A 57,671-nucleotide genomic window follows, 5' to 3' on the forward strand; every position below is an offset into this window, starting at 1 on the left:
GGACGGAAAAAGTTATCTAGAGATTCCCCATAAGAATTGAAGAATAACTCCTATCCGATTGGTTATGTCTAATCATCTTAAAGAAGCCTTTCATTTCACAAAAATGTGATATTTATTACAAAAAACCCATTGACGTGTTTTGTTATTCTGTTATAATCATTTATAGAATCTAATTGATAATGAATATCATTCTTAATTAGATAGATTAAAAGTTGATAACAATTCTAAATTACAGTGAAGGACATTTATATGAAAATTCGTTATTTAGTTATTGCGGTAATCGTATTGTCAATCTGCTCGGTATTCATTGGTGTATCCGATGTTGCTCCCTGGGATGTTTTTAGCTTATCAGAAGAACAGGCCGAGATATTAATGATCAGCCGTTTACCGAGATTAGTCAGTATTTTGATTGCTGGGATGAGTATGAGTATCTGTGGGTTGATCATGCAGCAGCTTAGTCGGAATAAATTTGTTTCACCGACAACTGCTGGAACGCTTGATTCAGCAAGACTTGGTATCTTAGTTGCTTTAATGGTGTTCACCACTGCCAGTCCACTGCAGAAAATGCTTGTATCATTTGCATTCGCCTTAATTGGTACATTTATCTTTATGAAAATACTGGAGAAAATTAAATTCAAGGATGCTGTTTTTATTCCACTAGTTGGTTTGATGTTTGGGAATATTATTAGCTCGTTGGCAACATTTTTTGCCTATAAGAATGATCTCATTCAAAATATGTCCTCATGGATGCAAGGTGATTTCTCGATGATCATGAGTGGCAATTATGAGTTAATGTATGTCAGCATTCCTATCTTAATTATTGCTTATCTATTTGCAAATAAATTTACCATAGCGGGAATGGGAGAGGATTTTTCCAAAAACTTGGGATTAAATTATCGACAGGTCGTTAACATTGGATTGATTATTGTCGCCCTAGTTACAGCATCTGTCGTCTTATCAGTTGGGGTTATTCCGTTTCTAGGATTGATTATCCCAAACATTGTTACGATTTATCAGGGTGACCATCTAAAAAAAAGCCTATTACATACAGCATTGCTAGGAGCTATTTTCGTATTATTTTGCGATTGCATTGGTCGCGTAATTATTTATCCGTATGAAATTCCGATTAGCTTAACGGTTGGAGTTATCGGAAGTGGCATATTCATTTATTTACTGTTAAGGAGAAAGAAATATGGGTTATAAGAAAAAGACAATTATCCTAGCAGTAATCGCAGCAGTTCTGGCAGTTCTATATATTATGCATGACTTAAGCGGCAATATTGGCTATATATTACCGCGACGAATTATCAAAGTAGTGGCCATTATATTAACTGGATCAGCCATCGCTTTCTCAACAACCGTGTTTATGACTATTACGAATAACAGGATTTTAACGCCGAGTATACTAGGGCTTGATTCACTCTATTTGTTAATTCAAACGTTTATTATTTTTATGTTTGGTTCGCAATCACTCGTGATGATGAGCAGCAATATCAATTATTTTATTTCGATTGGGATAATGGTACTGTTTTCACTAGTTCTCTACCGCTTCTTGTTTAGAGGAGAGAAGAACAATATTTACTTCCTGTTGTTAGTCGGGATGATTTTAGGTACATTTTTTGGAAGTTTTACTGACTTTATGCAAGTGTTAATCGATCCAAACGAATTTATGGTTGCTAGGGACCGAATGTTTGCCAGCGTTAACAACGTGAATGAAAATCTCGTTTACTTATCATTGGCACTAATTGTACTTGTAACCATCTACTTCATGCGATTTTATAAATATTTAGATGTGCTGGCGTTAGGGAAAGATGAGGCAATTAATTTAGGTGTTCCATATGATTATGTTGTAAAACGTTTACTCATCATTGTGGCTGTATTAATTTCCATTGCAACAGCTTTAATTGGACCAATTACCTTTTTGGGCTTACTAGTCGTCAACGTGTCATATGAGTTTTTAAAAACGTTTCGACATTTTTACCTAATTATTGGGTCAATCCTAATTAGTATAATTGCATTATTAGGTGGTCAATTCATTGTCGAAGAAGTATTTACGTTTCAAACGACAACAAGTGTCATTATCAACTTCATTGGTGGTATTTACTTCATATATCTTTTGTTAAAGGAGAATAAATCATGGTAAATATTAAAGGTGTTTTAAAAAAATATAACCATAAAAAAGTAATTGATGATGTTTCTGTGAATATTGAAAAAGGAACGATCACTTCATTTATTGGGCCAAATGGTGCTGGAAAGAGTACATTGATCTCGATGATAAGCCGGTTAATTACAAAGGATGACGGCGAAATTACGATTGATGGGGAAGATATTACGAAGGCAAAAAACAATGAATTAGCTAAGAAAATCTCAATTCTAAAACAATCCAATGCGATCAATCTTCGCTTAACAATAAGGGAACTCGTTTCATTCGGACGATTCCCATACTCACAAGGAAGGCTTAAGCAAGAAGATTGGGAGAAGGTGGATGAAGCAATTGACTATATGGAGTTACGAGAAATACAGGATAAGTACTTAGATGAGCTTAGTGGAGGACAACGACAACGCGCACATATCGCGATGGTTATCGCCCAAGATACGGAATATATTTTACTTGATGAGCCATTAAACAACTTAGATATGCGGCATTCGGTTCAGATTATGAAAACATTAAGGCGACTTGTAAATGAACTTGGGAAAACGATTTTAATAGTTATTCATGATATCAACTTTGCTTCGTGCTACTCTGATCAAATTGTTGCACTTAAAGATGGGAAAATCGTGAAACAAGGCCGAACCTGTGATGTGATCGATGAATGTGTTCTAAAAGATATTTATGATATGGATATTAATATTAAAAATATCGATGACAATAGGATTTGTGTGTATTTTGCATGACGTAATATTTCATTAAAGTTTTTCTGCTATTAACAAAAAATAAAAAATGAGAGGGTTTAGTTATATGAAGAAATTTATTATTTTTATTATTGTTAGTGCTCTAGCAGTTTTTGCTACAGCATGTGGAACATCAGAATCAGATGAAAGCAGCAATGGTGACGGTAACACTGAAAAACAGGAGACAATCAATGTAACACATGAACTAGGAGAAACAGAAGTGGCAAAAAACCCTAAGAAGGTAGTCGTTTTTGATTATGGAACTTTAGATACACTAGATAAATTAGGTGTTGAGGTAACAGGTGTACCGCAGGGGAATATTCCGACATACCTTGAAAAGTTCGAAAGTGATGATTACGAAAATGTTGGTAGTCTGAAGGAGCCGGATTTTGAAAAGCTTGCGCAAATAAATCCGGACTTGATCATTATTTCTGGTAGACAATCATCTTTATATGATCAACTACAAGAAATAGCACCAACCATTTATCTTGGTGTAGACACAACGAAATACATGGAATCATTTAAAAGTAATCTAGCAACGATCGGTAACATTTTTGATAAGGAAGATGAAGTTAATAAAGCGTTAGATGAACTTGAGCAATCGATAGCTGATGTAAAAGAAAAAGCTGAATCAAGCGATAAAAATGGATTAATCATTCTGGCAAACGATGATAAAATTAGTGCATACGGTCCGAATTCAAGATTTGGGATAATTCATGATGTGTTCGGTGTTCCAGCAGTTGATGAAGGGATCGAAGTGTCTACACATGGAATGAATGTCTCGTTTGAATATGTTGTTGAGCAAAATCCGGATATTCTTTATGTGATCGACCGTGGAGCAGTTGTTGGTGGTGATTCTTCTGCTAAGCAAGTTGTTGAAAATAAACTAGTTAAAAAAACAAATGCATATAAAAATGATAATATCGTATACTTAGATCCGAATTACTGGTACCTTTCTGGCGGGGGACTTGTCTCGGTTCAGGAAATGGTTAATGAGATAGCGGATAGTTTGGAATAACATTTGCAAAAGAGGCGACCACATAAGGTTGCCTCTTTTTTTCGTTAAAATACGGAATAATCATGGAAAGTGTGTCATGGAATTGTTAAGTTTAGTGTCTAAACGTTGCTATAGCAGTAATCCATTAATATGGCCCGCTTAATATGATTTGCTATTTGTACAAGGGTTGTGTTTGAATGAAGGGACAAATGAAGGAAATGAGGGAAAACATATATGAAGAAGTTTATTATGCTTGCGTTAGCATTATGTATAGCAACAGTATTAGCTGCCTGTGGTGATGATTCCGATTCAGCAAAGAAAAATGATGATGAAACAAACACGGAGGAACAAGCTAATCAGAAGGTTAAGATAACAGATGAAGAAAAGGTGAATAATGATGATGTAGTCGCTCAAATAAATGGTACGGATGTAAAAGGTGATCAATACAATGACATTTACGCACAGACAAAAACATTAATGAATCAATTTGGAGAAGATGTTAGTGATCAAGATAAATTAAAAGAGCAGGCAATGAATGTTCTTGTTCAGCAGGAGCTACTGAAACAAGATGCAAAAAAGCAGGGCATTACCGTTTCAGACAAAGAAATTGAGTCCGAATTAGATAAAATGAAATCAGCAGGTAAAGATAAATTTTCTCAAGTATTGGAACAATATAACCTTACCGAGGAGTCCTATAAAGAACAATTGGCATTCGAACTCACGTTGAGGGAGTATATTGATCAGGAAATTACAGGCACTGAAGTAACCGAAGAAGAAATAAAGTCCTATTACGATAAGTTAAAGGAGCAAAGTGAAGACGTTCCAAAACTTAAAAAGGTAAAAGATCAAATCAAAAGCCAATTAACTACCCAAAAGGAAAATGAAAAAGTACAAGCAAAAGTTAACGAATTAAAAGAAGATGCGGAAATCAAGAATATGATTTAATAAAGTCCCCTTCCATTAACATTAACAGTGGAAGGGGGTTCGTGTTTTGAGTTTTGGTTGCAAAACATGAGGAAGTAACTGATCAACCATAACTAGATTTTGACGCTTCTTTGACTAACTTCAGCAATAATTAGTTTCAACTTCTCAAAGAAGCTATTCATCTGCTCATCCGTACCGATCGTAATGCGTAAATAGTTATCTATTGGCTGTTTGTCAAAGTGCCGAACAAGCACATTATTTTCTTTCAGCTTTTCATATAGCGGTTTAGCCTCACATTTATAGTGGCTGGCAAAAATGAAATTAGCTGCCGACGGGAGAACGGTAAAACCATTTTGCTTCAATTTTTCAGTAACCCATTCACGTGTTTGAATGATTTTTTCCGTTGTTTGCAAAAAATATCGGTTATCGGAAATTGCCGCTTCTGCACCAGCAATTGCTAATCGATCCAACGTATATGAATTAAAAGAATCTTTAATACGGGTTAATGCCTCAATTAAATTGGCGTTTCCCAGCGCGAATCCTATCCGTAATCCTGCAAGTGATCGCGATTTAGACATTGTCTGGACAACGAGCAAATTATCGTACGTATGAACAAGCGTGGCTGCGGAACCGGCGGAAAAGTCGATATAAGCTTCATCAACAATGACAACTTGATGTGGATTGTTTTCCACTATATCAACAACATGTTCTAATCCCAGATAGATTCCAGTCGGTGCATTTGGATTAGGAAAAATCACACCACCATCTGATTGATAAAATGCATCAGTCGGAATGGAAAAGTCCCTTGCTAGCGGAATTTCTTCATAGGGAATACCAAACAGTTTTGCGTATACCGGGTAAAAGCTGTAAGTAACGTTCGGGAAACGGATTGTTTTACCTGGTTCAAAAAAAGCCATAAACGTTAGTGCTAATACTTCATCAGACCCATTACCAACAAATACATTTTCTTTCTTTAGTTGATAGTAATCTGCAACTTTTTCTCGTAATGGATCCGCTGTTGGCGAAGGGTATAGCTGTAAATTATTTTCCATCTCCCATTTAATTGCTTCGATTACTTTTGGTGATGGTGGGTAAGGATTCTCATTCGTATTCAGTTTTATAATGTCCTTGTTATCAATCTGCTCTCCAGGTACATATGGTTCTGTTCGTTTTGTCAGCGTACTCCAAAATTTACTCATCTCGGTTTCCTGCCTTTTGAAGATGCCGTTTGAAAAGTTCTCTCCTAATATCCTCAATGGTTACATCACGAATTTCCATTAAAACGAGCGTGTGATAGACAAGATCAGCAATTTCCCATATAAGTTCATCGGTACCAGAATTCTTAGCACCTATAATGACCTCGCTCGCTTCTTCTCCAACTTTTTTTAAGACCTTATCGATTCCTTCCTGAAATAAGTACGTTGTATAGGAACCATCGACTGGGTTTTGTTGTCGATTCTTTATTGTATCGGCAAGCTGGTGTATTAGATTAAATTGTTGTGCACTATCCTCATAAAGCTGTTGATAAAAGCAGGTTTCGTTTCCCGTATGACAAGCTGGACCTTGTGGCTCAACTTGTACCAAAAGTGCATCTCCATCACAATCATACGTTATCCGTTTAACAAGTTGTTTGTTGCCAGAGGTTTCTCCTTTATTCCATAACTGCTGTCTTTTTCGGCTGAAAAGCCATGTTTCCTTTGTTTCGATCGTTTTCAGTAGTGCGGTTTCATTCATGTATGCAAGGGTTAATACTGCACCGGTTTTACTATCCTGGATAATCGCAGGAATCAGTCCTATCTTATCAAACGTAATCTGTTTCATATCTACTTCCATGATGATTCCCTCCTCATTGTAATACCGTTCTTAGCTAAATAATTCTTTAGATCAGGTATCGTAATTTCATTGTAATGAAATACGGAGGCTGCCAGAGCTGCATCTGCTATCCCTTCCTGTAAAACAATACCAAAGTGTGCGTTCTCGCCTGCACCACCACTTGCTATAATAGGAATATTCACTACCCTTGCAACGGCCTTTATTAACTCAAGATTGTAGCCGTTTTTGATGCCATCAACATCCATAGCGTTGATCACGACTTCTCCTGCTCCAAGTTCTTCTCCACGTTTGGCCCATTCAACCGCATCTTTTCCGGTATCTATTCGTCCACCATTTAGGAACACAGACCAACTGGATGATACCTTCTTCGCGTCGATTGATAGTACAATACATTGACTGCCGAATTTTGCCGCTGCCTCTTTTATGAGGGTAGGGTTTTTTATTGCTGCACTGTTAACGGACACTTTATCGGCACCTGCTCGAAGGACACGGTGAATATCATCAACCGTCCGCAATCCGCCTCCAACAGTGAAAGGTATATTAATTTTTGTTGCAACTTTTTCGATAATGTCCACAAATATATCTCGGCCTTCATTGGATGCTGTAATATCATAAAACACAAGTTCATCTGCACCGTTATCATTGTATCGTTCGGCTAATTCAACAGGATCTGCTACGTCACGAATTTCCTGAAATCTTTTTCCTTTGACTACTCTGCCTTGATCAACATCAAGACAGGGGATAATCCTTTTCGCAAGCATTATTACTGTCCCTCCATTAGCGATTGAAACGACAATGAACCATCATACAATGCCTTTCCGATAATAGCACCATATAAGTCCATTGATCCTAATCGCTCAATATCGTCTTTACTTGACACGCCACCAGAAGCGATTATGTTAATCGAGGTCGCTTCGTTAATTGCTTGTAGTTCAGAAAAATTCGGCCCAGTTACCATCCCATCTTTTAGAATATCTGTATAAATAACTGTATCAATCCCGAATTGTTCTAGTTCCTTTACAAGATCAATCGCTTTTACGTTACTCGTTTTCACCCAGCCATTTGTAGCAACATACCCATTTCGAGCATCAATGGAGACAGCAATTTTATCCTTGTATCTTTTAACTGCTTTTTGCAAAAATACCTTATCGTTTATTGCTGCTGTTCCGATAATGACTCGACTGACACCTAGGGATACATACGTTTCGATAATATCCATGGACCGGATGCCGCCCCCGATCTGAATCGGGATAGCTGTGTTGCTAGCTATCGATTTGATTGTGGCACGGTTAATTGGGTCACCAGTTTTTGCGCCATCAAGGTCAACAATATGAAGATATTCTGCTTGTTGTTTCTCCCATTGAAGGGCCATATTTGTTGGAGAATCACTATAGACTTGCTCTTTTGAGTAGTCGCCTTGAATCAAACGTACACATTTTCCATTGCGAATATCAATTGCTGGAAAAAGGATCATCAAATCATCTCCCCGAAATTTTTCAATAGCATTAGTCCGTTCTTCCCGCTCTTTTCAGGATGAAATTGCATCCCAAATATGTTGTCTTTTTGTACAATGGCGGGAATTTCTACACTGTAGTGGCAACTGCTTACAAGCTGATCAGCCGGCATTTTGTCAACATAGTAGGAATGAACAAAATAGACAAATGCCTGGTCATCGATATTGGTTAATAGGGAGCACTGCTTTTGTTTAGCGAGTGTGTTCCAACCCATATGTGGCACCTTGACCGAGTCATCGATCCGTTTTACGATGCCCTCAAGAATGTTCAAACCATTCCATTCGCCGTCCTCCAAGCTTTTTTCAAAAAGTAATTGCATGCCAAGACAGATACCAAGAATAGGTTTTCCTGTTTTGGCTTCCTGTTGCAGAATTTCTACCAACCCAAATTGATTCAGTGCATCTATTGCATCTTTAAAAGCTCCGACTCCCGGTAGAATAATAGCTTTACTGTTTGTGATGGTTTGTTTATCGTTGGTTAAGCAGGACTCCAGCTTTAGTTTTGTTAACGCGGATTGTAGACTTTTAATATTGCCCGCACCGTAATCTATAATTGCAATCATTTGCTATGTCTCCTTCTTGTCATAAGGATCCCTTTGTTGACGGAATACCTTTGATACGTGGGTTCTCCATGGTAGCTTCATTAAGTACACGTCCAAAGCCCTTGAAAATAGATTCAACGATATGGTGGCTGTTCTTTCCATATACTAGATTGACATGCAGGGTTACCTTTGCATGATTAACGAATGCTTGGAAAAACTCTTCAACCAGCTCGGTATCAAACACACCAATTTTATCTTTTAGCCCTTCAACCCGGTAAACAAGATGTGGACGACCACTTATATCTAATGATAGAGTTGATAATGCTTCATCCATTGGGGTTGTTATCGTTGCATACCGATTGATTCCTTCTTTTTTCCCTAAAGCTTCATGAAAGGCTTGCCCAAGCACTATGCCGATATCTTCAATGGAATGGTGTTGATCAACATCCAGATCACCGTTGCATGTGACGGCCAAATCGAATAATCCATGCTTCGTCATCAGTGTCAGCATGTGATTGAAAAAACCAATCCCTGTATCCATACGGGCTTCACCAATACCATCAATATTTAAAGTTAATTCAATCGCAGTTTCAGCAGTATGTCGTTGAATAGAGCTATTACGCATTGTCAGCATCCTTTCTCAATTGAATCGCATTTGCGTGTGCGGTTAATCCCTCTACTTCTGCTAAGGTTATGACCGCCTCAGAAGCTTGCAGAAGGGAGGACTTCGTATATTGGATAATGCTTGATTTTTTGACAAAATCATATACACCTAATGGGGAAGCAAAAGCCGCTGTTCCATTCGTTGGCAGTGTGTGATTTGGTCCGGCAAAGTAGTCTCCTAATGGTTCAGGGGAGTATGGGCCTAAAAAAATAGCTCCTGCGTGTTTAATGAAATGGACATGTTCGGATGGTTGTTCCGTCATCAGCTGTAAATGTTCTGGTGCCAGTTCATTAACCAATTCAAAGGCACTGTTTAGATCGTTAACTAGAATAATTTTTCCATTTTGGTTTAACGACTTTTGGATAATAGCTTGACGGGATAGTTGAGCCATTTGTTTTTCTACTTCGCTCTGTATCGCCTGCGCCTGCTTTTTGCTTGTTGTGATACAGGTGGCCGTTGCCTGTTCATCGTGCTCTGCCTGGGAAAGTAAATCTGCTGCAACAAAAGCCGGGTTCGCGGTTTCATCTGCAACAACACAAATTTCACTAGGTCCGGCAATCATGTCAATTGCTACATCCCCAAACACCCATTTCTTCGCCCGGGCGACATAGGCATTACCTGGACCAACTACTTTGTCGACCCTTTCAATCGTTGAAGTCCCATATGCGAGTGCAGCTATTGCCTGCGCACCTCCAACTTTAAAAATCTGATCGGCACCTGCTTCAGATGCAGCTACCAATACATAAGGATTTATCTTCCCATCCGGCTGTGGTGGCGTAACTAGGCTTATTGAATTTACCCCTGCCAGTTTTGCTGGGATAACATTCATCAAGACGGTCGATGGATAGGCCGCTTTGCCACCGGGAACATAGACACCGACTTTATCGAGAGCGGTGATTTTCTGCCCAACTACATTTCCGTTCTCATCGCTCATGTACCAAGATTGTTCCTTTTGGGCTTCATGAAACCGTAAAATATTTTCCTTTGCTTGTCGCAGTGCGCTTATATAACTCTGCTTCACTTGGTTTCTAGCTTCTTTAATTTCAGCATTGGAGACAGTAATTGTGTCAAGCTTCACTTGGTCAAATTTTTCCGTGTAATGGAGCAGTGCCGCATCTCCGTTTTTCCTTACCTGGTGAATGATTTCTAAAACAATTCGATCACGTGTTTCGTCTGGAAAAGTGTCTGTTTTATTTAAGTTTGGTGCTATATACTCATCATGCGTTATTATTTTCATCGGGTATCACTCCAAAGCCTTATTAAGTTGATTCATAAACTGGTGAACAATGGTTGATTTTGTGGCAAAACTAGCTTTGTTCACAATTAATCTCGTGCTAATAGCATCGATGGTATCAATAACTTTTAATCCATTTTCCTTTAACGTTGTCCCTGTTTCCACAATATCGACAATAACATCAGCTAGACCAATTAATGGTGCTAATTCAACGGATCCATTTAGTTTGATCGTTTCAATTGGAATCCCCCGTGCTTGAAAATATTTTTTTGTAACGGTTGGGTATTTAGAAGCTACGGTTAGCTTTTGTATGTTTTCCTCCGTTTTATCTGAAACTCCAGCCAGAACAAATTGACAGTTTCCAAAATCCAGATCCATCATGTCATAAACGTCGGCTTGTGCCTCAGCGATGTTATCCTTGCCAACAATCCCGATATCTGCGGCACCTTTCTCAACGTAAGTAGGTACATCAATTGCTTTTACATATATTAGTTTGATCTGTCTATTGTCATCATAAAAAATTAACTTTCGTGATTTTTCGTGGAACGCTGGAAAATGAATCCCAGCCTTGTTTAATAGGGTAATAGTTTGTTCAGCGGTTCGACCTTTTGCCATTGCCAATGTTAGGTAATCCAATCAAAGACCTCCCCCGAGTAACTCTAGTAATTTCTTTGTCGTTGAAAATGAATGCTTGAAATGTTGATTGCTAACCAGATTTTGATTTTCTTCATAATAGATAACGCTGGTCGATGAAGGAAAATCTCTTATGCTATCAATAGAACTAATTAACACACGAAACCCTTGATTACGTAGCGTAGATGCAGTTGATAAGGCTTCTTTTTGTTTACTAGTTGTGTAATAAATTAGAATGTCTATGTGTGATTTGTCATCTAAAATCAGGGATCGCTGTTCTAAAACTGTAAAAATAGAGTCAATGTCACAGGCGAATCCAATTGCTGGCATTGCCCTGTTAAATTGTTCGGCCAGCTGATCGTATCTCCCGCCCATCAAGACTGGTTTACCGAAATTTTCAACAAACCCTTGAAAAATAATATCGGAATAATAATTCATATGATTAATTAAGCCTAAATCAAGGGAGATAAATTTTTCTGCACCATATAATTTTAGAACTTCGATAATCTTGGTAAGATCCTGTAGTTTCTTATCCATCTGGCTATTAAGGGATGCTGTCTTGGCTCGGTCGATTACATCCTCAGGGATCCCATATAATAGCGGGATTTGCTCCAAAGCGTATTTGCCTTTCGTATCGATTGGCAATTTTTTCAGGAAATCTTTTATTCCGGAAAAGTCTTTAGCTTGAATGATCGTTTTTAGTTGATCTGTCTCCTGTTTAGAGATGTGTATGTCGCTTAATAATTCTTTGAAAAAACCAGCATGCCCGATTTCTAATTTGAAGTCGGTAAATCCAATATCTTGTAATGTGTGAATGGCTAATGCAATGACTTCAGCATCCAATGCGGCAGTTTTCGGTTCAAAATTTTCAATCCCAGCTTGTGTATGTTCTCGTTTATTCGGTTGCATTGCTAAATTCCGAAAGACTGTTGAAATGTAAAACAGTCGTTCTTCATCTGGATTCAATTGATTACCAGCTGCAACCATTCGGGTAATGGGGATGGTGACGTCTGGACGAAGCACCAAAACTTTACCATTTGGATCAATCACTTTTATCATTTCATCGGTGTCGATTGTCCCAGTGGTTGCCTGGTATAGATCGTATTGTTCAAATGCAGGTGTTTGCATATGGCGATATCCGTACGTGGAGAAACGTGCTTTCATTTTTGCTAATAGCTGTTCCTTTTTTTCGAATTCATTGAGATGGAGCGTATTCATTTTATTAAGAACGTCAATAACCATATAAAATCTCCCATTCTCTAACAGTTACTTTATTACTTTATTACTTTATTTAATTAAAGTTATATAGTATTCTAATAATTAATTCGATAAAAGTCAAGAACAAAAGCGTAAGCACCCGTTTAGCGACGTATGAACTGGACTGAACCGCAGGAGATAAAGGAAACACGGTGAGCGTGAGTGAACCGATGTTGACTTATCGTACGGAGGTGAAGGAAGTTCACTAGTCGCTGGGTGCTGGAGCTGGACGTGGCTCGCCTTGTTGTAAACAAATTAGAGCCCGAATTTTAAGCTTTCTTTACTTTCAATGGAAGAGGGGGAATTTTTAAAAATGTTTGATTACCATGTTCACAGCAAATTCTCAGCAGACTGCGAGACTCCAATGGAGAGAAGTATTGAAAAGGCAATTGAGATTGGATTGAAAGAAATTTGTTTTACGGATCATATTGATTATGATTATCCAGATACGTCCATTACGTTTGATTTCGATTTAACTCAATACGATCGGGAGATTAAACAATTACAGAAGGATTATGCAGGCCGATTACAGATTAAAAAAGGAGTAGAAATTGGTATTCAACCCAATCTTTTGGAAAGATATGCGAAATTAATAGATAAGGAAATGTTTGATTTTGTGATTTGCTCCATGCACACGACAGATAAAATGGATTTGCATTCGGGGAATTTTTTTAAAAACAAAACAATTGATGAAGCATATGCTGATTACTATGACGAGTTGCTTTTTTGTATAAAGCATTATAAGCAGTATCATATTTTGGGTCATATTGATTTAGTAAAAAGATATACAAGGAGTGAAGAGGGAAAGCGCAATTTTTATGATGTTTTGACGGAAATATTTAGGATCATTATTCCTGAGGGCAAAGGAATTGAATTAAACACATCTGGATTTCGTTATGGACTAAAAGGCGGTATGCCAAGTGAGGATATTTTAAGATTATATAAGGAGACGGGTGGTGAAATCATTACGCTAGGATCCGACTCACACATAGAGGAGACAATTGCATTTCAATTTAAAGAATCAATTGATTTACTTCAACGAATCGGATTTCGTTATCTAACAACATTTGAACAAGGGGAACCAATACTACACCCAATTGATACGGTAATATCTAAAATGGAATTGTCACAAAAATTTCTATAACCGATAAGGAAAATAACTGTAGTAGATGATATAATCAAACATAGATAAAATCTGTATGGCTGGTGTGAATAAATATTGAAGCAACTAAAGAAGGCACTCCTAATCATTTGCGGAACTATTGCCTTAGGTCTTGGGCTTTTAGGGATCGTTTTGCCATTATTGCCAACAACACCATTTCTTTTGTTGGCAGCGGCATGTTATGTTCGCAGTTCGAAAAAATTATATCATTGGTTGATTACGAACAAGTATGTTGGCTCATATATTGAAAATTACCGTGCTGGAAAAGGAATACCATTGAAAGCGAAGGTTATCGGTGTTTCCGTGTTATGGATTTCAATGGGTTATACTGTTTTCTTCGTTGTACCATTAGTTCTAGTTAAAATACTGCTGTTAGCAACGGCAGCATTTTTCACGTGGTTTATTTTAAAACAAAAAACATTGTTGTCAGGAGAGTAAAATTGTTGAAAAAGAAACATATACTGCAAATAGCATCAATAGTCATGATCATTGTTCTTGTTTTGGTAATTACGTATTTACCGAAACAGGCTAATTCACAACAAAATTCCTCTTCTGTAACCGTTTTTGTTCATGGATATAAAGGAACAGTGAATTCATTTGGTGGCATGTTAGGGCGATTTGAGCGAAATGACTGGGGTAATAAAGCATTGATTTATCGTGTCTCAAATACAGGAGACGTTAACGTATACAATCTTAATAAGGGAAAACTTGAGCCTGTCTTCATTCAGGTTATTTTTGAAAATAATCGTGCAAGTTTTGAAGATACTGCAACATGGCTATCGCTGGTTATGCATCACCTCAAGGAAACGTATCAGATTGATTCCGTTAATCTCGTTGGACATTCGATGGGTGGCTTGGTTTCATTAAAATATGTGAAAGAGTATCAGGAGAAAAACTTATATCCTGTAATCAATAAGCTGATTACGATTGGCAGCCCGTTTGATGGAATCTATAGTCAGCATTATTTTCAACTTAATCACGATGCAGCAGCAAATGACCTGAAACCAAATTCACCAGCTTTACAACTCATACAATCAAATAGCCAGGCGACTCCGAAAGATCTGACGGTATTAAGTATTGGCAGTACGGGAGACCTAGTAGCAGTGCCGGAAAGTGTTCAAAAGCTGCAAATGATGATACCAGGGGATCAACTAACAGAGGTCATGATTGAAAATGACCATTTAGGCCATAGTGAGCTGCATGAAAACGAACAAGTAGATGAATTGATTCATTCATTTCTGTGGCAAGAACAAGCACAATAACTTACAATAATAATGATGATAAAATAAAAATGTGTACAGTTAGATTACTTTAAAAGGAATGATTTAAGTGGTGAATGATCATCATACGTACGAAAAATTAATAGCAATTACATCAGCGAAAAATGTGATGGTTGATGAACACTTAAAAGATCATACGTATACCCGCTTAGGTGGGAAAGCTGATTTTTATGTAACACCAGAAACATATAAACAGGTACAGGAAATCGTTAAACTGGCCAATGAGGATAATCTTCCTTTTACAATGTTGGGAAATGGTTCTAATTTAATTGTGAAAGACGGTGGAATTCGAGGGATTGTCTTGAATTTACAGCAGTTAGCCGCTATTACTTCTGACGGAACGACAATCGTTGCCCAAAGTGGTGCACGAATTATTGATGTTTCTCGTGACGCGCTAGCAAAAAAACTGACAGGACTGGAATTTGCGTGTGGGATTCCTGGTTCTGTTGGTGGTGCATTGTTTATGAATGCCGGCGCATATGGGGGAGAAATAAAGGACGTATTGGAAAGTACAATTGTGGTTGATAGGGAGGGGAACCTTCTTACCCTTTCAGCAAATGATTTAGACTTGGAATATCGCTCAAGCAATATTCCTGAAAATGGTTATATTGTACTTGAGGCAACTTTTTCATTAAAAGATGGAGATTACGATGATATAAAAGCTGTTATGGATGATTTAACATTTAAAAGGGAGTCCAAACAGCCCTTGGAGTATCCATCATGTGGCAGTGTATTTAAGCGACCACCCGGATATTTTGCCGGTAAACTTATTCAAGACAGCGACCTTCAGGGAAAACAGATTGGCGGGGCGCAAGTATCTTTGAAACATGCTGGATTTATCATTAATAAGGATCATGCATCTGCAGAGCAATATATTGATCTGATCCATTTTGTACAGAAAACGGTCAAAGAAAAATTCGGTGTTAGATTGGAACGAGAAGTTAAAATCATTGGGGAAGATATGGGAGAATAATAGGGGAACTGTGAGCAGCCAAATGGCTTTTATTCACAGTTCTTTTGTTCTTATATTTAAGGGAAAGTATTAAACTTTTAAGGATTAAGGATAAGAGAATTGTAGAAACGTTCAACATTCGCCTTGTCTTAATAGGAAATATGATTCTATGTTGTAATTGTAGTTGTAGTGGTGGGATCATAATTTATAATTTCTAGTACAATTGGAGCTCTTGCCGGTATTGTCTTACCGCCTGTGAGCACAGCAATGGCTAATGATCCCGTTCCAGTTGTCCCTGGTGTGTACGTTGAAATACCTCGCATTTGCAGAACACCATTCACGTAAACATTGAAGTAACTATTATTGGCTGCAAGTGCTGGAAGCTCTGTTACTGCTGTTCCGTCATCCGCAAAGAAATCAGCTGCATCAATTGTTAGGGTAGAACCAGCGGGTGTCGCGTTGGAAGTCACATAAAAAAAACGTGTGTCGATCGGGACAATATCTACTGTAGTCTCTGCACTAACTGTCAATTTCATTAATTGGAGTGCCATAATTCCCCCCCTTCCTGTAATTATTATATGAAATTCAAGCAGGCTTGCTTAGACAAAAGTCAATAAGCGCAGGTACAAATTTTGATGGCGACCTAAAGCAATGAAAGAGTGCTCTTTATGTTTCCATAACAACAAATAGGAGAATGATTGTGGTGCCTTGTAATGGTAAATCGCTGGATAATAATTCAAGTGAACCTTCATGAACACGATAAAGGACTTCTGGTTGAAGAACTCCGTTAATAAATAAATTCATGTAGGAGATATTATCTGGATTAGGAATGTTACTGCTTCCATACTGCTTTAATGCATCCTGATCAGTATAAATTCGCTTGTTTTCATCTGCTAGGGTCAAGTATTGAAATGTCTTTAACCCAATAGTTGTTGGATCAGGTGTTTTAGAGATGTTAATTGTAATAGACGGACTAAATATTGGATTAAATGTATTTGTTTGAGGTTTACTAACTTGGTTTTTGCTTGTCGTACTGTAGTCTTTATCATCATGACGGCAGCAATTTGGACAATGGCGATGATGGAATAAACGCTTATTGCAACCCTTGTAATACCGATATTGTTTTTCGTTCATTGGTACCCCCCTTTTTAAGGACGTGAAGGAAAAAATAAAAATTTAATGCTGTGGATAACTAAATAAGTCTAATTGGTCCGTCCAAATACGGTGTACAGGACGTTGCATGGTGCTTAGATTTTGTTTGAATGGTTATTACAATTATTCTATGAATAGACTGATAATTTGCCTGTGCGAGTGAGGGGGCTACGGAGTTCATTTCATAAGGATATTAAAGTAGAAGCAATACTCCATGCCAAAAACAGCCTATACAAAAGGAAATTAAAAACATCCCCAGCTCGACTTGTTGAAGGGGATGTTTTATGACTAAAAAATTTTTTCATTTCGCTTTATGCATCCCGCTGAATTAATGTCTAAATCGATGCAAAAAGCTTTGCAGACGTTCGTTTGTTGAATTTTCAAGAACATCTATTGGTGGACCTTGTTCCGCAATTACACCGTCATCTAAAAATATGATACGATCAGCGATATCGCGAGCAAATTCCATTTCGTGGGTCACAAGCACCATTGCCATTTCGCCTTCTTTCGCAATATCACGGATTACCTCAAGAACCTCACCAACAAGCTCTGGATCGAGTGCGGAAGTTACCTCATCGAACAGCATGATTTTTGGACGCATTACTAAGGCGCGAGCCATTGCGACACGCTGTTTTTGTCCACCAGAGAGCTGACTTGGATAACTATCAAGCTTATCACCTAATCCGACTTTCTCTAACATTTCAATAGAACGTTTTTTAGCAGTGTCCTTCGCCTCTTTTTGTACATGAACTGGTGCCGTCATACAGTTTTCTAAAATTGTCATATGTGGAAAAAGATTAAAATGCTGAAATACCATGCCAATATCGCCGCGTACTTCCCGTAAATGTTTTTCATTTGCTGGAACGAGCTTTCCCGCTTTCTCCATATGCCATAGGTTTTTACCATCAACAATAATACTTCCTGATGTTGGTTGTTCAAGTGTCATTAACATACGAATAATTGTTGTCTTACCAGATCCACTTGGTCCAATTAAGGCAACTTTCTCTGCTGGTTTAATATCTAAATCGATTCCTTTTAATACTTTTACATCACCAAATGATTTATGAACATCGTTATACATTACTATCGGTTCTGTCATTTATTATACAGCTCCTTCGTTTTCCTGAATTGGCTTACTTCCAGTAGTTGCTTTCTTATCAAAACGCCGGTTCATCTTTCTCTCCAGTTTGTTAATAAGAATAGCTGATGGATAGCTTAATAGTAAGAAAAGAATAGCTACAATTGTCAACGGCTCAAGGTATTTCCAGTTTTGAGCCCCGAACTCGTTTGCCATGAATAGAATACCAGATACGCCAACGGTTGAAGCCAAGGGAACCTCTTTGAACATAATAATTAAATAGTTTCCTAACATCGGAATTGTCGGCGGTATGGCTTGTGGCAGGATAATTTTTGTCCACTTTTGACGGGTCGAAAAGTTTAATGCTCTAGATGCTTCCCACTGCCCATTATCAACACTGTCAATTCCTGAACGGTATACTTCACCAACATAGGTACTATAGTGAATACCTAGTCCAAGGATTGCACTTGTGAATGGACTTAATGTCATACCAATACCAGGTACCATTGGCCATGCATAATAGATGAAGAATAACTGAACAAGTGGTGGTGTCGAACGAATAAACTCCATGATCCACAATAATACCCATTTTACGGGTTTCACTGGGATCCGTCTAATAAATGTCCAAATAAAGCCAAATATTAAGGCAAATAAGTAACATGCAATTGTTAATCCGATTGTGATACCAAGCCCTTCTAATACAGTAGGGAGGGCATCAAAGAATATATCCCAACTCCAATTATTCACTAACTAGCCACTCCTTTCTTAGATGCACTTTCCATTTTTCTCGTTAACCAGATTAATGGAAGTGCAAGAATGAAGTAGAATACAAGTACTAATAAATATACAGTTGGTGCCTGTGACAGGTTGGAACTACGCAAAATATCTCCATAATATAAAATATCCATCATTCCTATTAATGAGACGAGTGATGTAGATTTTAACATTAAGATCAGGTAGTTACCAAACTCTGGAAGCATCATCCGAACTGCCTGAGGCAAAATTACAAGTCTCATTCGCTGAAAACGTGACATATTTAAGGCTGTCGCCGCCTCCGTCTGTCCTTTTGCAACAGATTGGATCGATCCACGAACTATTTCAGACATATACGCACCATAGTTTAACGAAATAGCCAATACACCGGCCCAGAAATCACTACCAATTTCAATACCGAATAAAATTGGCAATGCATAATAAAGCCAAAATAATTGTACGATCAGTGATGTACCGCGGAAAACCTCCACATAAAAACCAGTAAACTTTCGAAGAATGAAGTTATTAGAAAGGCGGCAAAATCCCGCAATGAATGCCATTAAATATCCCAATACGATGGAGGCTAGAAGAACGGTAACGGTTATTTTGACACCCTGCATCAGGATGGGGAAAATATCTGCTATCGCATTAATAGTAATCACTCCTTTTAATTACATTGATATTTTGAACAAAAAGTATAGGGTCGGACCCCCTAGGTGAGGGAGCCAGACCCTATGGAGTCGTTGCAATTATTTAAAAAATAAACTTAATATTGTTCACCACTACAAACACCTTCAGTAGTAATATCAGACGGAACTGAGTTACCTTCAGCACTGAATCCATTAGCTTCCAGAAGTTCTTTTATCGTACCGTCCTCTTTCAGTTTAGCCAATTGTTCATTGTATGCTTCTCTTAATGCGTCATTATCTTTATGAAATGCAGCAGCACCATAACTTGGAATGCCTTCAATATCTGGTTGTTCAAAGTCACTTACGAATTCAAGCTTATCATTACCAGAGGATTCCAATGCCCTTTTTACTGTCATTTCGGTACCGGTTGTTGCATCTGCACGACCGGATTCTACTGCTGAGAATGTAGCTGGAATGTCTGGAGCACTTTCGACTTGATCATCACTTACACCCTCATGTTTTACATATTCATGTTCTGTTGCCCCCGCCATAATCGATACGGTTGCATCCGTATTAGCAATATCTTCATAACTGTGTAGGTCTAGTGGGTTACCCTTTTGAACAATAAGTCCTTCCCCATACATCATTTCTGGTTCACCGAAATCCGCATTCGCGCAACGATCTGGGTTAATCGCCATACCAGCTGTAATAACATCAAACTTACCAGCGTTTAAACCGGGAATTAATTGACCGAAATCAGCAAGCTGTCCCTCCATATTATCAACACCAAGTTCTTTAAAAACAGCTTTTGCGATGTCCACTGCAGCACCTTTTAGTTCTCCATCATCTGTCTGATAGGCGTAAGGTTTTTCATTAGCAAAACCAACTGTTACAGTGCCTTTCTCTTTCAATTCATCTAATACATTGCCATTACCATCGCCACCGTCACCGTCACCACCATCGCCACTTGCATCTTCTGATCCGCATGCAGCTAGTAGCAAGAGTGTGAAACAGAATACTGACATAAGTAATAATTTCTTCATTTTCTAAATGACCTCCCCTTTTATATTGAAAAAGAATTTATGTAAAATCCTTTTTGTCTACTAGTTAAGTATATGTGGACGAATATGCCAACTCCCCTTATTTCACTTAACTTCAGAGTCAAGTTTTTAACAAGCCTACACTTCCTACTTTCGTTTTAGGAAAAAGATACTGGTTTTTTATTGCACTTAAGTTAAGTAAGAAATTAGGTATAAGTAAACTCAACATTCGATATATGAGGCGAATGCTGAATTCTTCTAAGAGAAAATAATGAAGTTATTGCTTATATGCGGACACACTTTAATAGTAAAGTTATTTAAAATGATTCACAAACGTAGTATTTTTAGATAATTCGGATTTAAATCGCATATTAATTGGTGAAATGTATTAAGCTGATTTATACCAAAATATGCTTGTATATATTGCTTCATGCTTGTATATACTAAAAAATTGCCAAAATTAGTGTAAATTTGAATTCAATTGCGGCACTATATATGGACAAATTATAGGAAAACACGGTACGATTACATATATAATTCAATGGAGGGATTTGGATGGATGTTGTTGTGGTTGGTGCAGGTGCATTAGGCTCTTATTTCGGGGCTCGTTTTCTGGAAGGTGGGGCTAATGTTACTTTTTTAGTTCGGGAAAGACGTGCTAGGCAGATACAGGAGAATAAGATTTATGTAACGAGTACATTAGGAGATTATCGTATTGACGACCCTAAAATAGTAACAGATGTTGCAGAAATCGATAAGGTAGATCTTGTATTAGTAGCAGTAAAAGGCTATCATTTGTCTGGAGTCTTAGAAAATCTTAAAGCAATAACAGATAAGGGTGCTTACGTGTTACCTATTCTAAATGGAATGGAGCATATCAGTTACCTCCAGGATCAATTAGGGAAAGATGCAGTACTTGGTGGGCTGTCCTTTATTATTGCAACATTAAATGAAAAAGGTCATGTTATCCACTCGAGTGATTTCCATGATCTGATTTTTGGCCCACTTGAGCCTACACAAACAGCAATTTGTGAGGAACTTGAAGAACTTTGCGATCAGGCAAATGTAAATGGAGTAAATAGTGATACCATTTCATATGAGTTATGGAAGAAATATGCCTTCATCAACGCGTTTTCTGGTATTACAACTGCCGCCAACTTATCAATAGGTGAAATTCGCAAGCATGACAGTACATTTCGGATTGCGGAAATGATTCTTCAGGAAATGCGTGTTCTTGCAAAGGCCCATCATGTTGAGCTACAGGATGATGAGGTGGAGGCAGCGAAGAGTAAATTAATGAACTTACCAGATGAAACAACCTCATCCATGCACCAAGATCGGCGAAAGGGACTAACACTTGAGGTAGAACACCTTCAAGGAGGGGCCATTCGTTTGGCAAAGGCAGTTGGTGTAGACCTTCCTTATCTTGAAGCTGTTTATGGATTGATTAAACCTTTTGAGAATGCGTAAGGAGAAAACACCATGTATAAATTAAGAGAAGCAAGAATGGAAGACTTTCCAATGATATCTCAGCTAAATGACAACAAAGAGAATATTCACTTAGCTGCTGAAGAGGGTGAAATGGAGAAGGAGCTTTTTGAAACTATTTTAACGCAGGATGATACAAGGATCTATGTTGTAGAGAAATCTGGAATTATCGCTGCCTTTATGGTATTTCGCATGGATCTAACAGCGAATGAATTTCATATACAAAAACTTTCAATCGCTTCCAGCTATGAGAATAAGGGTCTTGATGAGCATTTATATCACAAAATGGAGAGATTAGCTAACCGAAAAGATGTGGAACGATTAATCACCACAATTACAACAGAAAATCCGAACGTACACCAATTTTTTTCACGAAACGGCTGGGTAAAGCAAAATGATGTGTACGTGTTTAACCTAAATGAATAATATACCACATAAGGAGACAGATGTATGCTGCCTACCATAATAATAGGAATTGTAATTATGTTAATTGTTCTCGTAATGACCTTGTTCTCTATATCAAAAGGGTATGCTTATAAACATACTGTTGACCCTCTTCCTGAAGAGGATAAGGGAAATAAATACGAAAAGACCGCAAATTGAAGCGGTCTTTTGACATTATGAGGGATTAAAGTTAGGCTTTGATATCTATAATTAAGGAGTCATTTTTTCGGTCGTAAGCCTTTTTGTAACTGGTTAATGGTTAAGCCAAAATCCATTTGTAAATGGGGATAGTCCTTAAAATGCTTCCAATCACCACCCCAAGTAAATCCCAGTCCTTTTGCTACTTCCGCTACTTCAAACCAGTCCGATTGACCATTGTTGTTGCCATCATACTGAATATCCCAAATAACGTTTCCCTCATGGTCCCTTAAGGCATAATCGAATGCTAGTCCGTAATTGTGGTAAGACTCGCCGCCTTTTGAATAAGTGACAATGTTTCCTTTCTTTGATCGACCTTGTGCATATAATTCATTCTGGCGTTTAATGGAACGCACTTCTTCCGTGATAACGACTCGAATACCAATACCCTTTGCTTTCTTTACTAGTGTGTCTTTCTTTTTCTCCACTGTCGGATGGAGTTCGGTGGGTTCCGGTGCTTCTTCTTCTTCTTGTTCAATGTAGGGATCATCAATTTTATTATAAAGCACGATGATTGCCGTGAAAAAAAGAATGATAATAATCCAAGCCAGGAAGTCTTTGTTGTACTTTTTCTTTTTCAAGGTAAATGTTCTCCTTTTGAAGGTATATCAGTGAAAACGTGGTTCATAGTGGTGGCATTTTAAGTGAAACGTTTTAAAAAAAGATCCGTATAATAGTGTAACCCGAGTAGTTAGGCATGTCGACTTTATATAGAATTATAAAAAAGGGGGGAGACAATGTTTTACTTTTTAAGCTGTTTAATTGGTTATTTGTTTGGCTGTATTCATGGTTCGCAAATTGTTGGTAAATATAAGAAGGTTAATATAAAAGATACAGGCGTAAAAAATGCTGGTGCATCAAATACGACTATTTTACTTGGGTGGAAATTCGGGATTTTAGTTGCACTTATTGATATTTTTAAAGCAACATTATCTATTATACTGCTGTTATATATTTTAAATGAAAATGATGTCACAGGAGAAGCGCAAACATTAATGGTTTATATCAACGCCTTATTCATTATTATTGGTCATAATTATCCAATTACAATGAATTTTAGCGGGGGAAAAGGTACAGCATCGTTAGTAGGTATATTGCTTGCAATTGATTGGAAAATTGCTGTGATTGGAATAGGTATTTTACTCGTGCTAACATTTGCAACCGACTATTTAGTAATCGGTGTATTGTTTATGTATCTGTCATTTTTAGTAACGACTTATTATTTCTTTGGAATAGAGCCAATGATGGTTGTTGTGTTGCTTTCTATTTTATCAACAATGAAACATATTGAAAATTATAAACGTATCTTAGCCAAAGAAGAAACAAAACTGTCCAGTATGTTTCAAAAGAATACAAAATAATGGGATTAGGTGATGGAATGATGATTGTTGATATTCTAATATGGATTACAATTGTTGCATTATTTATCTTAAGCTTTGCAGGAATTATTTATCCCATTATCCCATCACCACTTGTGATTTGGATTGGATTCTTGTTGTATCATTTCGTGATTGATGCTGAAGAGCTCACTGTTTTGTTTTGGGTGGCAATGTCCATTCTGACGGTTATTCTTATTGGGGCAGATATTATCGCAAACAGTTATTTTGTTAAAAAATTCGGTGGCAGTAAATGGGGTGAACGGGGAGCAGGAGTTGCTGTTATTCTCGGTTCGTTTATTATGCCGCCATTCGGTATTATCGTGTTGCCATTTATCGTTGTATTTACGATCGAAATGATACAAAAACGTACTACTGGGGAGGCCGTTCGTGCATCGTTTGGCTCTTTAATTGGATTTTTAAGTGGGGCAGCTGCGAAGGTTATTATTCAACTTATCATGATTGTATGGTTTATAATAGTCGTAATAATGTAATAGAAAGGAATCGATAACATGATAAATCCACCACGAGTTTTGACATTTGCCGGATCTGCGGCAGGAGGAAGTGCCGGCATACAGGCAGATTTAAAAACATTTCAGGAATTGGACGTATATGGGATGAGTGTAATTACAGCGATTGTTGCCCGTCATCCGGAAACGAATAAAAATGTCCACCCGCAAACACTAGAAGCAATTGAGGCACAATATGCGACAGCTATGAATCAAGTTGGAATAGACGCTTTGAAAACAGGAATGCTTTTTTCAAAGGAAGTAATTTTGAAAACAAGTGAAATAATCAAGGAATCAACGATAGATCATATTGTAGTTGACCCGGTTATGGTTGGGAAACTCGATTCAAAATTGCTTGAGGATGATGCGATAGTAGCAATGAAACGTGAACTTTTACCATTGGCTACCATTATTACACCAAATATGCCGGAAGCATCGTTTTTGCTGGATGAACGTAAATTAACGAATGTGGATGATTTAAAACAGGCAGCTGTAGACCTTCATCATTTGGGACCGAAATATGTTTTGGTAAAAGGTGGTCGACTGGAGGGACCAGCAATCGACGTTTTATATGACGGAGAAAGCTTCACAACGTTTGAGGCGCCTAGGATTGATACGGTCAACACAAGCGGGGCAGGTTGTACTTATTCAGCAGCAATTACAGCACAATTAGCTAAAGGAAAAAACGTCATGGAAGCAGTGAAATTGGCAAAAGGATTTGTTACGACAGCAATTGAGTATGGGTTTTCTTACACTGATAAAGTTGGGCCGACCTATCATGCTGCATTACGGACAAAAGGGGAAGCGCATAAAATAATGGTTCGATAAAGGGAATAATCTAAAATTGGAGGGTTATGAATGGGGAAACGAGCTCTAATTAATATTGATTATACGTATGATTTTGTTGCGGAAGATGGAAAGCTTACGAGTGGTAAACCTGGGCAAGTGATTGAGGGGAAAATCGTAGCACTAACAAAGGAGTTCATCGATGCAGGCGATTATGTCGTATTCGCAATTGATGCACATGAAGCTGGGGATAATTATCATCCAGAGTCAGTCTTATTTCCACACCACAATGTAATCGGGACAAAAGGTCGGAATCTATATGGGGAACTGGCCACTGTCTATGAAACAAATAGGGACGCTAAAAATGTCTATTATTTTGACAAAACACGCTACAGCGCATTTGCTGGAACAGATTTGGAAATCAAATTACGTGAACGTGGAATTGACGAAGTGCATCTTGTAGGAGTATGTACCGACATTTGTGTGTTACATACTGCCGTGGATGCATACAACAAGGGATTTAATATCGTTGTTCATCAAGATGCGGTGGCTAGCTTTAATCAAGCAGGACATGAATGGGCATTAGGACATTTTGCGAATACACTTGGTGCAAAAGTGATATAAAATAATACTCGATGGGAGCTTGCAGAAAGGAATTTCTCTGCAAGCTTTTTTGATATATAAGAAACTATAAAATTTGGCTCTAATTTGTTCTCGGATAGGGCGGAGCCACGTCCAGCTCCAGCGCCCAGCGACTAGCGAGACTTCCCTCGCCTCCGTACGATAAGTCAACATCGGTTTACATCTAAAGGAAGGCCGACTAAAAACGGGCTTTGCGCCCAACGTCGGCATACCCCTTTTGCAGGGGCATGTTTCCTTTATCTCCTACGGCTCAGTCCAGTCCGTACGTCGCTAAACGGGCGCTTCCGCTTTTGTTCTAGCAAAAAATGAATGGAAGGATTCAAATCAATCAGACTCAGTGGTTAAACGCTTACAAATAATACATCAATTCAAAATTGTCAAAAAAGGTATTGACATTCTAATTAAATTTGCTATGATTAGAAAAATTAAGTTTTCAAGTCTATGTAAATTGTTTAAATATGGTGAAGAAGACAGGTGCATTGAATCAGGTTCATTAGAGAGCTGGTGGATGGTGTGAACCAGTGAATCTGGCAATGGACAGCACTTCGGAATAGACAGGTTGAAATTGAAGTAGATCTGTCCGGCGTATGCCCGTTAAGCATAGGAACCAATGAAGACTGCTTATTCATGCAGTGAAAAAAGGGTGGTACCGCGTGAGATCAAACTCTTCGCCCCTGAACTATTATAGGGGGTGGGGAGTTTTTTATTTTACGGATCGACTTAATGAAATAAAGGAAACTTTCAGGAGAGGGGAGACGAATCATCTTACAAGACACAAGTTTACTTCGAATACCTGGTCCAACACCAATACCGCCAAGTGTTCAACGTGCAATGAGCCAGCCGATGATTGGACATCGGGGCATCGAAACCAAGGAACTTTTAGGGCGAATTAAACCTAAATTAAAGCCTATTTTTGGTACAGAACAGGAAGTGATGATGATTACTGGCAGCGGCACTTCTGGTTTGGAGACGGCTGTTGTTAATGCGACAAAAACTGGGGATGAAGTTCTAGTGATTGTTACAGGTGCTTTTGGAGATCGGTTTGCAAAGATTTGTGAAGCGTATCAATTAGTTGTCCATCGCCTTGAAATTGCATGGGGAGAGGCGATTGATCCGGAACAAGTTAGAGAATTTTTACAAAAACACCCGCAGTTAAAAGCTGTCTTTGCTACATTCTGTGAGACATCAACGGGAGTGTTAAACCCGGTAGCGGCGATTAGTAAAGTTGTGCATGAAAACACCGATGCTCTAATCATTGTGGATGGTGTATCGTGTGTTGGTGGTGTAGCAGCAAAAATGGATGAATGGGAGATTGATATTCTTGTTACTGGATCGCAAAAGGCAATGATGCTGCCAGCCGGGTTAACTTTTATTGCTGCTAGTAAGCGGGCCTGGAAGGTGATCGAAGCGAATCCACAACCAAGATTTTACCTTGATTTGAGAAAATATCGCGATAATTTAGCGGGAAATTCTACACCCTTTACTCCGGCTTTATCCTTGCTGTTTGGGTTGGAACAAACTTTGACGTTAATGGAAAAGGAAGGATTGCAACAGGTTTACGATAGGCATATAACAATGATGGCAATGTTACGTAGCGCAGTGAAAGCATTAGAGATCCCTTTACTTACAAAAGATGAAGCAGCTTCGCCTACCGTTACAGCTATTCAATTAGGTGACGTGGACGCAGAGAAATTAAGAAAACAGGTGAAACAAGAATTTGGCCTTGCTATCGCAGGTGGTCAGCAACATTTAAAGGGTAAAATTATCCGAGTTGGTCATATGGGCTATTGTGCACCACAGGATGTTTTGCAGCTTGTTAGTTTACTAGAGTTAGGTTTAAGCAGAATAGGTAAACAAATAGATTTAGGGCAAGGTGTAAGAGCGGCACAGGAAATTTATTTGCATAGGGGGAAGTAAGCCATGACATATAATGTATTAATTAGTGATCCGCTAAGTGAAGATGGTATTTTTCCACTACGGGAAGCGGAGGACGTAGAGATCGTTTTGGAAACAGATCTGTCCAAAGAATTATTGCTGGAGCGAATACCACATTTTGACGCGTTATTGGTAAGAAGCCAAACGCAAGTAACGAGAGAGGTTATTGAGCGAGCATCGAACCTAAAAGTAATCGGCCGAGCCGGTGTAGGGGTAGATAATATTGATTTGGAAGCAGCGACAGAGAATGGTGTAATCGTTGTTAACGCGCCAGACGGAAATACAAATTCCGCTGCAGAGCATACGATGGCAATGCTGACCTCATTGGCAAGGAAAATACCACAGGCTTTTTATGCATTGAAGCAAAACCGTTGGGATCGTAAAAAATATGTTGGTGTGGAGTTGAAAGGAAAAACATTAGGGATTATCGGGCTTGGGAGGATTGGTGCAGAAGTCGCTGCCCGGGCAAAGGGACAGCGGATGAATGTGATTGCATATGACCCATTTCTGACTGAGGAAAAAGCGGAAAATATGGGAATAGGCTATGGTACGTTTAATGAAGTACTGCAGGTGGCAGATTTTATTACCGTCCATACCCCATTGTTAAAGGAAACAAAACATATCATTAACAAGGACGCTTTTGCCATGATGAAGGACGGTGTGCAAATCGTCAATTGTGCACGCGGTGGGATTATTGACGAAGAGGCATTATATGATGCGATTGTGGAGCGGAAAGTGGCGGGAGCGGCATTAGATGTATTTGAGGAAGAACCAATTCATCATCATAAACTATTAGAGCTTCCGGAGGTTATTGCGACACCACATTTGGGTGCTAGTACAATTGAAGCGCAAAAGAATGTTGCAATTGATGTGAGTCTCGATGTTGTGGAAATACTCCGGGGCGGTTTGGCACAGAATCCGGTTAATATACCATCTGTACCACAAGAGGTAATGAAGAGAATCGAACCATACTTTTATTTATCGGAAAAACTGGGTGCTTTCCTCGCACGCTTGGAAAATGAAGTAGTGGAGGAAATTTGGATTTATTATGCAGGGGACTTGGCGGAGATGGAGGTTACTCCTTTAACACGAAATACGGTAAAAGGGTTATTAAAACGACACCTTGGGGACCATGTGAACACAGTAAATGCATCGTTTTTGGCTGAAAAGAAGGGGATAACGATCCATGAGCAAAAAACTTCCTCAACCAAGGGCTTTACCAACCTGTTAACGGTCGAAACAAAAACAAAATCTGGTAAACGAAAAGTGGCAGGAACATTATTGAATGGACTTGGTGCACGAATTGTGAAGGTCGATCATTACAGTATGGATGTCGTTCCAGAAGGTCATATGGTCTTCATCCATCATAAGGATCAGCCGGGGGCAATTGGCCGTGTTGGCAGTCTACTTGCGAAAAACGATGTGAATATTGCTACCATGCAAGTTGGCCGTACCGAAATAGGTGGCGATGCAATCATGATGCTCGTGATTGATAAACAACTGGAAAAATATGGATTGGACCAATTGTTAGGGCTTTCGGATATTTATCATGCAACTGCCGTGGATTTGTAAAACGAGAGTAGCAGTTTATTTCCGGGGTCGGCGTCTTTAGAATATAGAAATACGTGTGATGGGTAAGCCAAAGACTGGCACAATTATCATACAGTTGTGCCAGTCTTTGAGTCTGAACTTTTCATATGTTCTTCGGCAAATTTTAACCCGAACGTCTCTGGTGACATTTCATCTGCCTTTGGTAAGCTCCGTAATTTTGGATGGAGTAACCAAACAATCGACACAAATGCTAGCCCCAAGCCAGTTACAGCAAAGATTAACGTGCTGCTTGTAATGGTTGCAAAATATCCACCAGCCAATGAACCAAGTGGCATGGCAATTGTCGACATACTAGCAGATACGGAGCCAACTCTCCCCAATAGCCGATTTGGTACAACGGTTTGCACGGTAGCTGCAAAGATAACATTTGTTCCGCCAACTGGTATCCAGGCAATACCATATATAACAATGGCAAGATATGTCCATGGTAAGGTGGCGGATAAAATCCAACACACAGCACCGATTAAAAACGCGATGATCGTGAACAATCCTACTTTAAATTTCCCCATCCAGCTTGCAAATAAGGCACCAATTAAAGCGCCTGTCGACATTGCTGCTAGATAGAAGCCATATATTTCTGATCCACCCCGTTCATCCGCAAATGCCGGCAAAATCGCCATTGCACCGCCAATGGCGAAGTTTGCAACAATAGAACCAATTAGAAAGGTCGCCATTAATGAGCGAAATACAATAGAAAAGCCTTCTTTTAAATCGATTACATATTTTTTAATTCCCTGAACAATTCCTTTATCTTTAGTGGCCTTTTGCTCAACAGATGAAGGAATCTTTAACGTTAAGAATAATATTGCTGCAACGGCAAATGTTAGAGAGTCGACAAGATATAATGTTACTGCACCAACAAATGCAACAAGTACCCCCGATAACGCATTAAATACTAAGTCAATTCCTTGATAAGCAAAGGAGAAATAGGAATTCCCTTTTACCAACTGGTCCTTCGAAAGGATTAACGGCAAAGCCTTTGACTGTGAAGGATAGGCAAATTGCTCAATAAAGGAAACGATTGGCATGACAATCAATACGATTTGTACGGTTAATACATCAAAATAATAGGCGATCGGAATGGTTAGAATGAGAATTGCCTGAAGCACTTGTGTGATAATTAATGTTCGTTTTACCGGCCAGCGATCAACGAACGGACCAGTGACAAATTGTAATGATGTAGGGAGTAATGTTAAGAAACCAGCAAGTCCGGAATAAAAGGCATTTCCGCCTAGCGTGTATACAAGCCACATTGCTGCCACGTAATAAATACTGTCGCCCATATTGGACACAATTCTACCTAACAATAAAAACAAGAAATTTTTATTTTTTAATATCCTCATTATCACTTTTCCCCTTATCAATTGGAATTTGAAACTCTTCTTCCTCAATTTGGAAGCCAAGATGCAAGAAATAATAGGTATTAGTATCCTCTGATGTTTCCTCACCCAATTGTTGCAATTCTCGCATCAAGGCATAATATTTTTTCTTCCATTCAATAAATTGCTTTTCAGTTGCTTTAAATTCACCGTTAGTTGTGATATAGCCCCAATCTTCCGGATTTTCGCTATGATTTTTGTTTTCAAATGCATAACTTGGTGCAATTTCGAGCCTGCGTTTGGCGCGGTCTAAAATGCTGTAAATCACTTGGCGGGTTGTTTGATTAATTTCATCTTGATGCGGAAGTAATTTCTCTGAAATGGTGAAGCTACCTGAAACGGATTGGTAAAATTTCTGGATAATCCCATTCTTTTCTTCCGTTTTTATCATTTCAATTAAGTTATTTTTTTCGAGCTCTTTTAGATGGTAATGCATCTTGCCGCGGGGGATGTTCATTGCTTCAGCTAGTTGTTGTCCAGTGTAGGGCTTTTCAATGAGATGCATCATCATTTCTGCACGGAGCGGATCCCCTAATGCCTTTAATTGGTTGTGTGTTGTTAATGTCATCATTTGTTCCATCATATTTGCCTCCATTGTCAAATTAAATTAAACAGTCAAATTAATTTAACAATACTTTAGCACAGTAATTATTAGAAAGTAAAGACATTTTTGTTTAAAGGTAAGAAAGAAAAATATTTGCCTCTAATTTGCTTTCGGTAGGATGAGCCACGTCCAGCTCCAACGAAATTTTCTCCGTACGATAAGTCAACATCGGTTCGCTTCCACTTTTGTTCTTTATGTGCTGTTGATTAAAGTATAAGGGGAAGGGAGGTTTTGTTTAACGTCTGGTAGGATGAATTGAACTCATACTAGAGTCTGATTTTTTGTTAAAGGATTTGATTTAATCATAATAAAATTAACCAAGATATCTTTGCAATGTTGGAAGATGCCTATGTTTTCCGGTGACATGTCATCTACCTTAGGCAAGCCACGTAACTTCGGACACTCGTAATACCTCTGAATAACTCATTACGTTAAAGGGAAAATACAGTTGAAAAGGAGTGATGAGGTGAAAAACTTTGCAATAGAGTATAATAAAAGTTACCTAAATGGTGAGTGGGCCGAAGGGGATGCAGGAAGAACTTACGATATATTGAATCCGTACGATGACTCAGTTATAACTACGGTAAGCATCGCATCATTAAAACAGGTGAAAGAAGCCTACGACATTGCAGAAAGGTGTCAAAAGGATTGGGCACATTCATCAATTGAGGAACGTGGAGACATCTTCCGTAAAGCGGCTGAGTTCTTACAAAACAATCGGGAAGAAATTATTGAAATTGTGAGCCAAGAAACAGGTGGAACATTGTTAAAGGCTGAACTGGAATTAAATCTATCCATTGATGTTTTGAAAGAAACGTTTCAGTATATGGATGCCGCTGAGGAAGTAAAACAAGTGAAATCCTCCATTGAAGGGAAAATAAATAAGATTTACCGGCAACCATTAGGTGTCATTTCTTCTATTTCACCGTTCAATTTTCCAATGAATTTATCGATTCGCTCGATTGCACCGGCAATTGCCCTAGGTAATACCGTGGTGCATAAGGCCGACCTACAAGTTGGATTAACTGGAGGCTCTATTTTAGCAAGAGCTTTTGATTACGCGGGTTTACCAAAAGGTGTCTTCCAGTCGGTAATGACTGATATTGATGAAATTGGCGATGAAATGATGGAAAATCCTGTTGTCCAATTGATTGCATTTACCGGTTCAACAAAAGTTGGAAAACATATTGGAAAAATTGCTGGTGAGAACCTTAAACGAGTCGCCCTGGAGCTTGGAGGTAATAATCCCTTTGTTGTTTTACAGGATTCCAACATTGATAAAGCTGTGGATGCAGCAATTTTTGGTAAATTTATGCATCAGGGTCAAATATGTATGTGTATTAACCGGATTATTGTCCATCAGGATTTGTATGAGGAATTTACTAAGAAGTTTATTGAGCGTGCAGCAAATTTGCCTTATGGTGATCAAACAGAATCCAAAACCGTGATAGGGCCGTTAATCAATCAAAGTCAGCTGGAAAAGGTACAAGGAATTATTGAGAAGGCTAAAAATACCGGGTTAAAATTGGGTCTGGAAGGAAAGCGTATAGGTAATGTATTGACTCCATATGTTTTTGTTGATGTTGATAATCGCGATGAACTCGCGCAGACGGAATTATTTTCTCCAGTCGCGTCAATCATTAAGGCTGACAGCGATGATCATGCAATTGACATGGCCAATGATACTATATACGGATTAACATCTGCCATTTTTACATCCGATTTACAAAAGGGTGAAGCATACGGATTGAAAATCGATTCCGGAATGACTCATGTGAATGACCAGACAGTTAATGATGCAGCAAACATACCATTTGGGGGTAACAAACAAAGCGGGATGGGTCGTTTTGGTAATCCGTGGGTGATTGATGAATTTACCAAAATGAAATGGATTTCCGTACAGGATGAGTATCGGGAATTTCCATTTTAGCGATGTTTATTTCGTTCTCCTGTAGTAAAATAGATTAAAATTAAATTTATCTATAGGGGGAGCGAAATGATATTCGCACAAGATACGTTTGATGAATATACAATTAGAATAGCAGGCGTGAACGATTTGAACGCAGTGTTAGAACTATTGTATGAAGCAGCAAATTGGTTAAAGGAAAAGGGAGTTCCACAGTGGGGGTATTTGCGCAGTGGAGGAGAAGACGAGGAAATCCGCCAAGATATATTAGCTGGAACGACATATGTAGTAGAAGATAATGATAGAAATATCGTGGCGACCTTTAATCTTTCTCCAAAACAAAACGATTGGGACATTGAAATGTGGGGCAAACGAAGTGATCAGGCCTATTATTTGCACAGGCTTGCGGTAGTTCGAGGTCGCCATCATCAGCAAATCGGAAAAAGGCTTTTGCGTTGGATGGATGACAACATGCTAATCGATGATGGTTATATACGATTGGATTGTGTGGCGGGGAATCCTGTTTTAAACGATTATTATCAGCAAGCAGGATTCACGTTTTCCGGGTATACGGGGGAAGGAGAGGACAAGTTTTCCAAGTACGAAAAACCTTTAAGCAGAAAGGCTTGACTTTACTTTTTGATCCATATATATTTAACAATACATAGATGAAACGTTGACAAGGATTAGTACAATTGAAACGTCTTTCACAAGAGAGGAAATGGGTGGTGCAAATTTCTAAAGACTCAATTGGAACCTGCCTTTAAGTTCGCCATCACGAAAGATGCGCGCGGTTCATAACCGTTATGAAGTAAAGTGGCATGACAGAGGCCGGAGTGTGCTCTCGATTGCAACAAGGGTGGTACCACCAAACCTCGGTCCCTTTTCATGGGATACGAGGTTTTTTGTATGGGACATGGGACAGGCCCCTTGTCCCATTTTAAAAAATATACGTAAACCAAAATTTTAAACGAGGTGTTTGGATTGGGTAAAAATAAGCAATTTGTAGAAAAGGTAACCGCAATGGAGGATGATTTCGCTCAGTGGTATACCGATGTGGTAAAACAGGCTGAACTTGTTGACTATGGAACAGTCCGCGGAACGATGGTTATTAAGCCTTATGGTTTTGCCATTTGGGAAAATATTCGTGACGAACTGGATCGGAAATTTAAAGAGACAGGACATTCGAATGTTTATTTTCCATTATTTATTCCGGAAAGCATGCTGCAAAAAGAAAAGGATCATATCGAAGGCTTTGCACCGGAAGTAGCCTGGGTGACACACGGTGGTGAAGAAGAATTAGCGGAACGGATCTGTGTTCGTCCAACTTCGGAGGTGCTTTTCGGTGAATATTATGCAAAAAATATTCATTCTTACCGTGATTTGCCAATGCTTTACAATCAATGGAGCAATGTCGTTCGCTGGGAGAAGACAACACGCCCATTCCTACGTACATCGGAATTTTTATGGCAGGAAGGTCATACTTGTCATGCTACAGGTGAGGATGCCCAGGAAGAGACGGAAAGGATGCTCGGTGTGTATGCCGATGTCTGTGAAAACTATTTGGCGATCCCTTTAATTAGCGGACGAAAAACGGAGAAAGAAAAGTTTGCCGGAGCTGATTACACATTAACAATTGAAAGCCTAATGCATGATGGTAAGGCATTGCAATCTGGTACGTCTCATTATTTAGGTACCGGATTTGCAGAGGCATTTGATATTCGTTACTCGGATAAAAACGGTGAACAAAAACCAGTTCATCAGACTTCATGGGGAATGTCAACTCGTATTATGGGTGCATTGATCATGGTCCATGGTGACAATCGTGGCTTGGTAATTCCGCCAAGGATCGCGCCGACACAAGCTATGATCGTGCCAATCGCCCAGCATAAAGAAGGGGTTTTGGATAAAGCATATGATTTGCGGGATCAGCTGAAAAATATTGCCCGTATTGATATCGACGCGAGTGACAAAACACCAGGGTGGAAATTTAACGAGTCTGAGATGAAGGGAATTCCGGTCCGCATTGAGTTAGGGCCAAAGGATATTGAAAAAGAGCAGGTTGTTCTTGTTCGTCGGGATACAGGTGAAAAAGAATTTGTTGCATTGCGTGAGGTGGACGACCGTTTGCCTGCACTATTGGAGGAAATTCAACAAGGTCTGTATGATAAAGCATTAGCACATCGTAACGAAAAAACATCCGTCGCAACAAACATGGAAGAATTTAAACAAACGCTTGAGCAAACAACCGGCTTTATTAAAGCGATGTGGTGTGGAGATCAGGCTTGTGAAGAAAAAATTAAAGAAGAAACAACAGCAACATCTCGCTGCATTCCATTTGAACAGGAAAAAGTCGCTGACACATGTGTATGTTGTGGAAAGAAAGCAAAAGAGTTGGTTTATTGGGCAAAAGCATATTAATTTTAAAAAACCGAGTGCTTGAAAAGCTGCTCGGTTTTTTTACATCAACCCCGAATGAGATCAAAGAAAATTCTATAGGTCATCATGCTTCCAGATAAATTAATGGAAGGGTTATGTTACCCTCTTAACGCTTTCTCAATATCTTTTTTTATGCTTTCAGGCTTAGTTTGAGGAGCATACCGATTGATGACATCACCGTTTTTGCTGATTAGGAATTTCGTGAAGTTCCACTTAATCTGCTTCGTCATCAGACCTGGTGCTTCCTCTGTTAAAAACGTGAATAAAGGATGCGCTTTTTCCCCTTTAACATCTACTTTGCTAAACATTGGAAAGGTTACCCCGTAGTTTCGTTGACAAAAGCTCGAAATTTCCTGGTCATTACCGGGATCTTGATGATGAAATTGATTGCATGGGAAACCAAGTATCTCAAATCCCTGTTCGTTATAATCTTCATAAAGCTTCTGTAAATCGGCAAATTGTGGGGTGAATCCGCATTTGCTTGCTGTATTTACAACTAGAAGTACGTTCCCTTTATAATTCCCTAAAGATTTTTCTTCACCACGTATTGTTTTGACAATGTAATCATAAATACGAACGATAATCATCGCCCCCTTTTGTTAAAGATTAGCAACCTATTAATCAAGTGTCAAAGGATGTATTTATTTTATGAATTTTCTTAAAACTTGAATAGCAGGTGAAAAAAAGTTAAAATATATAATAAAACGTTTTCAACTAAAAATGAAAACGTGTTTTATGCAATTGCTGTGACAAGCAATTTGTTCTAAATAAAAAACGTAAAAGGGGGAGTTTAGTTTGAAAAGGAAAACATTATTTTTATTGGTCCTAGTTCTTACTATCGGCATGATTTTGAGTGCATGTGGTGAGAGTGGTAAAGGTTCCAGTTCTGATTCTGGTTCAGATGATGGTGGTGACAAGGAAGCAAAAACCAATCTAACCTTGGGAACTGGTAGTGTCGGCGGTGTTTATTATCCATTAGGCGGCGAAATGTCTACGCTTTGGAAGGATAACATCGATGTAGATGGCTTTGATGTTAGTTCAGTAGAATCCGGGGCCTCTGTAGAAAACATTGCTAAGATTCAGTCTGGTAACTATCAACTGGGAATTGCCCAAAACACTACTTTAATCAGTGCTGTTAATCAAACAGGCGAATTTGAAGGAAAAGAGATTGATAATGTAGCAGTAATTGCTTCACTTTATCCAGAAGCAGTGCAAGTTGCTACTTTAGAATCAACTGGTATTGAATCAATTGCCGATTTAAAAGGCAAAAAGGTTGCAATTGGACCTCCAGGTGGAGCGACTCGTGAAGCAGCTGAATTAATTTTGAAGGCATATGGTATTGAAGAAGGCGACTATGAAGCATATGAAGAAGGTTTTGGTGATGCAAAAAGTAAATTGCAAAACGGAACAATTGATGCTTCCATTGAAGTAGTGGGTGTTCCATCTTCTTCAACAGATGAATTGCAGGCATCTACAAAAGAAGTAAAGCTTCTCAGTATTGAGGGAGATGCTTTACAAGAGGTAGTTGATAATAGTCAATATGAGGCATATACAGTTGAGCCTGGAACGTATGATTGGCTAGACGAGCCAGTACAGACAGTAACTGCGATGGCATTGCTCCTTGGTTCAAAAGATCAGGTAAGTGAAGACCTTGCTTATGAACTTACGAAAACATTGGTTGAAAAAGCTGGTGATATGTCGATCGAGCAAAAAAAATTAATTACAAAAGACAGCATTTTAACTGGTGTAGGTGATTTGCCAATCCATCCAGGAGCTCAAAAATATTTTGATGAAGCTGGTATTGAATAACAAAAAGAACCGGACGCTATTGTCCGGTTCTTTAACCTCAAAAATCATGTGAATGGAGGGTAAAACGGGTGGCTACACAGAATTCAAAAGAAATCGATAAGCATGAACTGATGGCCAAATACGATAAAGAAAGTACTTTTCGTACAAATTTAGGTCCATGGGGTTGGGTAACACTTATCATTGGTGGAGCGTTAACTATTTTTCAACTATATACGGCATTTTACGGCTCTAAGGTATCCATCATCCAAGGTGCAATTCACCTTGGTGCAGGATTAAGCCTAGTATATTTGCTGTATCCAATAAAATCATCAATGACAAAACGTAGAGGTGTTCCATGGTACGATGCTTTACTAGCTCTAGCAGCACTAGGCACTAACTTTTATATTATTTATCATTATGAGCGTTTAATTAACGATGCTATTATCTTTGGCTTTACAGCAATTGACCAAATTGTAGCGACTGCAGGAATTCTACTTTTATTAGAAGCAACAAGACGTGTTGTTGGACTTCCAATTGTTATTATTGCAATTATCGCGTTATTATACGGTCTTTTTGGCCAATATATTCCAATTATAGGACATGCTGGTTATGACTGGCCTTCGCTTGCAACAGAGATGTTCTTTAGTTCAAGCTCCATATTTGGTACCCCTATTCAAATTTCATCCACGTACATTTATTTGTTCCTATTTTTCGGGGTAATTTTGGTCAAGACAAATATTGGACAGTTTTTTAATGATATTGCATTACGGCTCACAGGAAAATATACTGGTGGAACAGCAAAAGCAGCTGTAGCAGCCAGTGGACTACAGGGAATGGTAAGTGGGAGCTCCGTTGCGAATACGGTCGGTTCCGGTTCATTTACGATTCCAATGATGAAAAATGCAGGATTTAAACCCCATTTCGCTGCGGCTACAGAGGCTACAGCATCAACAGGTGGACAGATTATGCCACCGATTATGGGTGCCGCTGCTTTTATTATGGCATCATATACAGGAGTTCCGTACAATGAGATTATTATAATTGCGATCATCCCAGCGGTTCTCTATTTCTCAGGTGTATTTTTAGGTACACACTTTGAAGCAAGAAAGCAAGGTATTTTGGGACTTCCAAAAGAACAATTGCCTAAATTAAAGAATTTAGTCAAACGACTGGATTTATTTTTGCCACTTATTATAATTGTTGGTTTCCTACTTGCTGGGAAAACACCAACTTTTGCAGCATTATTCGCGATTGTTACTGCATTTGTTATTAGTTTTTTCAGAAAAGATACGAGAATGTCATTTAAAGGTATTATTAAGTTACTTGAAGAAGGAGCTAGGACTGCGCTCCCGGTTATCGCTGCCTGTGCGACAGCAGGGATTATTGCAGGAACGGTAACTACCACAGGGTTAGGACCAAAAATCGCAGGCGGAATTATTGAGCTTGCACAGGGTCAATTCTTCCTTGTCATGTTTTTCACGATGGTAGCATGTATCATTTTAGGTATGGGCTTGCCGACAACAGCAAACTACGTTGTTACAGCAACAATGGCAGCACCAGCTTTATTGGCATTTGATGTTCCGGTGATCGCGGTTCATATGTTTGTGTTTTACTTTGGTATTGTCGCAGATATTACGCCTCCAGTCTGTTTGGCAGCCTATGCAGGAGCTGGAATAGCAGGTGCGAACCCAATGAAAGCTGGGGTGACTGCTGTTAAACTGGCCATTGCTGCGTTTATTATTCCATACATGTTTGTTTCGCAACCTATCCTGCTATTACAGGGGGATGCGAACGTAATGAATGTATCGATAGCGGTTATTACAGCTTTACTTGGAATGGCAAGCATTAGTGCAGCATTGATTGGTTATTTTGTTCGTTCGGTAAACTGGCTAGAGCGAATTATCATGATTGCCGCTGGATTGTTGCTTGTATATCCAGATATGAAGTTCTCATTGGCTGGACTAGTGATTTTCGGTAGTATCGCCGCAATTCAAATGATTAATAAGAAAGCAGATAAGAACAAAAGACAAATTGCCTAAAAACTGGGACATGGGGACAGGTTAGGTGTCCCATTTCCCAGCAATCCATAAAAAAAGACGTCTCATAAGGGGACGTCTTTTAAAATATTATGCTTCTTGTTTCATGTTTTCTTTTTCAATAATCTCCAATCTTTGTTGAATTTCATCTGGAGATAAATTATGTTCCTTTATATACATGTTGCGTGGGCTAACCCGGCATTCATGTGTACATCCACGCATATATTTATGCTCGTTTTCTTCTGAGCAGAGAATTTGTTTATTACAATCTGGATTTGCACAATTGACATAGCGCTCACAAGGTTTACCATCGAAATAATCGACACCTACAACGACATGCTCATTCTGGTTAACTGGAACGGAAATGCGCTCGTCAAATACATAACATTGACCATCCCATAATTCTCCTTGAACCTGTGGATCTTTGCCGTATGTTACAATCCCACCGTGCAGTTGTCCTACATCCTCAAAACCTTCTTTTAGTAACCAGCCCGAGAATTTTTCACAACGAATTCCACCAGTACAATACGTCAAGACTCTTTTACCCTCGATAAGATGTTTGTTTTCTTTCACCCATTGGGGAAGCTCACGAAATGTTTCTACGTCAGGTCGAATAGCGCCACGGAAGTGACCTAGATCGTATTCGTAATCGTTGCGCGCGTCTAATACAATTGTATCTTCATCCTGCATCGCTTCGTAAAATTCATTTGGCTCAAGATATTTGCCTGTTGTTTGATGTGGATCAATATCTTCATTCAATCTGAGTGTCACAATTTCTTTGCGGTGACGCACATGCATTTTCTTGAATGCGTGACCATCATGCGCATCAATTTTGAAGACCATATCAGCAAACCTTGGATCATTCTTCAATGTTTCCATATATTTTTTGGTTTGTTCAATAGTTCCGGAAACTGTACCATTGATCCCTTCATGGGCAACTAAGACACGTCCTTTTAATTCTAGGTCTTTACAAAATTGCAAATGCTGCATGGTAAATTCCTCAGGATCCTCAATTTGGACATACTTATAGTACAATAACACCTGATATTGTTTACTTTCTTCCATTTTATTTACCACCTATCATTCATATTTGCAAGATATAAATGTTTGGTAGTCCGTATTTTTTTATAATCTTGCAAGAGAATATTTTATCAATACTTAAGGTTTTTGGCAACTGCAAACATGCGTATAATGTAGATGCTGGTGTATGCTGGATAATTCTGTGCGGATGTAGGTGCAATCGTAAATATTTGTGATAATTATAGTTACTTTTAAAATACGGGAGTGACAGAAACCCCAAGTTATTACAAGGCGTTTATTTATAACTGTGAGAATATTAAAATATCAGATGATGAGGGAGGAATTCTCAGATGGATAAGCGAAAACTCCACGTATGGGAACCTGTTGGGAAAATTAATGGTGAATTACATTTAATGGGGATGGAGTACCCGGTAGGTGGTTTACAATTAAAGTTTGAGGACGATTCTGGAATAGGATATAAATTCATCTATGATCGGGTTGTTGATGGCTGGTGTGTATGGTCTTGTCGCTTTTCAGAGGAATGGACAAGAGGTGATTTATCTCTTATAGCATCTGAGGCTCGAAAAGAAAAATTCGGTGAAGATAATCAAAATTGCTTCTTCTACAAAATGACCAATTCAGAATTTGTTGAGTGGTATGATCAGTTAATTGGCCCTGGAAGTGAAATGTACCCCCATATTGAACATCATATTTATTTCACGTCAGATGATACTTTTGAAGTATTGAGTGAATATGAACCAAGAGTCATCGTTACGGAACTAAGTGAACAAGGGAAGGAAGAATCCGATAATGATGAAAATAGGTAATAAAATGTTTTAGCTGCAGGTGTGTTTGAGAATGTAGACCAATTGTGAGAGTAACGGTCTATGTGTAACATTTGAATTATGAAAATAGTTTGACGGTATTAAAAATATTTGACTAATCCGATAAGTGTTAATTTCTTTCTGGAAAATGTAACAAATAACTTGTAATTTCGTTTAATAAGGGGTAAAGTTGAAAGTAGCAAAAGGAAATTGAAGTTTGAATAATACTTTACGATCTCTTTATCAAAGTGGTGTAAAAGTATTTATGATTCAATTACTTTGCACGATATTTGTATAAGGAGGTCATTTTAATGACTGGTAAAGTAAAATGGTTTAACGCAGAAAAAGGCTTCGGTTTCATCGAACGTGAGGACGGAGACGATGTATTCGTACATTTCTCAGCTATCCAAGCTGAAGGATTCAAAACTCTTGAAGAAGGTCAAGACGTTGAATTTGAAATCGTTGAAGGTAACCGCGGACCACAAGCAGCTAATGTTGTTCGTCTATAATAAATAACTTGAAGAGAGCTTATCCTTTTAGGGTAAGTTCTTTTTTGTATAAAGAGTTTGTTCAACCCGAAAGTAGAAACATCGGCGCCAGAGCGAGAACATCGTCCCGAAAGTAGGAACATCGGCGCCAGAGCGAGAATATCGTCCCGAAAAGCAAAACATCGGCGCGAGAGCGAGAACATCGTCCCGAAAAGCAGAACATCGGCGCGAGAACGAGAACATCGTCCCGAAAAGCAAAACATCGGCGCCAGAGCGAGAACATCGTCTCGAAAACAGAAACATCGGCGCCAGAGCGAGAACATCGTCCCGAAAACAGGAACATCGGCGCCAGAGCGAGAACATCGTCCCGAAAAGCAAAACATCGGCGCCAGAGCGAGAACATCGTCCCGAAAGTAGGAACATCGGCGCCAGAGCGAGAATATCGTCCCGAAAAGCAGAACATCGGCGCGAGAACGAGAACATCGTCCCGAAAAGCAGAAAAACATTGCTTAAATAAACTCACACATGAAACCTTTCCATAAATCACAATCTGCATTATGATGTAGTTAGGATTATCATATAAAAGGGAGTGTAGGAATAGATGGCTTCATTTGATTGGCAAAAAGAAGCACAAGAACAGTGGGATAGTCGTGCTGCATTCTGGAATGAAAAAAGCACCGGCATGTGGGATACCGGGAGCCGAAGGGATATTGTTCCTTGTATAGAAAAGTACCTTACGAAAAAGGGGAAAATTTTAGACATTGGTTGTGGTGATGGGTATGGATCCTATAAATTACATAACGTGGGGTATCAAGTTACAGGGGTTGATCTGTCTACAGAGATGATTCGTCGTGCTAAGGATCGTGTTCCGAATGAGGAAATTGAATTTTTGCAAGGAAACGTTATGAACTTGCCGTTTGACAGTAACAGTTACAACGGCGTGATGGCAATTAATGTTTTGGAATGGACGGAACAGCCAGCAATAGCACTAAAAGAGTTGCAACGTGTTTTAAAAAAAGACGGACTTCTATGCATCGGAATTTTAGGACCGACAGCCGGACCACGCGCAAACAGTTATTCGCGAGTTTACGGGGAAAAAGCAATATGTAATACGATGATGCCCTGGGAATTCCAACGACTGGCATCTGAGAGTGATTTTGAGTATATAGATGGGTTTGGTGTTTATAAAGAAGGCGTTAAAAAAGAAAATTATCAAGGACTATCCCGTGAATTGAAACAGGCGTTGTCATTTATGTGGGTGTTCATGTTCCGAAAAGTTGGTGAAGTATAATGGATAAGAAAGAAGTGGAACAAAAGGTTATTAAAAGTTACCAAGATGATGAGAAAATGATGATCTTGATTTTCGCTCAGTGGTGTATAAATAGTTATCTGGAACCAAAAGATTTATATATGGAGGCTTATCCAACTCAGGGGAAAAATCATGCATTGGACGAAGCGCTGGAGTTAACCGTTCCAAAGGCAGAGTCAGAGGAAATCCCCGATCAAACAGTTCTCAACGTGCTCCAGCTTTTTGGTAATGATGATTTAGCCTTTATCGTCCAAGCAGAAATCGATAAACGAGAAGGATAAGCTGATATTTTCCTACCTATCAAATAATTTTATTAATGCCTGTGTTCCGCTATCACTCTCTCCGCTTGCCGCTAATTCCTTATACAGTCTGAGGGAGAGGGATAAACCAGGGGTGGCCATGCCCATCTCTTGTGCGGATTCCAGTGCAATTGTCATGTCTTTGATAAAATGTTTTACGAAAAAACCTGGGGAATAGTCACCCTCAATCATTCGTGGTGCTAAGTTTGATAATGACCAACTACCAGCAGCTCCAGTTGTAATACTATCCAAAACACGAACAGGATCAAGGCCAGCCTTCTTTGCGTATACAACTGCTTCACATACTCCGATCATATTGGAGGCAATGGTGATCTGGTTGCAAAGTTTGGTATGTTGTCCAGCACCAGCTTTCCCTTGTAGGATGATTTGCCCACCAATTACGTTAAAGATTGGCAGAAGTTTATCAAATACTGCTTGATCACCTCCGGCCATGATTGCTAATGTGCCGTTTTTAGCACCAACGTCACCACCAGAAACAGGAGCATCTAATGTATAAATGTTTTTTTCAGAAGCGATTCCCGCAATCTCTTTTGCCAATGCGGGCTTAGAGGTTGTCATATCAATTACATATGTACCTGCCTTTGCATTATTTAGAATGCCCGTTTCGCCAAAATAAATTTCCTCTACATCTTGTGGGTAGCCAACCATAGTAATAATAACATCCGCTTCTTGTGCTAACTCAATAATCGTATTTTTCCACAAAGCACCATTGTCAAGAAGATGTTGTGCCTTTTCCTTTGTCCGGGTATGAATTACTAAAGGATAACCCGCTTTCATTAGATTTTCGGCCATGCTCTTTCCCATGACGCCTGTTCCAATGAATCCGATTGTTGTATCTTTTGTCTCCATCGTATCGCTACTCCTTTTGTTTGGTATACATTGCTATTTCGACAAAGATAATCTAAATTCCTTTTGATTTATGGTATATTTAGTAAAAAGTCAAAAGGATGTGGGGAAAGTGTGGTATATAAAGTCATTTCAGGAGATTCCTGCAGAAGAGTTGTATCAGCTTATCAAAGCACGAATTGATGTTTTTGTTGTGGAACAAACCTGTCCATATGAAGAGTTGGATAATAATGATCAAGATGCAATCCATTACTTCCTAAAAATTGATGATGAAGTTGCTGCTTATGTACGGATTTTGCCAAAAGGTTTGAAATATCCCGAAGCCTCAATTGGAAGAGTGTTAGTTGTCAAAAAATTCCGTGGCAATGGGTATGCAAAACAAATTATGCAAAAAGCAATAGCATTTGTGAGGGATGAATGGAAGGAAAATAAGATAAAAATACAGGCACAGGAATATCTACAACATTTTTATGCTTCTTTTGGATTTGAACAAATTTCAGATGTTTACTTGGAGGATGATATTCCCCACGTTGACATGATTTGGCGTGAGAAATAAAGAATCAACTCCGCTGTTCTACACATAGTATAATTAGCAATCATTTTAAAAGGAATGGAGGCTAATGAATGATCACAAAGGAGCAATTAAATAGATGTAAAACAGCATTAGTGGAACGGCAAAATCAACTGATTGATCATGTACAAGATCATTTTGGCTTACAATATGAATTTTCTCAGGAATCAATCGGGGAGTTATCGAACTATGATAATCATCCGGCAGATCACGGTACTGCATTGTTTGAGCGAGGGAAGGATTTGGCATTAAATGAACATGCCGAAGAAGAACTCGAGGAAATAAATGAAGCACTTCACGCTATCGAGCAGGGGACATATGGCATTTGCAGTAAATGTGGTACGGATATACCGTATGAGCGTTTGGAAGCAATTCCGACAACAGATGTTTGTATCGATCATGCTTCAAATGACACGTTCGAGCATAGTCGCCCGGTGGAAGAAAAGGTATTTAGTCCGAATATAAACCCTAACGATGCCGGTGATGAAGTCGAAACAGGTTATGATGCAGAAGATGCCTGGCAGGATGTAAGTCGTTATGGTACCTCAGATTCACCCTCCGATATATATGGTGACCAAGAAGATTATAATGAAGTTTATCCGAATAGCGATGAGAATGTTGGTGCTTCAGAAAACGTAGAAGAGTTTTTAGCAGCCGATATAGATGGTAAATACAGCGGTGTCACCCCAAACCATAATAAATATGAGAAAGAACTTGATGAAGAATAATATTTTCTTTACTTATGAAAAATACACAAGTCAGTTTAGGCCGCTACTGACTTGTGTATTTTTTTGGAATAAAAAATTGTAATAAGGACGAAACCAATTGGGTAATTATTCCGTATTACATAAAAAGGAGTGAATCCCAATGGAGGAAAATAGAGGATGTATTAAATGTGGCAGTACCGATGCGGATAAAAAAGAGGTGGCGATGACTGGTACTGGATTATCAAAGATGTTTGATGTACAAAATAACCAGTTCATTGTTGTTTACTGTAAAAACTGCGGATACTCGGAGTTTTATAATAAACAAAGCTCAGCAGGAAGTAATATTTTTGACTTTTTCTTCGGGTAATGAACAAAAAGGGGCCCTTACCAAAAACGGTAAGAGCCCTTTATTGCGTTAATACCCACCAAACATACCACCTAATAATGTTCCAACTATCGATTCAATAAAAGATTGGATGAAAAATCCGAATACAAGTAAAGAAATAAAGTAAATACCTAGCAAAACGTAAATTCGATCAAATCCAACAGCTGGTTGTTCCAGCAAAATTAGTGTAGGAGCAATTAATAAAGCACCTAACACACTAATTAGAATAAATAGTGCTGATAGTGAAGTGAGATCTACTAAAGCAAATAAAAAACCAACTGTAAATAATAATAAGAATGGAATTAAATAACCGCCGTATTTTGCTAATACATCCATAAATGTTAAAGCTTGTGCAGCGAATTTCACTCCTGCAAATGTTAATGCAGCAACAAGCACAAATAAAATGATGAATTCGATTAGGGGCACAACAAAGCTGTCGAAAAATGACATCGATGGCCCGCCGAAAAAACCTGTTGGAATGGTACTAATGGATAAATGATAGCCTAAAGCAATTAATAATGAAAATATAACAATGGTTGTTACACTTGAGATCCAATCATTGCTATTTGCCTTCTTTGCCTCACTTGGACCTTTAACCAGTGTTACAAAAAAGTGACCGAAGTTTGCTCCAGCAGTTTTCAGCTTATCTACTGCTTCATTTGATTGGTAACTTGCTTGTTCCTGATGCGGTTCTTGGCTTGGCGGGTGAACATCGTTAGTGTTGATTGTTGGATCAGCAGCAGCTGCATATTCATCATTAGGCAGTTGAGCACCACAATTTGTGCAAAATTTTCCTTCCTCTGTTTGCTGTCCGCAATTAGAACATTGCATTACATCACTTCCTTTTGAATGGTGTTGTTCTTCTAGTTTAATATACTTTCGACAAACTTTTCAAAAATCCTTTATAAAAGAAGAATTCCGTACATAAAAATATAGTGGTTGGCGAAAGTACACATTACAATTATTATATCGGTTAATTATAAAAAAAGAAGAAGATTCACTTTTTTGTTAGGCTGTATTCTAGGTAGAGAGTTTTTATGAAAAGAGCCTTTTATTAAGAGGTATGGATAAGAAAGACTCCGGCATACGCTCAATGGATAAGGCGTTGCCGAAGTCTTTCTAAAGTTGCTTTTTATTTTGTTTCTCGTTCGGTAAGCGTTAATTGAATAGTTTTTGGCTTGCCGTTTCGGTAAATCTCCAAGTTGATCTTGTCACCAATATTTGTTTCGGAATACATGTATTTTCGTAAATCTAATAAAGAAGTTATTTTCTTATCATTAATTTTCGTGATAACGTCAAATTGTTGTAATCCTGCTTTGTCTGCAGGTGATCCAGCTTCAACATTTGCGATTACCATACCACCGTCAACTTTTTCTGGAAGCTGTACGTTTTGACGATATTGCGTTGGGACTTGATCAATTGATGCTGTGCTAATACCGATAAATGGACGTGCTATCTCGCCATCTGTTTCAAGCTGTTCGATAATAGGGACTGCTGAATCAATCGGAATGGCAAACCCGATTCCTTCTACCGTTTCTTTGGCAATTTTCATCGAATTAATTCCAATCACTTCACCGTCTCCATTTACTAAAGCACCGCCACTGTTTCCGGGGTTAATTGCTGCATCTGTTTGAATAACTTCGGTAATCCAATCGGGCTGTCGATCACCATTTGTATCGATTTCAATGTTACGTTGCAGACCACTAATGATTCCTTTTGTAACCGATCCAGAGAACTTCATACCTAAAGGGTTACCAATTGCGATAACAGTGTCACCAATGTGTAGATCACCAGAGGAGCCCAATTTTGCTACTGTTTTAATCTTACTACCATTGATTTGTAAAACTGCCAAATCTGTTAGGGAGTCAGCTCCTAATACCTTGGCTTTGATATGTTCCTCATTATTAAGAACGACATCAACTTCTTCTGCACCGTCGACAACATGATTATTTGTCACAACATATGCCTTTCCATCTTCTTTTTTGTAAATAATTCCGGAGCCTGATCCAACTTCTTGGCTTGGTGACCAAACACTCTGCTGCTGCTTATTGATAATGCCAACTACAGCCTTGGAAGTTTCATTTATATCCGAAGCAATATCAGCATCACCGGAAGCGATCGTTTTGGAAATTGCCGGTTGTGCTTGTTCATCACCACTTGAACTTGATTCACTGCTATTTGTGTTGCCTGTGGAATTAATTGGAATCACATTTGTAATGAACAGTGCAGCAACAATAACTGCCGAAATAACACCACCAATTACTCCGCTTAATAATGGATGGGACTTTGATTTTGGCTTATTTGTTACTTTATTTCCTTTTGAAGGCTTGGTTAGGCCAGGATCCTTCTCTGCATGGTAATGATTTTGTTCATGCTGTGCCTGATTAGCCTCCTCCACTTCATTAGTTGGCTGTTGGCTATTTTGTTGTTCATCTTGATTATGATGTTCCATTTAAATCACCTTCTTGAATAATTAGTATTACAATGATTATTGTACATGGCTGGTTTGGAAGGAATTTAGAATAAATGTAGAAAAAGTATGGAATTCCCTTTTCATTTTTCTTATTCCCTGTTTTGTGTAAAAATAAAAGTATATTAGTAAAACTTGACATTTGCTCTGTTTTTTGCAAATTAGAAGTTTTTCTTTGAGAGGTTGTTCAAAAAGTCACCAAATAATAAGCGGCGAATTTCTCGTTGGCTTTCAAAGAACTTCTGCTAAAAACCGCCCACGTCAATAGCCAACGCTGAAGTCAGCACGTCTTGTGCAAGCCCCTTCCTCATGTGCTTATTTATGTACACTCCGGGGCTCAAAGCTACGTCGCCTCGACCTACCTTCTTGCTTCTAATTTGGCAACTTTTTGAACACGCATTTTGAGGGGGTTCTAAATGAATTATCATATTGGTGTTGTAGAAGATGATACAAATATCCAAAATATCGTTTCTGCCTACTTGAAAAAAGAGGGTTTTATGGTAACAGTCCAAGACAATGCTGAGGATGCTTTCGATTTATGGCAAACACAGCCTCCGGATTTGTGGATCTTAGACATTATGCTACCAGGTATGGATGGATATGACTTTTGTAAAAGGATTCGCCAAGAGAGTGAAGTCCCAATTATCATTATTTCAGCGAAGGATGAAGAAGTCGACAAAATTCTTGGGCTTGAACTTGGAAGTGATGATTATTTAACGAAACCGTTTAGTCCACGTGAGTTAATTGCACGTGTGAAACGTTTATTAAAGCGAACAAAGCTAACGTTGGAAACAAATCAACCAACACAGGAAAAAGTAAAAGTAGAAAATTTATTAATATATAAGAATGATCGACGTATTTTCTGGAATGGACAAGAACAGGAAGTAACTACAAAGGAATACGACATGATTTTACTGCTGGCTGAGAATGTAAACAGAGCCTTTTCCCGTGAAGAATTATTGGTGAGTGTATGGGGAGAGGACTACTTTGGTAGTGATCGAGCAGTTGATGATTTGGTGAAGCGAATTCGTAAAAAACTGGATGGTATTCAACTGGAAACGGTTTGGGGCTATGGGTATCGTCTACGTTCTGAAGAGGAATAGGCATGAAACTTCAACATCAGTTAAACGCTGCATTTACGACATTATTACTGGTTATTCTGGCTGTTACCGGATTTGTAATTTACTCGTTAATACTCGATTTATTGGTTCAAGATGAGCAACGGCAGCTTAAGCAAAAGGGAGAAATCCTTGTCAGTATTCTCAACGAAGAATATGGTGCACAACAAAATATTCAGCAGTTCGGTGACTTCCTGCAGGATAGAGATTTGCAATTATTTATGTACGATCGAAAACAGAATAGAGTTCTCGATTCGACCATGTCCAAACGAGTTGAAAATGGTTTTTTTGCAAATAATGATTTCACTGATCAAAGTGAGGAACTATGGGAATATGGTAATGACAAGTATGTAACATCGAGAATCTTGTTTTATCCCCAAAGTACAGGACTAGAGCTGATTTTGTTAACCCCGTTAAAAGATTTACAAGTAGTGCAGCACGATTATTTTCAACGGTTATTAATTGTTTTTATCATCGGGGCTATTGCTGCCATTATACTAAGTTATTTTCTTACTAATAAGTTAGTTACCCCTTTATCAAAATTAAAATGGCAATTGAAAAAAATTGAGAAACGGAAATTTGATCAGATCGAGCGAATTCAAGCAACGGGTGAAATTAAAGAAGTAGAGCAAAGTGTGTTCGATATGGCAGATGAACTCCAGCGGTACATGAAGTCACAACAGGCATTCTTCCAAAATGCAAGCCATGAGCTAAAAACTCCACTGATGACGATTCAGGGATATGCAGAAGGAATTCGTGACCGTATTTTTGATGAAACAGATGAGGAAAAAGGCTTGGAAATCATGGTTACCGAAGTTAAACGGTTGAAAAAAATTATCAACGAAATGATTTTACTAGCGAAATTAGATAGTGAACAAACCGTATATCAGCCAGAAAAAATCGATATTTCTGATTTAGTTGATCAAGTGATGGACCGTGCATTGCCGTTTGTCAATGAGCAAGGGGTAACGATAAACCATAACGTGGAACCAAGTGTGACACTTGTTGCTGATCAGGAAAAACTGTTGAGGGCGTTGTTAAATATAACATTTAACGGGATTCGTCATGCAGCAGATCAAGTAATTATAAATGCAAAAAAACAAGATGGAAAAATCATGATTACCATTGAAGACGATGGTGACGGGATTCCAGATGAATTAATTCCACATATTTTTCACAGGTTTGTGAAAGGTAAGAATGGAGAAACTGGATTGGGATTAGCTATTTCACGGGCAATTGTTGAACAATCCGGTGGTAAAATTACAGTAGGGAAGTCGGATTTAGGTGGGGCTAAGTTTGTTCTGTGGTTTACCGAATAGTGTAAAATGCAAAAAATAAATTTTTATGATGTAGAATTATGTGATATAATAGTATGGTTTGAGTTATCTCACCTTAATAAGCAGTAAGATCAGCATTCTAATTAAAAGAACAAGTAGGAGCTTAACTGCCAATCAAGGTCCGATTCGTTTAACCAACAGTAGTGGGGGATCCCCATTTCATGTTGTAGTTTTACTTTATTCGTAACGAAAGAGGAGCGTACTTTTTATGCAATTAAGAGAAGATATTCGGAATATCGCGATTATCGCCCACGTTGACCACGGTAAAACAACACTTGTGGATCAATTATTGAAATACTCGGGTACTTTTCGTGAAAATGAGCATGTGGATGAACGTGCTATGGATTCAAATGATATTGAGCGTGAACGTGGTATTACCATTTTGTCGAAGAATACCGCTATTAAATATAATGATACGTCCATCAATATTTTAGATACACCAGGTCACGCCGACTTTGGTGGTGAAGTCGAACGTATCATGAAAATGGTTGATGGTGTACTTTTAGTCGTTGATGCATATGAAGGCTGTATGCCACAAACTCGTTTTGTGTTGAAGAAAGCATTGGAACAAAAATTAACACCAGTAGTTGTTTTAAATAAAATCGATCGACCTAATGCTCGTCCAAATGAGGTCATTGATGAAGTGTTAGATTTATTTATCGAATTAGGTGCAGATGATGAACAATTGGAATTCCCAGTTGTGTATGCATCGGCATTAAATGGAACTTCCGGAGAAGAGCCAGAAGATCAACAGGAAACAATGGAACCCGTTTTTAAAACGATAATGGAACATATTCCTGCACCCGTGGACTCTGCTGATGAGCCGTTACAATTTCAAGTAACGTTGCTTGATTACAATGATTACGTGGGGCGAATTGGAGTTGGGCGTGTTTTTCGCGGTAAAATAAGTGTCGGACAACACGTTGTTGTTATGAAAAAAGATGGGACGAATAAGTCATTCCGTATCAGTAAATTATTTGGCTTTATTGGTTTGAAACGGATTGAAATTCAAGAGGCCAAAGCTGGAGACATTATTGCGATTGCTGGAATGGATGATATTAATGTGGGAGAAACGATATGTCCACAAGACCATCCTGAAGCATTGCCAATACTCCGGATTGATGAACCAACATTGCAAATGACTTTCCTTGTAAATAATAGTCCATTTGCGGGAAAAGAAGGCAAATATATTACATCAAGAAGAATTGAAGAACGGTTAATGAAACAGTTGGAAACTGATGTGAGTTTACGGGTCGAACCAACTGAATCCCCTGACGCATGGACAGTATCAGGACGTGGCGAATTACACTTGTCTATTTTGATTGAAAATATGCGTCGTGAAGGCTATGAATTACAACTATCGAAGCCAAAAGTTATTATTAAAGAAATCGATGGTCAAAAATGTGAACCAGTTGAGCGTGTACAGGTTGATATCCCTGAAGAATATACTGGTGGGGTTATGGAATCACTAGGTGAACGAAAAGGTGAAATGATTGACATGGTTAATCAAGGAAATGGACAAGTTCGCATTGAATTCAAAGTACCATCACGTGGATTACTTGGATATACAACTGAATTTATGTCCCAAACACGCGGTTATGGAATTCTGAACCATACATTTGATTCCTATGAGCCATTTTTCAAAGGTCATGTTGGCGGCCGCCGCGAGGGAGTTCTTGTTGCATTAGAAAATGGTAAAGCATCCACATATGGTATTATGCAACTAGAGGACCGTGGCGTCATATTTGTCGAACCTGGAACAGAAGTTTATTCTGGAATGATTGTTGGCGAGCATAATCGTGAAAATGATATTACTGTCAATATTACAAGGGAAAAACACTTAACAAACGTGCGATCAGCAACGAAAGACCAAACAGCAACAATTAGAAAAACAAGAAGCATGTCACTTGAAGAAGCAATCGAGTATTTAGGTGATGATGAATATTGTGAAGTAACACCAGAATCGGTTCGTTTACGTAAGAAAATCCTAAACAAAAACGAACGCGAAAAGGCAGCAAAAAGATCAGTTTAAGTTAATATTTTCCGGAAAAGTATGAACGAATGTATACTTTTCCGGTTTTTTATCGGAAATAAATCCTTGAATTGACTGTGACGGCCAAATAATGGGTGTGAAAATATCAATGACAGGATATCCTGAAGTCAAGGTTTACTGTCTTTAGGTATTAATAGAAAAGCGCTGTTTGCTAAATGCAAACAGCGCTTTTCTTTAATTGTGATTCTTTCCCTTTTTTTCATTTGGAATATACTTTGTGAAATAGGCTGCGAAGATTAGACTGATGAACGATAGCCCCCAAGAAGCAATACCACTCCATTGCTTATCAAATCGCAAACCAACAATTAATATTATAGCACTAAGAATAAGAAACATTGTAGATAAATACCGCTTCATTTGTAACACCTCGGTTTAATAAGGGCTCAAATTTTTTGTTATAAAATAATTACCTTTATAGTTATAACATAGGCTTTTCTCATTTACAATGCAAAAAATTCTAGTGACCTGCAACATCTCGTCTGGTAAAGAACAACCATGTGACAGCTAGGAAAATCACATAATACACAGCGAGCACGGTAATTGAAAAACCTAGTGACATACCCTCTATCAATGGTTCACCATATGCATATTGCTGTAAATTTGTGTTGGCAAATAAAATGTATTTTGCAAAGGCCTTATCTGCAAAGAAACCAACAATAGAACTACCAGCGAACATAAGGAAGATTGCTAAGCCAATTGCAAGTGAACTTTGGCGGAAAATGGCTGATATCATAAATGCAAATGTTGCCATCATTAACAGCGTTACTAGTTGATAGCCGTATCCTTCCACAATCCTTTCCATAACAGAAATATATTCAAATCCACCACCACTCATTTTATTTTGGACAATGTGTGGATCCATTCCATTTACACCGAAAAGAATAGCGCCGACAATCCATGAAAATACTAAAACAGTTAATAGTGTTAATAATGCGAATAACAAGACTGATATATATTTAGAAAGTAAAATTTTAGTACGCGATATTGGTCTGATCAGTAGTAGTTTTATTGTTCCCCATTTAAATTCATTGGCAATAATTCCTGCAGCTACAATGATGGTGAATAATGTTACTAATGATAATAACATTTGATTTTCCATAACAAATTGCCATGCATCATATTTCGATGGTTGAATATCATGTTCCAAGTAATAATTATTTTTAGCAATTTCACTGGAGTTAAACCCGCTCATTGCATCCTCTTTTTCCATTTCTTCAGTTAGGGAAGCATTTTCTTCTTGTAGTACTTCACGCCAGTCATCACCTTGGTATTTATCGTTAAGATTAGCAAACGAGTTTGTCATAAGTCCTATCCCAAGAATAATTGCGGCCAGGAGAAGATACATGACCCAAGTTGATTTTCGGATGTAAATTTTTATTTGCTCATTGTAAAGTAGCTTGAAAAAATTACTCAATTGTATTCTCTCCAATCAAATCGAAAAATTTGTCTTCAAGCGATGCTTCGGCAGCATTGACTTGATAGACAGAAATATCCTGGTTTACCAGTGTTTGAATTAGCTTGGGAACGTGTTCTTTCTCGCTCTGAAATAGAAGTACGCCATCTTTAATTGTTGCATCGATACTATGATCCGTTTTTAATAGCTCTTTAGCCTTTTCTGCAGGCGTTACTTCCATTTGTACTTGAATTTCCTGCTTTTCGTTAGGGATTGCATGCAGATCCTGTGTCGTAATTAATTCACCATTTTTAATAATACCGATGCGATCACACATTAGTTCAACTTCCGATAAAAGATGGCTGGAGATGATCACTGCAACATGATCCTGTTCAGCTAACTTCCTAATATATGTACGAATCTCTCTAATACCAGCGGGGTCCAATCCATTGGTAGGTTCATCCAATATTAATATTGATGGCTTATGCAATAAGGCTTGGGCAATTCCTAGGCGTTGACGCATTCCTAATGAATATTTGCCAACCTTATATTTAATTGCCTTTTCTAGCCCAACGAGTTGGATAACCTCATTTATTCGTTCTTTGGTCACTCCAGGATTCATTCGCGCGTAATGGTTTAAATTTTGGATACCGCTCATAAACGGATACATCTCTGGGTTTTCGACAATTGCCCCGATTTCGCGAGCAGCTTGTTTATAATCGGTTTTAATGCTTTTGCCTAAAATCCGAATATCACCGCTAGTAATGTTCATTAATCCGACCATCATCCGGATAGTGGTTGTTTTACCAGCACCATTAGGACCGATAAATCCAAATACTTCGCCAGGATTAATAGAAAACGATAATCCTTTAATAATTTGTTTGTTACCGATCGTTTTATTAACATCAAGTAACTGCATTGCTGGTTCTGACATTTTTTCTTACCTCCATTTCATGTTCTCTATTAGTATATACGATAACATATCTTGAAGGTTTCACCCATTTATAATTGACATAAAAAATACACCCTACTTTGTAAGCAGGGTGATTTATTTCAACTAAACATCCAGCGCGAAGTTAAGTATTTCCCATGGCACCAAGTTTTCACTTTATCAATTCGGGATTTTCTCGTTTTGCTTCTCTTACTTTAGGCTTCCGGTAGTTACCAGCAATATCGGCTTGCTTAAACTCTTTTGCGTAATGCACCTCTTGGGCATCGGAAAGTTGTTTGTTTTTGGTTGGTTGATATTGTGTATTTCGCATGATTAATTATCCTTTCTAAAAATTATCGTATTCTATTAAATGCATTCCCGATTTATATAACCTAAAACATAATCGTTTCGTGATGGAGGAATCAAATAGGATGTATTCAAGATATATTATCCACGTGTTAAGATGGAGAAAAAGACCTAGGGGAATTACGAATGAAAATGAGAAAATTATCCGTCTTAATTCTAGTATTTATTTTTTTAGCTGCATGTGCTAGTGATAAAAATGTAGATACAAAACTGGAGAAGCATAGTGAAAAAGAGGTAACGAAACTTGAACCAAAGGAAACGGTGAAACAAATTACACTTTCAGCGATTGGTGACATACTTATTCATGATCGAGTATACAATGATGCAGAAGTGGGAGATGGGTATGATTTTCTACCAATGCTAGAGAAAGTTAAACCTTTTTTAAATGACACTACAATTACCATAGCGAATCAGGAAACGATGATCGGCGGTAAGGAAATTGGATTGTCCTCTTATCCTGCGTTTAATAGTCCGGTTGAGGTTGGCGATGCATTAAAAAAGGTTGGAGTCGATGTGGTGTCGATTGCCAATAACCATACATTGGACCGTGGAGAGGAGGCAATCCACCGTGCAATAAGTAATTGGGAAGCCATCGACATGATGTACACTGGTGCTTATAAAGATAAAAAGGATAGTGAAGATATACGAATCTATCAAACAGATGAGGGGATATCTGTAGCTTTTCTTGCTTATACGTATGGAATAAACGGGATTCCTGTTCCAGATGGGAAAGATTATTTGGTCAATTTAATCGATAAAGAGGAAATGGCTAGTGCAATTAACAAGGCGAAAAAACAAGCAGATGTGACGGTACTGAGCCTTCATTTTGGAAATGAATATGAACGCTTGCCGAATGATGAGCAAAAGGACCTTGCACAATTTGCCGCTGATAATGGTGTGGATGTAGTTATCGGTCATCATCCACATGTATTGCAGCCGCTGAAATGGGTGGAGGGTAAAAATGGTAACAAGACACTTGTCGCGTATTCACTAGGTAACTTTTTATCTGGACAGGATGAACGATATAATCGAATTGGTGGGATTTTGAAGTTTACGATTAAACAGATTACTAGTGTGGATGGGGAAAAGAACGTTGAAGTAACCGATCCGAAGTTCATGCCGACATTTGTAAGGTTTCACAACGAAACAGATTATAGGGTTGTGCCTATGTACCAGCTTACAAATGAGGAATTGAAAGACGCAAATAAACAATATCAGGAGATAAAAGAGCATATGTCACAGTGGATGCCTGAGCTTGAGTTTATGGAGAAATAAGGCTAGCAATAAGGAGTTGGTTTGATGAACGAAGAATATTTTGTTGGATGGGGTACGTTATCATTGATTAATGCAGGTCTGGCCCAAGGAAAGAATAGAAGTGGCTTAAACTGGTTTCTTGCTTCCTTGTTTCTTGGGCCGATTGCGACATTTATATTGGTGATGGTTGAGAAAAGACCTTACCAAGATGATTAGTGGATTGGTATGCATTTTTTAAAAATATTTTGAGAAATGAATCTGGTGGTTTTGTAATGGATGAATGAAAGAAAATGATTAATGACTTGCAAGGGGATTATAGTGTAAAAATAAAAAAGAGGTATGATATTCAAGTGAATAGTTTGAAGTTCGACAGAGTAACGTGTTAACAAAAAACAGACTTTTCGGTGTCTTATTAATCGAACTATAGTATAATAGAATGAAGACAGTGAAGCAGGGTGAGGCGCACATCCCTTAACAGACGGGAGGTGTGGCAGTACATCCCCAGGAAAGAGAGGGGGTGAATGCCTGTGATACCAATTGATAAAGCGCTAGAGTTGATGATTTTGTTTGCAACTCTTGCAGTATTGATTGTGAGCAGCCATG

At 38.5% G+C, this 57,671-nt stretch carries 62 protein-coding genes and 2 other annotated features; of the genes, 36 read left to right on the plus strand and 26 right to left on the minus strand.

The annotated features are described in order from the left end of the window. Positions 1-249 precede the first annotated feature (249 nt). From ACW2QC_RS12500 to ACW2QC_RS12520, 5 genes are all read left to right on the plus strand, one after another. Complete coding sequence (locus tag ACW2QC_RS12500) at positions 250-1,203, plus strand: ABC transporter permease (protein WP_457544310.1); 954 nt, start codon at positions 250-252, stop codon at positions 1,201-1,203. Then, complete coding sequence (locus ACW2QC_RS12505; RefSeq protein WP_457544311.1) at positions 1,193-2,143, plus strand: iron chelate uptake ABC transporter family permease subunit; 951 nt, start codon at positions 1,193-1,195, stop codon at positions 2,141-2,143. The genes ACW2QC_RS12500 and ACW2QC_RS12505 overlap by 11 nt, the downstream gene beginning before the upstream one ends. Then, positions 2,137-2,895 (plus strand): iron ABC transporter ATP-binding protein, encoded by a 759-nt coding sequence (locus ACW2QC_RS12510; protein ID WP_457544312.1) that lies wholly within the window; start codon positions 2,137-2,139, stop codon positions 2,893-2,895. Before ACW2QC_RS12505 ends, ACW2QC_RS12510 begins: the two co-directional genes overlap by 7 nt. A gap of 64 nt (positions 2,896-2,959) precedes the next feature. Further along, a complete protein-coding gene (locus ACW2QC_RS12515) occupies positions 2,960-3,910 on the plus strand; it encodes a siderophore ABC transporter substrate-binding protein (protein WP_457544313.1) in 951 nt (316 codons plus the stop codon). Positions 3,911-4,123: 213 nt separating this feature from the next. Then, complete coding sequence (locus ACW2QC_RS12520) at positions 4,124-4,834, plus strand: SurA N-terminal domain-containing protein (RefSeq protein WP_457544314.1); 711 nt, start codon at positions 4,124-4,126, stop codon at positions 4,832-4,834. Positions 4,835-4,926: 92 nt separating this feature from the next. On the opposite strand, the gene hisC is transcribed toward ACW2QC_RS12520, so the two are convergent. From hisC to hisZ, 9 genes are read right to left on the minus strand one after another with little or no spacing between them, the layout of a single operon-like run. Continuing rightward, positions 4,927-6,012 carry a histidinol-phosphate transaminase gene (gene hisC, locus ACW2QC_RS12525; protein ID WP_457544315.1) on the minus strand — a complete coding sequence of 362 codons (1,086 nt, stop codon included), beginning with the start codon at positions 6,010-6,012 and terminating at the stop codon, positions 4,927-4,929. Next, positions 6,005-6,652 (minus strand): bifunctional phosphoribosyl-AMP cyclohydrolase/phosphoribosyl-ATP diphosphatase HisIE, encoded by a 648-nt coding sequence (gene hisIE / locus ACW2QC_RS12530; protein ID WP_457544395.1) that lies wholly within the window; start codon positions 6,650-6,652, stop codon positions 6,005-6,007. The genes hisC and hisIE overlap by 8 nt, the downstream gene beginning before the upstream one ends. Then, positions 6,637-7,407 carry an imidazole glycerol phosphate synthase subunit HisF gene (gene hisF / locus ACW2QC_RS12535; RefSeq protein WP_457544316.1) on the minus strand — a complete coding sequence of 257 codons (771 nt, stop codon included), beginning with the start codon at positions 7,405-7,407 and terminating at the stop codon, positions 6,637-6,639. Before hisF ends, hisIE begins: the two co-directional genes overlap by 16 nt. A 2-nt stretch (positions 7,408-7,409) precedes the next feature. Beyond that, the gene (gene hisA, locus ACW2QC_RS12540) at positions 7,410-8,120 is read right to left on the minus strand and encodes a 1-(5-phosphoribosyl)-5-[(5-phosphoribosylamino)methylideneamino]imidazole-4-carboxamide isomerase (RefSeq protein WP_457544317.1); all 711 of its coding nucleotides are present in this window, start codon (positions 8,118-8,120) and stop codon (positions 7,410-7,412) included. Beyond that, the gene (gene hisH, locus ACW2QC_RS12545; RefSeq protein WP_457544318.1) at positions 8,120-8,722 is read right to left on the minus strand and encodes an imidazole glycerol phosphate synthase subunit HisH; all 603 of its coding nucleotides are present in this window, start codon (positions 8,720-8,722) and stop codon (positions 8,120-8,122) included. The genes hisA and hisH overlap by 1 nt, the downstream gene beginning before the upstream one ends. A 19-nt stretch (positions 8,723-8,741) precedes the next feature. Continuing rightward, positions 8,742-9,326, minus strand: coding sequence for an imidazoleglycerol-phosphate dehydratase HisB (gene hisB, locus ACW2QC_RS12550; protein WP_457544319.1), 585 nt, complete (start codon positions 9,324-9,326; stop codon positions 8,742-8,744). Further along, positions 9,319-10,602 (minus strand): histidinol dehydrogenase, encoded by a 1,284-nt coding sequence (gene hisD / locus ACW2QC_RS12555; protein ID WP_457544320.1) that lies wholly within the window; start codon positions 10,600-10,602, stop codon positions 9,319-9,321. The genes hisB and hisD overlap by 8 nt, the downstream gene beginning before the upstream one ends. Before the next feature lie 6 nt (positions 10,603-10,608). Then, the gene (gene hisG, locus ACW2QC_RS12560; protein ID WP_457544321.1) at positions 10,609-11,235 is read right to left on the minus strand and encodes an ATP phosphoribosyltransferase; all 627 of its coding nucleotides are present in this window, start codon (positions 11,233-11,235) and stop codon (positions 10,609-10,611) included. Next, a complete protein-coding gene (gene hisZ / locus ACW2QC_RS12565) occupies positions 11,236-12,474 on the minus strand; it encodes an ATP phosphoribosyltransferase regulatory subunit (protein WP_457544322.1) in 1,239 nt (412 codons plus the stop codon). 328 nt (positions 12,475-12,802) lie between these two features. On the opposite strand from hisZ, the gene ACW2QC_RS12570 reads away from it, so the two are divergent. The 4 genes from ACW2QC_RS12570 (at position 12,803) to murB (ending at position 15,904) form a co-directional block, all read left to right on the plus strand. Then, entirely contained in the window at positions 12,803-13,633 is an 831-nt protein-coding gene (locus tag ACW2QC_RS12570; RefSeq protein ID WP_457544323.1) for a histidinol-phosphatase HisJ family protein, read from the plus strand. A 75-nt stretch (positions 13,634-13,708) separates the two neighbouring features. Continuing rightward, entirely contained in the window at positions 13,709-14,089 is a 381-nt protein-coding gene (locus tag ACW2QC_RS12575) for a YbaN family protein (RefSeq protein ID WP_457544324.1), read from the plus strand. A 5-nt stretch (positions 14,090-14,094) separates the two neighbouring features. Continuing rightward, the gene (locus tag ACW2QC_RS12580) at positions 14,095-14,913 is read left to right on the plus strand and encodes an alpha/beta fold hydrolase (protein ID WP_457544325.1); all 819 of its coding nucleotides are present in this window, start codon (positions 14,095-14,097) and stop codon (positions 14,911-14,913) included. A gap of 67 nt (positions 14,914-14,980) precedes the next feature. Next, a complete protein-coding gene (gene murB / locus ACW2QC_RS12585; RefSeq protein WP_457544326.1) occupies positions 14,981-15,904 on the plus strand; it encodes a UDP-N-acetylmuramate dehydrogenase in 924 nt (307 codons plus the stop codon). Positions 15,905-16,050: 146 nt separating this feature from the next. Here murB and ACW2QC_RS12590 read toward each other — a convergent pair whose 3' ends face one another. The 6 genes from ACW2QC_RS12590 to ehuB all read right to left on the minus strand — a co-directional run bounded on the left by ACW2QC_RS12590 (position 16,051) and on the right by ehuB (position 20,538). After that, positions 16,051-16,434: a DUF4183 domain-containing protein gene (locus ACW2QC_RS12590; protein WP_457544327.1), complete on the minus strand. Its 384-nt coding sequence runs from the start codon at positions 16,432-16,434 to the stop codon at positions 16,051-16,053. Positions 16,435-16,549: 115 nt separating this feature from the next. Next, complete coding sequence (locus ACW2QC_RS12595; RefSeq protein ID WP_457544328.1) at positions 16,550-17,017, minus strand: DUF4183 domain-containing protein; 468 nt, start codon at positions 17,015-17,017, stop codon at positions 16,550-16,552. 346 nt (positions 17,018-17,363) lie between these two features. Then, positions 17,364-18,134 carry an ectoine/hydroxyectoine ABC transporter ATP-binding protein EhuA gene (ehuA, locus tag ACW2QC_RS12600; RefSeq protein WP_457544329.1) on the minus strand — a complete coding sequence of 257 codons (771 nt, stop codon included), beginning with the start codon at positions 18,132-18,134 and terminating at the stop codon, positions 17,364-17,366. Between the two features lie 3 nt (positions 18,135-18,137). After that, the gene (gene ehuD / locus ACW2QC_RS12605; protein WP_457544330.1) at positions 18,138-18,860 is read right to left on the minus strand and encodes an ectoine/hydroxyectoine ABC transporter permease subunit EhuD; all 723 of its coding nucleotides are present in this window, start codon (positions 18,858-18,860) and stop codon (positions 18,138-18,140) included. Then, positions 18,860-19,519 carry an ectoine/hydroxyectoine ABC transporter permease subunit EhuC gene (gene ehuC / locus ACW2QC_RS12610; RefSeq protein ID WP_457544396.1) on the minus strand — a complete coding sequence of 220 codons (660 nt, stop codon included), beginning with the start codon at positions 19,517-19,519 and terminating at the stop codon, positions 18,860-18,862. The genes ehuD and ehuC overlap by 1 nt, the downstream gene beginning before the upstream one ends. Before the next feature lie 113 nt (positions 19,520-19,632). Then, positions 19,633-20,538, minus strand: coding sequence for an ectoine/hydroxyectoine ABC transporter substrate-binding protein EhuB (gene ehuB, locus ACW2QC_RS12615; RefSeq protein WP_457544331.1), 906 nt, complete (start codon positions 20,536-20,538; stop codon positions 19,633-19,635). Between the two features lie 552 nt (positions 20,539-21,090). On the opposite strand from ehuB, the gene ACW2QC_RS12620 reads away from it, so the two are divergent. From ACW2QC_RS12620 to ytzI, 3 genes are read left to right on the plus strand one after another with little or no spacing between them, the layout of a single operon-like run. Next, a complete protein-coding gene (locus tag ACW2QC_RS12620; protein WP_457544332.1) occupies positions 21,091-22,005 on the plus strand; it encodes a ketopantoate reductase family protein in 915 nt (304 codons plus the stop codon). A 12-nt stretch (positions 22,006-22,017) separates the two neighbouring features. Beyond that, positions 22,018-22,449, plus strand: a complete 432-nt coding sequence (locus ACW2QC_RS12625; RefSeq protein ID WP_457544333.1) for an N-acetyltransferase family protein — start codon at positions 22,018-22,020, stop codon at positions 22,447-22,449. 24 nt (positions 22,450-22,473) lie between these two features. Continuing rightward, positions 22,474-22,626, plus strand: a complete 153-nt coding sequence (gene ytzI / locus ACW2QC_RS12630) for a YtzI protein (RefSeq protein WP_457544334.1) — start codon at positions 22,474-22,476, stop codon at positions 22,624-22,626. Positions 22,627-22,685: 59 nt separating this feature from the next. Here the strand turns inward: ytzI and ACW2QC_RS12635 are convergent, their stop codons facing one another. Then, entirely contained in the window at positions 22,686-23,246 is a 561-nt protein-coding gene (locus tag ACW2QC_RS12635) for a M15 family metallopeptidase (protein ID WP_457544335.1), read from the minus strand. Between the two features lie 156 nt (positions 23,247-23,402). On the opposite strand from ACW2QC_RS12635, the gene ACW2QC_RS12640 reads away from it, so the two are divergent. The 6 genes from ACW2QC_RS12640 to serA all read left to right on the plus strand — a co-directional run bounded on the left by ACW2QC_RS12640 (position 23,403) and on the right by serA (position 29,485). Then, positions 23,403-24,026, plus strand: a complete 624-nt coding sequence (locus tag ACW2QC_RS12640) for a glycerol-3-phosphate acyltransferase (RefSeq protein WP_457544336.1) — start codon at positions 23,403-23,405, stop codon at positions 24,024-24,026. After that, positions 24,026-24,535 carry a DUF456 domain-containing protein gene (locus tag ACW2QC_RS12645; protein WP_457544337.1) on the plus strand — a complete coding sequence of 170 codons (510 nt, stop codon included), beginning with the start codon at positions 24,026-24,028 and terminating at the stop codon, positions 24,533-24,535. The genes ACW2QC_RS12640 and ACW2QC_RS12645 overlap by 1 nt, the downstream gene beginning before the upstream one ends. Before the next feature lie 18 nt (positions 24,536-24,553). Further along, on the plus strand, positions 24,554-25,378 hold the full coding sequence (gene thiD, locus ACW2QC_RS12650; protein ID WP_457544338.1) for a bifunctional hydroxymethylpyrimidine kinase/phosphomethylpyrimidine kinase: 825 nt from the start codon (positions 24,554-24,556) through the stop codon (positions 25,376-25,378). A 30-nt stretch (positions 25,379-25,408) separates the two neighbouring features. Continuing rightward, positions 25,409-25,960, plus strand: coding sequence for a cysteine hydrolase family protein (locus tag ACW2QC_RS12655; protein ID WP_457544339.1), 552 nt, complete (start codon positions 25,409-25,411; stop codon positions 25,958-25,960). A gap of 470 nt (positions 25,961-26,430) precedes the next feature. Next, positions 26,431-26,657 (plus strand) — a binding site (T-box leader). Positions 26,658-26,740: 83 nt separating this feature from the next. Next, positions 26,741-27,895, plus strand: a complete 1,155-nt coding sequence (locus ACW2QC_RS12660; RefSeq protein WP_457544397.1) for a pyridoxal-phosphate-dependent aminotransferase family protein — start codon at positions 26,741-26,743, stop codon at positions 27,893-27,895. Between the two features lie 3 nt (positions 27,896-27,898). Beyond that, positions 27,899-29,485 (plus strand): phosphoglycerate dehydrogenase, encoded by a 1,587-nt coding sequence (gene serA / locus ACW2QC_RS12665; protein ID WP_457544340.1) that lies wholly within the window; start codon positions 27,899-27,901, stop codon positions 29,483-29,485. A gap of 86 nt (positions 29,486-29,571) precedes the next feature. Here the strand turns inward: serA and ACW2QC_RS12670 are convergent, their stop codons facing one another. Further along, positions 29,572-30,867: an MFS transporter gene (locus tag ACW2QC_RS12670; RefSeq protein WP_457544341.1), complete on the minus strand. Its 1,296-nt coding sequence runs from the start codon at positions 30,865-30,867 to the stop codon at positions 29,572-29,574. Then, positions 30,848-31,486: an ArsR/SmtB family transcription factor gene (locus tag ACW2QC_RS12675; RefSeq protein WP_457544342.1), complete on the minus strand. Its 639-nt coding sequence runs from the start codon at positions 31,484-31,486 to the stop codon at positions 30,848-30,850. The genes ACW2QC_RS12670 and ACW2QC_RS12675 overlap by 20 nt, the downstream gene beginning before the upstream one ends. Before the next feature lie 487 nt (positions 31,487-31,973). On the opposite strand from ACW2QC_RS12675, the gene ACW2QC_RS12680 reads away from it, so the two are divergent. The 3 genes from ACW2QC_RS12680 (at position 31,974) to proS (ending at position 35,834) form a co-directional block, all read left to right on the plus strand. Next, positions 31,974-33,437, plus strand: coding sequence for an aldehyde dehydrogenase family protein (locus tag ACW2QC_RS12680; protein ID WP_457544343.1), 1,464 nt, complete (start codon positions 31,974-31,976; stop codon positions 33,435-33,437). A gap of 66 nt (positions 33,438-33,503) precedes the next feature. After that, the gene (locus ACW2QC_RS12685) at positions 33,504-34,043 is read left to right on the plus strand and encodes a GNAT family N-acetyltransferase (RefSeq protein ID WP_457544344.1); all 540 of its coding nucleotides are present in this window, start codon (positions 33,504-33,506) and stop codon (positions 34,041-34,043) included. Between the two features lie 37 nt (positions 34,044-34,080). Beyond that, positions 34,081-34,300 (plus strand) — a binding site (T-box leader). A gap of 136 nt (positions 34,301-34,436) precedes the next feature. Further along, positions 34,437-35,834, plus strand: a complete 1,398-nt coding sequence (gene proS / locus ACW2QC_RS12690) for a proline--tRNA ligase (protein WP_457544398.1) — start codon at positions 34,437-34,439, stop codon at positions 35,832-35,834. 116 nt (positions 35,835-35,950) lie between these two features. On the opposite strand, the gene ACW2QC_RS12695 is transcribed toward proS, so the two are convergent. Next, positions 35,951-36,439, minus strand: a complete 489-nt coding sequence (locus ACW2QC_RS12695) for a glutathione peroxidase (protein ID WP_457544345.1) — start codon at positions 36,437-36,439, stop codon at positions 35,951-35,953. A gap of 208 nt (positions 36,440-36,647) precedes the next feature. Here ACW2QC_RS12695 and ACW2QC_RS12700 point away from each other — a divergent pair, with 208 nt between their 5' ends. Beyond that, on the plus strand, positions 36,648-37,661 hold the full coding sequence (locus ACW2QC_RS12700; protein ID WP_457544346.1) for a TAXI family TRAP transporter solute-binding subunit: 1,014 nt from the start codon (positions 36,648-36,650) through the stop codon (positions 37,659-37,661). Between the two features lie 110 nt (positions 37,662-37,771). After that, positions 37,772-39,679 (plus strand): TRAP transporter permease, encoded by a 1,908-nt coding sequence (locus ACW2QC_RS12705; RefSeq protein ID WP_457544399.1) that lies wholly within the window; start codon positions 37,772-37,774, stop codon positions 39,677-39,679. A gap of 87 nt (positions 39,680-39,766) precedes the next feature. Here the strand turns inward: ACW2QC_RS12705 and trhO are convergent, their stop codons facing one another. Continuing rightward, positions 39,767-40,741 (minus strand): oxygen-dependent tRNA uridine(34) hydroxylase TrhO, encoded by a 975-nt coding sequence (gene trhO, locus ACW2QC_RS12710; RefSeq protein WP_457544347.1) that lies wholly within the window; start codon positions 40,739-40,741, stop codon positions 39,767-39,769. 305 nt (positions 40,742-41,046) lie between these two features. On the opposite strand from trhO, the gene ACW2QC_RS12715 reads away from it, so the two are divergent. From ACW2QC_RS12715 to ACW2QC_RS12735, 5 genes are all read left to right on the plus strand, one after another. Then, entirely contained in the window at positions 41,047-41,523 is a 477-nt protein-coding gene (locus ACW2QC_RS12715; protein ID WP_457544348.1) for a hypothetical protein, read from the plus strand. 308 nt (positions 41,524-41,831) lie between these two features. After that, a complete protein-coding gene (locus ACW2QC_RS12720) occupies positions 41,832-42,029 on the plus strand; it encodes a cold shock domain-containing protein (protein ID WP_017795660.1) in 198 nt (65 codons plus the stop codon). A 57-nt stretch (positions 42,030-42,086) separates the two neighbouring features. Further along, positions 42,087-42,425, plus strand: a complete 339-nt coding sequence (locus ACW2QC_RS12725) for a hypothetical protein (RefSeq protein ID WP_457544349.1) — start codon at positions 42,087-42,089, stop codon at positions 42,423-42,425. A gap of 184 nt (positions 42,426-42,609) precedes the next feature. Next, a complete protein-coding gene (locus ACW2QC_RS12730) occupies positions 42,610-43,299 on the plus strand; it encodes a class I SAM-dependent methyltransferase (protein WP_457544350.1) in 690 nt (229 codons plus the stop codon). Further along, complete coding sequence (locus ACW2QC_RS12735) at positions 43,299-43,598, plus strand: hypothetical protein (RefSeq protein WP_457544351.1); 300 nt, start codon at positions 43,299-43,301, stop codon at positions 43,596-43,598. The genes ACW2QC_RS12730 and ACW2QC_RS12735 overlap by 1 nt, the downstream gene beginning before the upstream one ends. Before the next feature lie 12 nt (positions 43,599-43,610). Here the strand turns inward: ACW2QC_RS12735 and ACW2QC_RS12740 are convergent, their stop codons facing one another. Then, positions 43,611-44,486 carry an NAD(P)-dependent oxidoreductase gene (locus tag ACW2QC_RS12740; protein WP_457544352.1) on the minus strand — a complete coding sequence of 292 codons (876 nt, stop codon included), beginning with the start codon at positions 44,484-44,486 and terminating at the stop codon, positions 43,611-43,613. A 70-nt stretch (positions 44,487-44,556) separates the two neighbouring features. On the opposite strand from ACW2QC_RS12740, the gene ACW2QC_RS12745 reads away from it, so the two are divergent. The 3 genes from ACW2QC_RS12745 (at position 44,557) to ACW2QC_RS12755 (ending at position 46,128) form a co-directional block, all read left to right on the plus strand. Beyond that, entirely contained in the window at positions 44,557-45,039 is a 483-nt protein-coding gene (locus ACW2QC_RS12745) for a GNAT family N-acetyltransferase (protein WP_457544353.1), read from the plus strand. A 68-nt stretch (positions 45,040-45,107) separates the two neighbouring features. Beyond that, the gene (locus tag ACW2QC_RS12750) at positions 45,108-45,782 is read left to right on the plus strand and encodes a TraR/DksA C4-type zinc finger protein (protein ID WP_457544354.1); all 675 of its coding nucleotides are present in this window, start codon (positions 45,108-45,110) and stop codon (positions 45,780-45,782) included. Positions 45,783-45,921: 139 nt separating this feature from the next. Continuing rightward, positions 45,922-46,128, plus strand: coding sequence for a zinc ribbon domain-containing protein (locus ACW2QC_RS12755; RefSeq protein WP_457544355.1), 207 nt, complete (start codon positions 45,922-45,924; stop codon positions 46,126-46,128). A gap of 48 nt (positions 46,129-46,176) precedes the next feature. Here the strand turns inward: ACW2QC_RS12755 and ACW2QC_RS12760 are convergent, their stop codons facing one another. Further along, on the minus strand, positions 46,177-46,977 hold the full coding sequence (locus ACW2QC_RS12760; RefSeq protein WP_457544356.1) for a hypothetical protein: 801 nt from the start codon (positions 46,975-46,977) through the stop codon (positions 46,177-46,179). Positions 46,978-47,278: 301 nt separating this feature from the next. Then, positions 47,279-48,598: a S1C family serine protease gene (locus tag ACW2QC_RS12765; protein ID WP_457544357.1), complete on the minus strand. Its 1,320-nt coding sequence runs from the start codon at positions 48,596-48,598 to the stop codon at positions 47,279-47,281. A gap of 434 nt (positions 48,599-49,032) precedes the next feature. Here ACW2QC_RS12765 and ACW2QC_RS12770 point away from each other — a divergent pair, with 434 nt between their 5' ends. From ACW2QC_RS12770 to typA, 3 genes are all read left to right on the plus strand, one after another. Beyond that, positions 49,033-49,719: a response regulator transcription factor gene (locus tag ACW2QC_RS12770; RefSeq protein WP_457544358.1), complete on the plus strand. Its 687-nt coding sequence runs from the start codon at positions 49,033-49,035 to the stop codon at positions 49,717-49,719. Positions 49,720-49,721: 2 nt separating this feature from the next. Further along, entirely contained in the window at positions 49,722-51,053 is a 1,332-nt protein-coding gene (locus tag ACW2QC_RS12775) for a sensor histidine kinase (RefSeq protein WP_457544359.1), read from the plus strand. A gap of 226 nt (positions 51,054-51,279) precedes the next feature. Beyond that, positions 51,280-53,103, plus strand: a complete 1,824-nt coding sequence (gene typA, locus ACW2QC_RS12780; RefSeq protein WP_457544360.1) for a translational GTPase TypA — start codon at positions 51,280-51,282, stop codon at positions 53,101-53,103. Positions 53,104-53,581: 478 nt separating this feature from the next. On the opposite strand, the gene ACW2QC_RS12785 is transcribed toward typA, so the two are convergent. From ACW2QC_RS12785 to ACW2QC_RS12795, 3 genes are all read right to left on the minus strand, one after another. Beyond that, the gene (locus tag ACW2QC_RS12785) at positions 53,582-54,538 is read right to left on the minus strand and encodes an ABC transporter permease (protein ID WP_457544361.1); all 957 of its coding nucleotides are present in this window, start codon (positions 54,536-54,538) and stop codon (positions 53,582-53,584) included. Next, positions 54,531-55,451 carry an ABC transporter ATP-binding protein gene (locus ACW2QC_RS12790; RefSeq protein WP_457544362.1) on the minus strand — a complete coding sequence of 307 codons (921 nt, stop codon included), beginning with the start codon at positions 55,449-55,451 and terminating at the stop codon, positions 54,531-54,533. Before ACW2QC_RS12790 ends, ACW2QC_RS12785 begins: the two co-directional genes overlap by 8 nt. A gap of 169 nt (positions 55,452-55,620) precedes the next feature. After that, complete coding sequence (locus tag ACW2QC_RS12795) at positions 55,621-55,779, minus strand: YfhE family protein (protein ID WP_457544363.1); 159 nt, start codon at positions 55,777-55,779, stop codon at positions 55,621-55,623. A gap of 161 nt (positions 55,780-55,940) precedes the next feature. On the opposite strand from ACW2QC_RS12795, the gene ACW2QC_RS12800 reads away from it, so the two are divergent. Together ACW2QC_RS12800 and ACW2QC_RS12805 are read left to right on the plus strand one after the other, a co-directional pair. Then, entirely contained in the window at positions 55,941-57,089 is a 1,149-nt protein-coding gene (locus tag ACW2QC_RS12800; RefSeq protein WP_457544364.1) for a CapA family protein, read from the plus strand. 24 nt (positions 57,090-57,113) lie between these two features. After that, on the plus strand, positions 57,114-57,284 hold the full coding sequence (locus ACW2QC_RS12805; RefSeq protein ID WP_457544365.1) for a hypothetical protein: 171 nt from the start codon (positions 57,114-57,116) through the stop codon (positions 57,282-57,284). Positions 57,285-57,671: the final 387 nt, after the last annotated feature.

The sequence above is a fragment of the Virgibacillus sp. FSP13 genome (assembly GCF_054048505.1).

What these genes read in the sequence shown, in the direction of transcription:
- ACW2QC_RS12500 (WP_457544310.1), top strand. Translation starts at nt 250, where the DNA reads ATGAAAATTCGTTATTTAGTTATTGCGGTAATCGTATTGTCAATCTGC.
- ACW2QC_RS12505 (WP_457544311.1), top strand. Translation starts at nt 1,193, where the DNA reads ATGGGTTATAAGAAAAAGACAATTATCCTAGCAGTAATCGCAGCAGTT.
- ACW2QC_RS12510 (WP_457544312.1), top strand. Translation starts at nt 2,137, where the DNA reads ATGGTAAATATTAAAGGTGTTTTAAAAAAATATAACCATAAAAAAGTA.
- ACW2QC_RS12515 (WP_457544313.1), top strand. Translation starts at nt 2,960, where the DNA reads ATGAAGAAATTTATTATTTTTATTATTGTTAGTGCTCTAGCAGTTTTT.
- ACW2QC_RS12520 (WP_457544314.1), top strand. Translation starts at nt 4,124, where the DNA reads ATGAAGAAGTTTATTATGCTTGCGTTAGCATTATGTATAGCAACAGTA.
- hisC (WP_457544315.1), bottom strand. Translation starts at nt 6,012, where the DNA reads ATGAGTAAATTTTGGAGTACGCTGACAAAACGAACAGAACCATATGTA.
- hisF (WP_457544316.1), bottom strand. Translation starts at nt 7,407, where the DNA reads ATGCTTGCGAAAAGGATTATCCCCTGTCTTGATGTTGATCAAGGCAGA.
- hisA (WP_457544317.1), bottom strand. Translation starts at nt 8,120, where the DNA reads ATGATCCTTTTTCCAGCAATTGATATTCGCAATGGAAAATGTGTACGT.
- hisH (WP_457544318.1), bottom strand. Translation starts at nt 8,722, where the DNA reads ATGATTGCAATTATAGATTACGGTGCGGGCAATATTAAAAGTCTACAA.
- hisB (WP_457544319.1), bottom strand. Translation starts at nt 9,326, where the DNA reads ATGCGTAATAGCTCTATTCAACGACATACTGCTGAAACTGCGATTGAA.
- hisD (WP_457544320.1), bottom strand. Translation starts at nt 10,602, where the DNA reads ATGAAAATAATAACGCATGATGAGTATATAGCACCAAACTTAAATAAA.
- hisZ (WP_457544322.1), bottom strand. Translation starts at nt 12,474, where the DNA reads ATGGTTATTGACGTTCTTAATAAAATGAATACGCTCCATCTCAATGAA.
- ACW2QC_RS12570 (WP_457544323.1), top strand. Translation starts at nt 12,803, where the DNA reads ATGTTTGATTACCATGTTCACAGCAAATTCTCAGCAGACTGCGAGACT.
- ACW2QC_RS12590 (WP_457544327.1), bottom strand. Translation starts at nt 16,434, where the DNA reads ATGGCACTCCAATTAATGAAATTGACAGTTAGTGCAGAGACTACAGTA.
- ACW2QC_RS12595 (WP_457544328.1), bottom strand. Translation starts at nt 17,017, where the DNA reads ATGAACGAAAAACAATATCGGTATTACAAGGGTTGCAATAAGCGTTTA.
- ehuA (WP_457544329.1), bottom strand. Translation starts at nt 18,134, where the DNA reads ATGACAGAACCGATAGTAATGTATAACGATGTTCATAAATCATTTGGT.
- ehuB (WP_457544331.1), bottom strand. Translation starts at nt 20,538, where the DNA reads ATGAAGAAATTATTACTTATGTCAGTATTCTGTTTCACACTCTTGCTA.
- ACW2QC_RS12620 (WP_457544332.1), top strand. Translation starts at nt 21,091, where the DNA reads ATGGATGTTGTTGTGGTTGGTGCAGGTGCATTAGGCTCTTATTTCGGG.
- ACW2QC_RS12625 (WP_457544333.1), top strand. Translation starts at nt 22,018, where the DNA reads ATGTATAAATTAAGAGAAGCAAGAATGGAAGACTTTCCAATGATATCT.
- ytzI (WP_457544334.1), top strand. Translation starts at nt 22,474, where the DNA reads ATGCTGCCTACCATAATAATAGGAATTGTAATTATGTTAATTGTTCTC.
- ACW2QC_RS12640 (WP_457544336.1), top strand. Translation starts at nt 23,403, where the DNA reads ATGTTTTACTTTTTAAGCTGTTTAATTGGTTATTTGTTTGGCTGTATT.
- ACW2QC_RS12645 (WP_457544337.1), top strand. Translation starts at nt 24,026, where the DNA reads ATGGGATTAGGTGATGGAATGATGATTGTTGATATTCTAATATGGATT.
- thiD (WP_457544338.1), top strand. Translation starts at nt 24,554, where the DNA reads ATGATAAATCCACCACGAGTTTTGACATTTGCCGGATCTGCGGCAGGA.
- ACW2QC_RS12655 (WP_457544339.1), top strand. Translation starts at nt 25,409, where the DNA reads ATGGGGAAACGAGCTCTAATTAATATTGATTATACGTATGATTTTGTT.
- serA (WP_457544340.1), top strand. Translation starts at nt 27,899, where the DNA reads ATGACATATAATGTATTAATTAGTGATCCGCTAAGTGAAGATGGTATT.
- ACW2QC_RS12670 (WP_457544341.1), bottom strand. Translation starts at nt 30,867, where the DNA reads ATGAGGATATTAAAAAATAAAAATTTCTTGTTTTTATTGTTAGGTAGA.
- ACW2QC_RS12675 (WP_457544342.1), bottom strand. Translation starts at nt 31,486, where the DNA reads ATGATGGAACAAATGATGACATTAACAACACACAACCAATTAAAGGCA.
- ACW2QC_RS12685 (WP_457544344.1), top strand. Translation starts at nt 33,504, where the DNA reads ATGATATTCGCACAAGATACGTTTGATGAATATACAATTAGAATAGCA.
- proS (WP_457544398.1), top strand. Translation starts at nt 34,437, where the DNA reads ATGGAGGATGATTTCGCTCAGTGGTATACCGATGTGGTAAAACAGGCT.
- ACW2QC_RS12695 (WP_457544345.1), bottom strand. Translation starts at nt 36,439, where the DNA reads ATGATTATCGTTCGTATTTATGATTACATTGTCAAAACAATACGTGGT.
- ACW2QC_RS12705 (WP_457544399.1), top strand. Translation starts at nt 37,772, where the DNA reads ATGGCCAAATACGATAAAGAAAGTACTTTTCGTACAAATTTAGGTCCA.
- trhO (WP_457544347.1), bottom strand. Translation starts at nt 40,741, where the DNA reads ATGGAAGAAAGTAAACAATATCAGGTGTTATTGTACTATAAGTATGTC.
- ACW2QC_RS12715 (WP_457544348.1), top strand. Translation starts at nt 41,047, where the DNA reads ATGGATAAGCGAAAACTCCACGTATGGGAACCTGTTGGGAAAATTAAT.
- ACW2QC_RS12720 (WP_017795660.1), top strand. Translation starts at nt 41,832, where the DNA reads ATGACTGGTAAAGTAAAATGGTTTAACGCAGAAAAAGGCTTCGGTTTC.
- ACW2QC_RS12730 (WP_457544350.1), top strand. Translation starts at nt 42,610, where the DNA reads ATGGCTTCATTTGATTGGCAAAAAGAAGCACAAGAACAGTGGGATAGT.
- ACW2QC_RS12735 (WP_457544351.1), top strand. Translation starts at nt 43,299, where the DNA reads ATGGATAAGAAAGAAGTGGAACAAAAGGTTATTAAAAGTTACCAAGAT.
- ACW2QC_RS12740 (WP_457544352.1), bottom strand. Translation starts at nt 44,486, where the DNA reads ATGGAGACAAAAGATACAACAATCGGATTCATTGGAACAGGCGTCATG.
- ACW2QC_RS12745 (WP_457544353.1), top strand. Translation starts at nt 44,557, where the DNA reads ATGGTATATTTAGTAAAAAGTCAAAAGGATGTGGGGAAAGTGTGGTAT.
- ACW2QC_RS12750 (WP_457544354.1), top strand. Translation starts at nt 45,108, where the DNA reads ATGATCACAAAGGAGCAATTAAATAGATGTAAAACAGCATTAGTGGAA.
- ACW2QC_RS12755 (WP_457544355.1), top strand. Translation starts at nt 45,922, where the DNA reads ATGGAGGAAAATAGAGGATGTATTAAATGTGGCAGTACCGATGCGGAT.
- ACW2QC_RS12760 (WP_457544356.1), bottom strand. Translation starts at nt 46,977, where the DNA reads ATGCAATGTTCTAATTGCGGACAGCAAACAGAGGAAGGAAAATTTTGC.
- ACW2QC_RS12765 (WP_457544357.1), bottom strand. Translation starts at nt 48,598, where the DNA reads ATGGAACATCATAATCAAGATGAACAACAAAATAGCCAACAGCCAACT.
- ACW2QC_RS12770 (WP_457544358.1), top strand. Translation starts at nt 49,033, where the DNA reads ATGAATTATCATATTGGTGTTGTAGAAGATGATACAAATATCCAAAAT.
- ACW2QC_RS12775 (WP_457544359.1), top strand. Translation starts at nt 49,722, where the DNA reads ATGAAACTTCAACATCAGTTAAACGCTGCATTTACGACATTATTACTG.
- typA (WP_457544360.1), top strand. Translation starts at nt 51,280, where the DNA reads ATGCAATTAAGAGAAGATATTCGGAATATCGCGATTATCGCCCACGTT.
- ACW2QC_RS12790 (WP_457544362.1), bottom strand. Translation starts at nt 55,451, where the DNA reads ATGTCAGAACCAGCAATGCAGTTACTTGATGTTAATAAAACGATCGGT.
- ACW2QC_RS12795 (WP_457544363.1), bottom strand. Translation starts at nt 55,779, where the DNA reads ATGCGAAATACACAATATCAACCAACCAAAAACAAACAACTTTCCGAT.
- ACW2QC_RS12800 (WP_457544364.1), top strand. Translation starts at nt 55,941, where the DNA reads ATGAAAATGAGAAAATTATCCGTCTTAATTCTAGTATTTATTTTTTTA.
- ACW2QC_RS12805 (WP_457544365.1), top strand. Translation starts at nt 57,114, where the DNA reads ATGAACGAAGAATATTTTGTTGGATGGGGTACGTTATCATTGATTAAT.